The 56,858-nt window shown below is 59.1% G+C and carries 53 protein-coding genes, 1 pseudogene and 2 riboswitches (1 of these 56 cut by a window edge); of the genes and pseudogenes, 44 read left to right on the forward strand and 10 right to left on the reverse strand.

Features of this window, described 5'->3' with window-relative positions; all coding sequences use genetic code 11:
- Positions 1-211: 211 nt before the first annotated feature.
- The 6 genes from ACLFLU_RS09280 to ACLFLU_RS09305 form a co-directional block, all read right to left on the reverse strand.
- A complete protein-coding gene (locus ACLFLU_RS09280) occupies positions 212-1,933 on the reverse strand; it encodes an outer membrane protein (protein WP_426411908.1) in 1,722 nt (573 codons plus the stop codon).
- Positions 1,934-2,435: 502 nt separating this feature from the next.
- Positions 2,436-4,016, reverse strand: coding sequence for an outer membrane beta-barrel protein (locus tag ACLFLU_RS09285; protein ID WP_426413955.1), 1,581 nt, complete (start codon positions 4,014-4,016; stop codon positions 2,436-2,438).
- A gap of 483 nt (positions 4,017-4,499) precedes the next feature.
- A complete protein-coding gene (locus tag ACLFLU_RS09290) occupies positions 4,500-5,453 on the reverse strand; it encodes a class I SAM-dependent methyltransferase (protein WP_426411909.1) in 954 nt (317 codons plus the stop codon).
- An 8-nt stretch (positions 5,454-5,461) separates the two neighbouring features.
- Positions 5,462-6,505 carry a radical SAM protein gene (locus ACLFLU_RS09295; RefSeq protein WP_426411910.1) on the reverse strand — a complete coding sequence of 348 codons (1,044 nt, stop codon included), beginning with the start codon at positions 6,503-6,505 and terminating at the stop codon, positions 5,462-5,464.
- A gap of 61 nt (positions 6,506-6,566) precedes the next feature.
- Positions 6,567-7,678 (reverse strand): IS3 family transposase gene (locus tag ACLFLU_RS09300; RefSeq protein ID WP_426411911.1). Its coding sequence is split into 2 segments (ribosomal slippage): positions 6,567-7,423 and positions 7,423-7,678, totalling 1,113 coding nucleotides; the frame shifts between segments, so codons are not numbered across the junction.
- A gap of 51 nt (positions 7,679-7,729) precedes the next feature.
- Positions 7,730-8,023: a hypothetical protein gene (locus ACLFLU_RS09305; protein WP_426411912.1), complete on the reverse strand. Its 294-nt coding sequence runs from the start codon at positions 8,021-8,023 to the stop codon at positions 7,730-7,732.
- A 1,171-nt stretch (positions 8,024-9,194) separates the two neighbouring features.
- On the opposite strand from ACLFLU_RS09305, the gene ACLFLU_RS09310 reads away from it, so the two are divergent.
- The 6 genes from ACLFLU_RS09310 to ACLFLU_RS09335 all read left to right on the forward strand — a co-directional run bounded on the left by ACLFLU_RS09310 (position 9,195) and on the right by ACLFLU_RS09335 (position 14,553).
- Complete coding sequence (locus tag ACLFLU_RS09310) at positions 9,195-9,812, forward strand: hypothetical protein (protein WP_426411913.1); 618 nt, start codon at positions 9,195-9,197, stop codon at positions 9,810-9,812.
- 26 nt (positions 9,813-9,838) lie between these two features.
- Entirely contained in the window at positions 9,839-10,240 is a 402-nt protein-coding gene (locus ACLFLU_RS09315) for an SxtJ family membrane protein (RefSeq protein WP_426411914.1), read from the forward strand.
- 7 nt (positions 10,241-10,247) lie between these two features.
- Entirely contained in the window at positions 10,248-10,400 is a 153-nt protein-coding gene (locus ACLFLU_RS09320) for a DUF5989 family protein (protein WP_426411915.1), read from the forward strand.
- A 3-nt stretch (positions 10,401-10,403) separates the two neighbouring features.
- A complete protein-coding gene (locus ACLFLU_RS09325; RefSeq protein WP_426411916.1) occupies positions 10,404-12,239 on the forward strand; it encodes a carbamoyltransferase family protein in 1,836 nt (611 codons plus the stop codon).
- Between the two features lie 95 nt (positions 12,240-12,334).
- Positions 12,335-13,342, forward strand: a complete 1,008-nt coding sequence (locus ACLFLU_RS09330) for an SGNH/GDSL hydrolase family protein (protein ID WP_426411917.1) — start codon at positions 12,335-12,337, stop codon at positions 13,340-13,342.
- 26 nt (positions 13,343-13,368) lie between these two features.
- On the forward strand, positions 13,369-14,553 hold the full coding sequence (locus tag ACLFLU_RS09335) for an SGNH/GDSL hydrolase family protein (RefSeq protein WP_426411918.1): 1,185 nt from the start codon (positions 13,369-13,371) through the stop codon (positions 14,551-14,553).
- Between the two features lie 29 nt (positions 14,554-14,582).
- Here ACLFLU_RS09335 and ACLFLU_RS09340 read toward each other — a convergent pair whose 3' ends face one another.
- The gene (locus ACLFLU_RS09340) at positions 14,583-14,720 is read right to left on the reverse strand and encodes a hypothetical protein (RefSeq protein ID WP_156936868.1); all 138 of its coding nucleotides are present in this window, start codon (positions 14,718-14,720) and stop codon (positions 14,583-14,585) included.
- A gap of 199 nt (positions 14,721-14,919) precedes the next feature.
- On the opposite strand from ACLFLU_RS09340, the gene ACLFLU_RS09345 reads away from it, so the two are divergent.
- The 17 genes and pseudogenes from ACLFLU_RS09345 (at position 14,920) to ACLFLU_RS09425 (ending at position 30,777) form a co-directional block, all read left to right on the forward strand.
- The gene (locus ACLFLU_RS09345; RefSeq protein WP_426411919.1) at positions 14,920-16,011 is read left to right on the forward strand and encodes a hydrogenase small subunit; all 1,092 of its coding nucleotides are present in this window, start codon (positions 14,920-14,922) and stop codon (positions 16,009-16,011) included.
- 18 nt (positions 16,012-16,029) lie between these two features.
- A complete protein-coding gene (locus tag ACLFLU_RS09350) occupies positions 16,030-17,820 on the forward strand; it encodes a nickel-dependent hydrogenase large subunit (RefSeq protein WP_426411920.1) in 1,791 nt (596 codons plus the stop codon).
- 17 nt (positions 17,821-17,837) lie between these two features.
- A complete protein-coding gene (cybH, locus tag ACLFLU_RS09355) occupies positions 17,838-18,581 on the forward strand; it encodes a Ni/Fe-hydrogenase, b-type cytochrome subunit (protein ID WP_426411921.1) in 744 nt (247 codons plus the stop codon).
- A 17-nt stretch (positions 18,582-18,598) separates the two neighbouring features.
- On the forward strand, positions 18,599-19,180 hold the full coding sequence (locus ACLFLU_RS09360) for a HyaD/HybD family hydrogenase maturation endopeptidase (protein WP_375866005.1): 582 nt from the start codon (positions 18,599-18,601) through the stop codon (positions 19,178-19,180).
- A 26-nt stretch (positions 19,181-19,206) separates the two neighbouring features.
- Positions 19,207-19,494: pseudogene (locus tag ACLFLU_RS09365) on the forward strand (HypC/HybG/HupF family hydrogenase formation chaperone); the annotation flags it as partial.
- A 232-nt stretch (positions 19,495-19,726) separates the two neighbouring features.
- The gene (locus ACLFLU_RS09370; protein ID WP_375866006.1) at positions 19,727-20,128 is read left to right on the forward strand and encodes a hydrogenase accessory protein; all 402 of its coding nucleotides are present in this window, start codon (positions 19,727-19,729) and stop codon (positions 20,126-20,128) included.
- 40 nt (positions 20,129-20,168) lie between these two features.
- Entirely contained in the window at positions 20,169-21,032 is an 864-nt protein-coding gene (locus ACLFLU_RS09375) for a hydrogenase expression/formation C-terminal domain-containing protein (protein ID WP_426411922.1), read from the forward strand.
- A complete protein-coding gene (locus tag ACLFLU_RS09380; protein ID WP_027544465.1) occupies positions 21,029-21,238 on the forward strand; it encodes a rubredoxin in 210 nt (69 codons plus the stop codon). The genes ACLFLU_RS09375 and ACLFLU_RS09380 overlap by 4 nt, the downstream gene beginning before the upstream one ends.
- Entirely contained in the window at positions 21,235-21,750 is a 516-nt protein-coding gene (gene hybE, locus ACLFLU_RS09385; protein ID WP_426411923.1) for a [NiFe]-hydrogenase assembly chaperone HybE, read from the forward strand. Before ACLFLU_RS09380 ends, hybE begins: the two co-directional genes overlap by 4 nt.
- Complete coding sequence (locus ACLFLU_RS09390) at positions 21,747-22,841, forward strand: nickel-dependent hydrogenase large subunit (RefSeq protein WP_426411924.1); 1,095 nt, start codon at positions 21,747-21,749, stop codon at positions 22,839-22,841. The genes hybE and ACLFLU_RS09390 overlap by 4 nt, the downstream gene beginning before the upstream one ends.
- Positions 22,834-23,175 (forward strand): hydrogenase maturation nickel metallochaperone HypA, encoded by a 342-nt coding sequence (gene hypA, locus ACLFLU_RS09395; RefSeq protein WP_426411925.1) that lies wholly within the window; start codon positions 22,834-22,836, stop codon positions 23,173-23,175. The genes ACLFLU_RS09390 and hypA overlap by 8 nt, the downstream gene beginning before the upstream one ends.
- Positions 23,175-24,098 carry a hydrogenase nickel incorporation protein HypB gene (gene hypB, locus ACLFLU_RS09400; protein WP_426411926.1) on the forward strand — a complete coding sequence of 308 codons (924 nt, stop codon included), beginning with the start codon at positions 23,175-23,177 and terminating at the stop codon, positions 24,096-24,098. Before hypA ends, hypB begins: the two co-directional genes overlap by 1 nt.
- The gene (gene hypF, locus ACLFLU_RS09405; RefSeq protein WP_426411927.1) at positions 24,095-26,359 is read left to right on the forward strand and encodes a carbamoyltransferase HypF; all 2,265 of its coding nucleotides are present in this window, start codon (positions 24,095-24,097) and stop codon (positions 26,357-26,359) included. Before hypB ends, hypF begins: the two co-directional genes overlap by 4 nt.
- Complete coding sequence (locus ACLFLU_RS09410) at positions 26,359-26,595, forward strand: HypC/HybG/HupF family hydrogenase formation chaperone (RefSeq protein WP_234685000.1); 237 nt, start codon at positions 26,359-26,361, stop codon at positions 26,593-26,595. Before hypF ends, ACLFLU_RS09410 begins: the two co-directional genes overlap by 1 nt.
- A complete protein-coding gene (gene hypD, locus ACLFLU_RS09415) occupies positions 26,592-27,734 on the forward strand; it encodes a hydrogenase formation protein HypD (RefSeq protein WP_426411928.1) in 1,143 nt (380 codons plus the stop codon). The genes ACLFLU_RS09410 and hypD overlap by 4 nt, the downstream gene beginning before the upstream one ends.
- Positions 27,731-28,771, forward strand: a complete 1,041-nt coding sequence (hypE, locus tag ACLFLU_RS09420; protein WP_234685002.1) for a hydrogenase expression/formation protein HypE — start codon at positions 27,731-27,733, stop codon at positions 28,769-28,771. The genes hypD and hypE overlap by 4 nt, the downstream gene beginning before the upstream one ends.
- 382 nt (positions 28,772-29,153) lie before the next feature.
- Positions 29,154-29,242: riboswitch (glycine riboswitch) on the forward strand.
- Positions 29,243-29,352: 110 nt separating this feature from the next.
- Entirely contained in the window at positions 29,353-30,777 is a 1,425-nt protein-coding gene (locus ACLFLU_RS09425; RefSeq protein WP_426411929.1) for an L-serine ammonia-lyase, read from the forward strand.
- Between the two features lie 104 nt (positions 30,778-30,881).
- Here the strand turns inward: ACLFLU_RS09425 and ACLFLU_RS09430 are convergent, their stop codons facing one another.
- Positions 30,882-31,805: a LysR family transcriptional regulator gene (locus ACLFLU_RS09430; RefSeq protein ID WP_234685003.1), complete on the reverse strand. Its 924-nt coding sequence runs from the start codon at positions 31,803-31,805 to the stop codon at positions 30,882-30,884.
- A gap of 224 nt (positions 31,806-32,029) precedes the next feature.
- Between ACLFLU_RS09430 and ACLFLU_RS09435 the strand changes: the two genes are divergently transcribed.
- The 3 genes from ACLFLU_RS09435 to ACLFLU_RS09445 all read left to right on the forward strand — a co-directional run bounded on the left by ACLFLU_RS09435 (position 32,030) and on the right by ACLFLU_RS09445 (position 36,177).
- Positions 32,030-33,013, forward strand: a complete 984-nt coding sequence (locus ACLFLU_RS09435; protein WP_426411930.1) for an ABC transporter substrate-binding protein — start codon at positions 32,030-32,032, stop codon at positions 33,011-33,013.
- 335 nt (positions 33,014-33,348) lie between these two features.
- A complete protein-coding gene (locus ACLFLU_RS09440) occupies positions 33,349-35,028 on the forward strand; it encodes a methyl-accepting chemotaxis protein (RefSeq protein WP_426411931.1) in 1,680 nt (559 codons plus the stop codon).
- Positions 35,029-35,211: 183 nt separating this feature from the next.
- Positions 35,212-36,177: a PDR/VanB family oxidoreductase gene (locus ACLFLU_RS09445; RefSeq protein WP_426411932.1), complete on the forward strand. Its 966-nt coding sequence runs from the start codon at positions 35,212-35,214 to the stop codon at positions 36,175-36,177.
- 327 nt (positions 36,178-36,504) lie between these two features.
- Here the strand turns inward: ACLFLU_RS09445 and ACLFLU_RS09450 are convergent, their stop codons facing one another.
- Together ACLFLU_RS09450 and ACLFLU_RS09455 are read right to left on the reverse strand one after the other, a co-directional pair.
- Positions 36,505-37,524 carry a Rieske 2Fe-2S domain-containing protein gene (locus ACLFLU_RS09450; RefSeq protein ID WP_426411933.1) on the reverse strand — a complete coding sequence of 340 codons (1,020 nt, stop codon included), beginning with the start codon at positions 37,522-37,524 and terminating at the stop codon, positions 36,505-36,507.
- A 212-nt stretch (positions 37,525-37,736) separates the two neighbouring features.
- A complete protein-coding gene (locus ACLFLU_RS09455; protein ID WP_426411934.1) occupies positions 37,737-38,042 on the reverse strand; it encodes a hypothetical protein in 306 nt (101 codons plus the stop codon).
- 107 nt (positions 38,043-38,149) lie between these two features.
- On the opposite strand from ACLFLU_RS09455, the gene ACLFLU_RS09460 reads away from it, so the two are divergent.
- From ACLFLU_RS09460 to ACLFLU_RS09545, 18 genes are all read left to right on the forward strand, one after another.
- Positions 38,150-39,373 carry a mandelate racemase/muconate lactonizing enzyme family protein gene (locus ACLFLU_RS09460; protein WP_426411935.1) on the forward strand — a complete coding sequence of 408 codons (1,224 nt, stop codon included), beginning with the start codon at positions 38,150-38,152 and terminating at the stop codon, positions 39,371-39,373.
- Between the two features lie 70 nt (positions 39,374-39,443).
- Entirely contained in the window at positions 39,444-40,586 is a 1,143-nt protein-coding gene (locus ACLFLU_RS09465; RefSeq protein WP_426413956.1) for a M24 family metallopeptidase, read from the forward strand.
- 117 nt (positions 40,587-40,703) lie between these two features.
- Positions 40,704-42,143 carry an amidohydrolase family protein gene (locus ACLFLU_RS09470; protein WP_426411936.1) on the forward strand — a complete coding sequence of 480 codons (1,440 nt, stop codon included), beginning with the start codon at positions 40,704-40,706 and terminating at the stop codon, positions 42,141-42,143.
- A gap of 51 nt (positions 42,144-42,194) precedes the next feature.
- A riboswitch (glycine riboswitch) is annotated at positions 42,195-42,297 on the forward strand.
- Between the two features lie 147 nt (positions 42,298-42,444).
- The gene (locus ACLFLU_RS09475) at positions 42,445-43,710 is read left to right on the forward strand and encodes a D-amino acid dehydrogenase (protein ID WP_426411937.1); all 1,266 of its coding nucleotides are present in this window, start codon (positions 42,445-42,447) and stop codon (positions 43,708-43,710) included.
- A 133-nt stretch (positions 43,711-43,843) separates the two neighbouring features.
- Positions 43,844-44,932: an NAD/NADP octopine/nopaline dehydrogenase family protein gene (locus ACLFLU_RS09480; RefSeq protein ID WP_426411938.1), complete on the forward strand. Its 1,089-nt coding sequence runs from the start codon at positions 43,844-43,846 to the stop codon at positions 44,930-44,932.
- Positions 44,929-45,819, forward strand: coding sequence for a dipicolinate synthase subunit DpsA (locus ACLFLU_RS09485; protein ID WP_426411939.1), 891 nt, complete (start codon positions 44,929-44,931; stop codon positions 45,817-45,819). Before ACLFLU_RS09480 ends, ACLFLU_RS09485 begins: the two co-directional genes overlap by 4 nt.
- On the forward strand, positions 45,816-47,162 hold the full coding sequence (locus tag ACLFLU_RS09490) for a dihydroorotase (protein WP_426411940.1): 1,347 nt from the start codon (positions 45,816-45,818) through the stop codon (positions 47,160-47,162). The genes ACLFLU_RS09485 and ACLFLU_RS09490 overlap by 4 nt, the downstream gene beginning before the upstream one ends.
- Positions 47,159-47,845 carry a resolvase gene (locus tag ACLFLU_RS09495; protein ID WP_426411941.1) on the forward strand — a complete coding sequence of 229 codons (687 nt, stop codon included), beginning with the start codon at positions 47,159-47,161 and terminating at the stop codon, positions 47,843-47,845. The genes ACLFLU_RS09490 and ACLFLU_RS09495 overlap by 4 nt, the downstream gene beginning before the upstream one ends.
- Positions 47,845-48,045, forward strand: coding sequence for a 2-hydroxymuconate tautomerase (locus ACLFLU_RS09500; RefSeq protein WP_200518423.1), 201 nt, complete (start codon positions 47,845-47,847; stop codon positions 48,043-48,045). The genes ACLFLU_RS09495 and ACLFLU_RS09500 overlap by 1 nt, the downstream gene beginning before the upstream one ends.
- Complete coding sequence (locus ACLFLU_RS09505) at positions 48,042-49,031, forward strand: isochorismatase family protein (RefSeq protein WP_426411942.1); 990 nt, start codon at positions 48,042-48,044, stop codon at positions 49,029-49,031. Before ACLFLU_RS09500 ends, ACLFLU_RS09505 begins: the two co-directional genes overlap by 4 nt.
- A 241-nt stretch (positions 49,032-49,272) precedes the next feature.
- On the forward strand, positions 49,273-50,013 hold the full coding sequence (locus ACLFLU_RS09510; protein WP_234685018.1) for a GntR family transcriptional regulator: 741 nt from the start codon (positions 49,273-49,275) through the stop codon (positions 50,011-50,013).
- Between the two features lie 26 nt (positions 50,014-50,039).
- Positions 50,040-50,507, forward strand: coding sequence for a RidA family protein (locus tag ACLFLU_RS09515; RefSeq protein ID WP_234685019.1), 468 nt, complete (start codon positions 50,040-50,042; stop codon positions 50,505-50,507).
- A gap of 3 nt (positions 50,508-50,510) precedes the next feature.
- Positions 50,511-51,509, forward strand: coding sequence for a CobW family GTP-binding protein (locus tag ACLFLU_RS09520; protein WP_426411943.1), 999 nt, complete (start codon positions 50,511-50,513; stop codon positions 51,507-51,509).
- 581 nt (positions 51,510-52,090) lie between these two features.
- Positions 52,091-52,924, forward strand: coding sequence for an ABC transporter permease (locus ACLFLU_RS09525; protein WP_426411944.1), 834 nt, complete (start codon positions 52,091-52,093; stop codon positions 52,922-52,924).
- Between the two features lie 53 nt (positions 52,925-52,977).
- Positions 52,978-53,778, forward strand: coding sequence for an ABC transporter ATP-binding protein (locus ACLFLU_RS09530; RefSeq protein WP_426411945.1), 801 nt, complete (start codon positions 52,978-52,980; stop codon positions 53,776-53,778).
- A 238-nt stretch (positions 53,779-54,016) separates the two neighbouring features.
- Positions 54,017-55,129: a hypothetical protein gene (locus ACLFLU_RS09535; protein ID WP_426411946.1), complete on the forward strand. Its 1,113-nt coding sequence runs from the start codon at positions 54,017-54,019 to the stop codon at positions 55,127-55,129.
- Positions 55,130-55,430: 301 nt separating this feature from the next.
- Positions 55,431-56,456, forward strand: coding sequence for an ABC transporter substrate-binding protein (locus ACLFLU_RS09540; RefSeq protein WP_426411947.1), 1,026 nt, complete (start codon positions 55,431-55,433; stop codon positions 56,454-56,456).
- 386 nt (positions 56,457-56,842) lie between these two features.
- Positions 56,843-56,858, forward strand: the 5' portion of a protein-coding gene (locus ACLFLU_RS09545) for a hypothetical protein (protein ID WP_426411948.1). Its footprint extends 113 nt past the window's final position; 16 of the gene's 129 nt are visible here — the first part of the coding sequence; its start codon is at positions 56,843-56,845; its stop codon lies beyond the right edge, outside the window.

Raw genomic sequence — 56,858 nt, forward strand, 5'->3', positions numbered from 1 at the left:
CGTCCGAAGTGCGGCGGGCGCTCTGACATCAAACGATGGTTTGGACGGCTCCTGGCCTTTACCTTCAGTAAATCGATTGCAAGCTTTCGGGCTTGAACAGCCCGAAAGTGCGCAGCTTGATTCTCGGTTTCGCCCGACTCTAGCCCCACGATCCGCGATTTCGTCATCTATAGTCGCGGCTTCGAAAGCTTAGAGCGGCGAGCGAGCAGTTTCAATCAAACTTGTAGGAGGCCTGCAGAAATGTGCCCCATCTTTCCATGCGATAGTTCGCAGGATTAGGTGCTGCGGTGACAGGAGAACTGTCCTCCGTCTCGGAACGGGTGTCGAGTTCCTTACTATGTCTTGAAGTCCACATAGCCCAATACCGGGCGCCGACGCCGACGCTGAAATTGTTGGTGAGGAAATAAGACAGGACTCCTTCGACCTGCACACCACCGCCACCGCTCCCGCGCTGATTCTCGAAAGTCGTCAATGGGCGCCTCAGATGGTTGTCGCGCCCCTGGAAATCTGTCCAGGGCAGATAGGCAACATCGGCGCTGACGTGCCAACGGTCGAGCAACACGGTCTCAGCGCTGAGGCCGATTCGCAGCGCATTCCAATCAGTGTCCTGGCTGCCCACGACCACCTTACCGCCGACTGCTTGATGGCACGGCGGCGAGGAGGCGACCTGCGCGCATCCTGTCGTGTCAGATTTCTGGCCGTAATAGGTCCAGCCCATAAACCCGCCAACCTTGAAGGCGGTCTCGCGCAAGAAATCGTAGCCCGCATCGGCCGTGTAGTACGTGAACCTTCCGTTCGTCTGGCCCGATGTCGTGTTGGAATAGGCGAAGGTGTCAGCACCCCAATCTTCATCGTTCGTATTGCCGTTGTTGAAGCGCCCGATCCCAATATTGCCCTTCAGAAAGATCCCCCACGGGCTGTCCAAGCGTTCGAACAACTCACCGGAGATCCCATCCAGATTGTGATACGTGATCCTTGATTCGAGATCGCTCCCTGTGACTTCGCCCCCGTGATTCCATTGAAACCTTCCGCGACTCAGCCAGAATCGTGTGCCGCTTTCCAGCGACCATCCCTGAGTAAAGGCAATCGGCAGCGCGCTGACGGGCGGCGTCGCCGCCTGCAGCGGCGTATCAAACCAGCCCGGTGTCCTTGGATCGGCATCGAAATGATAATTCAGAGCAATTTTGCCGATATGATAGCTGCTGGACGGGTGGGTGATGTTGGCTGGGACCGTTGCCAACGGAAGCCGTGCGGTCGGAGGGGTTGCCACACTTGGTCCACCAAACCACAGATAATCGTACTCAAGTCCAACGGACCATGCAGGCGTGAGCGCTTGCTCGACGCCGGCGCCGATTGTGCCACCGACCCGACCATACTCGAAATGAGTGGCATTCTGTGACGCCAAGCCATCGGGGTGGTCTTCGCTACGAAATTCGTCGTTGTTGACGACATCGCCCTGATTGTGTTGCCAGGCCACACCTCCCTTGAGATAAGCCAGCGTATGGCCCTGCGAACCAAACGCATAACCCAGGCGACCGGTCCCGGTGACAAAGACGTTCGGACTCGCATTGCAGGTTGCGCTCACAACAGATCCGGAGACGGCAAGACAGGTATTCGTGCCGTCGGACGCCGCGCCACTGGCATCCACTTCAACGCCAATGACCCAGTTGGCCTTCTGCCAATTGTAGCCGATCTGGCCTCCCAGCAGAAACACTGGGGTATCGACGATATCCCCATAGATTGACGGACCATACGGATCACTGAATGATGTCCGTCCGAAGCCGCCGCCAACGTGCGCGCCAAAATATCCACCGGTCCAGCTCCACAGGACCGGTGGGACTTTTACTGCCGGCTTAAGATCTGCCGAATTGACCGCACCGCTTGCAACGAGCGCAATTGTTGCTGCACCCCAAGAAAGAACTCCAGGTCGCATCTCACCTCACGAAACACAACGCGCGCGCCATCTTGCAACCAAGCCCGAATGGCCGATGTTGTTGGCGCCGCCTCCACGCCGTCTAAGGTCTGCAGGATCTAGGCCAGTGCACACGACGCGTACTGCCTGCGGTTTTTCGTTGGCGATGTCGTCTTCTCCTCTCAAGGACGGCGGATTTGAAGCGCGATGCGTCTGATGACGGACACAAAACGCGTGCCGCATGCTCGGCGATTCCGAATTGAATACGTCACCGCTCTCTTGCGAATTGGTTCGTCTCAAGGTCGGCGGGCGCTCTGACAACAAAGATCGATTGGAATAACGCAGCACCGCCCCAACGGCGGCCTGGCCGTCACCTTCAGCAAATCAATGCAAGCTTGCGGGCTTGAAAGGCCCGAAAGCTTGCAGCTTTATTCTTGGTCTCCACCTGCATCGAATCCTGGGATCCGCGATTTCGTCATGTATAGTCGCGGCTTCCGTAGCTTAGAGCGGCGAGCGAGCAGTTTCAGTCAAACCTGTAGGAGGCCTGCAGGAACGTACCCCATCGCTCCATGCGATAGTTCGCAGGAAAGGCCCCCTCGGCAACAGGAGAGCTCCCCTCCTTTTGGGCTTTATTGGGGAGTATCTCGCTATGTTTTGGAGTCCACATGGCCCAATAACGGGCGCCGACGCCGAGGCTGAAATTATCGGTGATGAGATAAGACAGGATCCCTTCGACCTGCACACCACTGCCACCGCTCCCGCGTTGATCGCTGAAGAACGTCAAATCCCGCAACAGATGGTTGTCACGGCCCTGGAAGTCTGTCCAGGGCAGGTAAGCAACATCGGCGCTCACGCGCCAACGGTCGAGCAACATGGTTTCAGCACTCAGACCGACGCGCAGCGCATTCCAATCAGTGTCCTGACTGCCGATGACCATCTTTCCGCCGACTGCTTGATAGCATGGCGGCGAGGACGCGATCTGCGCGCATCCTGTCGTGTCAGATTTCTGTCCGTAGTAGGTCCAGCCGATAAACCCGCCAACTTTGAAGGCGGTACCGCGCAAGAAATCGTAGCCCGCATCGGCCGTGTAGTACATGAACCTTCCGTTCGTCTGGGCCGATGTCGTGTTGGAATAGGCGAAGGCAACGCCCCAATCTTCATCGTTCATAGTTCCGTTGTTGAAGCGGCCGAAACCGATATTGCCCTTCAGGAATATCCCCCACGGGCTATCCACGCGTTCGAACAACTCGCCGGAGATCCCATCCAGCTTGTGATAGGTGAGCCTTGATACGAGCTCGCTCCCGGCGCCCCATTGAAACCTTCCTCGGCTCAGCCATAACCGTGTGCCGCTTTCCAGCGACCAACCCTGAGTGAAGGCAATCGGCGGCGCGCTGACAGTCGGCCTTGCCCCGAATGGCGGCGTATCGAACCATCCCGGCGTCCTCGGATCGGCACCGAAATGATAGTTAAGAGCAATTTTGCCGATATGATAGCTGCTGGACGGGTGGGTAATGTTGGCTGGGACCGTTGCCAACGGAAGCCGTGCGGTCGGAGGGGTTGCCACACTTGGTCCACCAAACCACAGATAATCGTACTCAAGTCCAACGGACCATGCAGGCGCGATCGCCTGCTCGGCGCCGACGCCGATTGTGCCACCGACCCGACCATACTCGAAATGAGTGGCATTCTGTGGCGCCCAGCTAAATTCGCGGTTGTTGACGACATCGCCCTGATTGTGTTGCCAGGCCACACCTCCCTTGAGATAAGCCAGCGTATGTCCCTGCGAGCCAAACGCATAACCCAGGCGACCGGTGCCGGTGACAAAAAGGTTTGGGCTCGCATTGCAGTTTGCGCTTACAATTGATCCAGAGGCGGCAAGACAGGTATTTGCACCGTCTGACGCGGCGCCACTGGCATCCACCTCAACGCCAAAGACCCAGCGGTCCTTCTGCCAATTGTAGCCGATCTGGCCTCCCAGCAGGAACACTGGGGTATCAACGACGTCTCCGTAGAGTGACGGACCATACGGATCACTGAATGATGTCTGGCCGTAGCCCCCGCCAACGTGTGCGCCGAAATATCCACCGGTCCAGCTCCACCGCACCGGTGGGACTTTTACTGCCGGCTTAAGATCTGCCGAATTGACCGCACCGCTTGCAACGAGCGCAATTGTTGCTGCACCCCAAGAAAGAACTCCAGGTCGCATCTCACCTCACGAAACACAACGCGCGCGCCATCTTGCAACCAAGCCCGAATGGCCGATGTTGTTGGCGCCGCCTCCACGCCGTCCAAGGTCTGCAGGATCTAGGCCAGTGCACACGACGCGTACTGCCTGCGGTTTTTCGTTGGCGATGTCGTCTTCTCCTCACAAGGATGGCGAATTTGAAACGCGATGAGTCTGATGACGGACACAAAGCGCGCGCCGCATGCTCGGCGAGTCAGGATTGAATACGTCACCGCTCTCTTGCGATATAGTTCATCTCTTGCTCCAGCGGCCTTGCAAGCTTGCAATTATTGTTCTTTGAGCTGGAAGGGCAATGCGAACCCTCAGCGGCCAAGGCGACTAGTGAGAACTTACGTTCGAGGATCACGCATCTCGAATGATTAAGCGCTTCGGGGGCGTAAAGTATCGATACTTGCCGGCGAGCGTGCCGTTAACGAACTGCAAGCCGTAATTGCCATAAATCATATCCTCACGCACGTATCCGTCGGATATGGCTTCTTGATTATTGCCTCCAACTGTCTTCTGAGCGATTGTCATCATCTGCCCGCCTGACGGCCAACCAAACATTTCAATTGCAGCAGCGCGTTGTGTGCCGAGTTTCAAGTTATCAAACTGTTTGGCCGGGATTACTCCGGCCGCCTTAATGGGCTCAGCTCTCATTCGCGAGAGATTTTCAGATCCAATTGGCTTACGAGCCACAACTTTCTCGATGCAGTGAGAATGAATTGGAATGCCTGGGTGCGAGTCCCATTTAATGTAGTGATCGGACCGTAAGACCTCCCAGCCGCCTTGCGCATAGATCGCCGCAAGCTCTCCACGCGAGAACGATTTCTTGTGACCGCATGCCAAACTCTCCTCAGGGATAGGATGATCTGCTTGATCAAGCGTGTTGGTGAAGCAGTGGAACCCTCCAGGCCGTGTCCGATCCATCAATTCCGTCACGAGCGGCCTCCAGATGGTCCGTTCCGTAAAATGCAACACGCAGTGCGCTATAAAGACGTCGAGGTAAGCAGGCGACTGGAATGTTTCAACTGGAGCGACAGCGCTCGTTATATTCACGCCCAGAGCGCCTGCGAGCCGACTCAGTTTGGAGATAGCGGCTTCAGATATATCGCTTGCGACGACATGATGACCAAGCTGGGCCAAATAGAGGACGTTGCGTCCCTCGCCGCAACCGAGCTCGACAATCACACTCTTGGCGCGCAGAGCCGGGGTTATCTCGAAGATTTCGGGACTCGGACCACCCATACACGACACGTCGTGGTCAGCGTAGCCCGAATCCCACCAAAAGGGTGAGTCCTTCGCCATCTTTTGCATGCTGGACCTTACGCTGCCTGATATTGCTGCTCGAGGGCCGCCATCCTGGCGGAGTAAAACATCCGAGCTATGATGCTAGAGTACTTAAACCCCGTTCGCGTCAGTTGATAAGCGTCACCCTCTGCCAAATTCACGAGTTGCAAAGATTCAAGCGCCTCGAGTTCTTCGCCAAAATCAGCCGCGAGCGCTCGTCCGAATTCTGCAGCGTAATTACTTCTGCTCAAAGCTGACAACGTGAGGCCAAGCAGAACGTAACGACACCGAAGATCTTCCTGCGTCAGCCAGATTCCGTGCGAGGCTATCGCGTCGGGATCGAAGGGCCGAGCCGAGAAGGCGTTGATGATGGGCGAAGCCGCACTCGAGGCGACGGCGTAGTCCGTGCTGCAATGATATTGGCCAAAATAGCTTCTGGCGCCGGCCCCCAGTCCTAGCAGGGGCGTTCCCTTAAAATCCGACACCTCCTGCCGGTAGGCATGATCGCCAGCAATCCTGGTGAAGCGTGTGAAGGATTCCTGGCGGTAACCTTTGGACGCCATCAGTGCAACGGTCTGATCGTAGACCTCATACGTTTCCGCCTCAGAGAGGAACAGTTCAGGATTGTGCGCCTTCGAGATAGTGATGCTCGTCATCGGACGAACAACAACGGGATACAGAGAGAGTGTCTGCGGCTCATAGTCGAGCACCCGGCCAAGCGAAGAGATCAAAGAGTCACGGGTTTGGCCACGCAAGCCGTAGATCAGATCAAGATTGACGTGAGAGAAACGCGCGATAAGGGCGTTGATTGCCGATTTTGCCGTCTGGAGCGAATATGGCCTGCCAGAGTGCGCAAGCTCGCCGGGCTCCATGCTTTGGATACCCATGCTCATTCGGTCGACGCCAAGTGCCTTCAGGCAATCCAGGAGGTTGTTGTCGAAAGAGTCTGGCGTGCTCTCGACCGTCGTCTCACATCGCGGGCTTCGTTTTGGAAAGGCTGCATCGAGGGCGGCGAAAAGCGCGCCGAATTGATGCTGCGTCAGAAGAGTTGGAGTGCCGCCGCCGAAGTAGATACTCACAACCTCCCGATCTCCGAAGTATTCTCCATATCGAGTGACCTGCTCCCCAATTTGCCCCCGTTTATAAGTAGAATCCGTTCTGGGTTTGGCCCCTGTTGGGGCGGGTTGCGAACTCGGTTGGTGTGAGCCCCTTGAGGCTCGTGTGCGGTCGGTTGGTGTTGTAGTCGATCCTCCATTCTTCGATGATCCGGCGAGCCTCGTTGAGATTGGCGAACAGGTGCTCGTTCAGGCACTCGTCGCGCAAGCGGCCGTTGAAGCTTTCGACAAAGCCATTCTGCATCGGCTTGCCGGGCGCAATATAGTGCCACTCGATCCCGAGCTCCTCTTGCCAGGCCAGGATCGCATTCGAGGTGAACTCGGTGCCGTTGTCGCTGACGATCATGCGCGGGCAGCCGCGGATCTCGATGACACGATCGAGTTCGCGCACGACACGCAAGCTGGTGAGCGATGTATCGGCGACCAGGGTCAGGCATTCGCGCGTGAAGTCGTCGACCAGAGTCAGGATACGGAAGCGCCGGCCGCTGGAGAGCGTGTCCATCACGAAGTCGAGTGACCAGCGCAGGTTCTGATCCTGCGGGATCGTCATCGGCGCTCGCGTGCCCAGTGCCCGTTTGCGGCCACCACGTTTACGCACGGTCAGCCGCTCCTCCTTGTAGAGCCGATACAGCTTCTTCCGATTGATCCGGACCCCTTGCCGAGCCAATAGCAGCCCCAGGCGACGGTAGCCGAAGCGGCGCCGTTGCGAAGCCAATTCCTTCAGCCGCGTCCGCAACCGTTCATCGTCCGGCCGTTTCGACACATAGCGATAGGTCTTGGGCTGCAAGCCAACCAGCTTGCAGGCCCGCCGCTGCGAGTAGCCCTTCTGATCGATCGCCCAGGTCACAGCACGTCTCCGTAAGCCGGGCGTCAGAAGTTTTTTCCGAGCATCTCCTTCAGCGTCGACGCATCCAGCATCGTCTCCGCCAGCAGCTTCTTAAGCTTGCGGTTCTCTTCTTCCAGCGCTTTCAGCTTGCGGGCCTCGGAGATCTCCATCCCGCCATAGCGCGATCGCCATTTGTAAAACGTCGCATCGCTGATGCCGTGCTTGCGGCAGAGATCGCTCGCCGACATCCCGGCAGCGTGTTCCTTCAACACCCTGATGATCTGCTCTTCCGTGAACCTGCTTTTACGCATCGTCTGTCTCCTCAGTGGAGAACAGGACCCTAACTCAAAACCGGGGGCGTTTCAGGGGAGCAGGTCAGGAGCGATGTGCTCCACCAGTCGAGCAACGTAAGACTCCCCGGTCTCTCCTCCATGGCGCGTTGTAAGAAAGAGCGTGCAATAGGTGCAGCGATAGCGACAGAACGGAATATGGATATAGATGTTGATTTGCTTTGAGCGATCGGCCTGCTCAACGACATCGGTTATGCGGAGTGGCTGGGAAAAAGCCCGATATGCTCGCTTCGAAGGATAGCCGTAGACATAGGTTGGCAGCTCGTTGTTCGCTATGTTTGTCCGAAGAAAGTCCAGACGATCCATGACTTAACCCGTTGATTGCCAAAGCAGATGAACGCCTGAACGCCGTCTTCTCGAACGCCCTGGAAGCTGCTAATCCGCATTCATGATGGCGTTTGCGCCACTTATGTTCTTCAGATCCAACCGTGCGGCTTAGGTGCAAGACCAAACGTGCGCATATATAGCTACAGCGGCTGCTACACCAATCCGTCAACTGCGCCCACAAACGGTCAAAGGCCACATTCGAAGTTGGGATCGCCTTTTTCAGGAGTTAGTTCGGTCACACCATAGGGTGGCTTATCGGTCTTCATTGTTAGCTCCTTCTCAAATGCGAAGATCAGTAAGTGGAGGCCGGTTGGCTGCTCCTGCCGCCGCGCAATGAGCGAAACTCAAGAGTCGTGCCAATTCCGCAAGACAGCCCCCAAAAAAGTCGTTCTGTATTGTGTTCGGCAGATTAACTGCGAGCGCAGCGGCACGTCGGCCGAACATCACTGTCGTGGACGCGACGCGATCGGATCCACTTGACCGCAGGATTAAGCACCTAGGCACTCCGGTCACCCGACGTAGCGGATCATGTTCGATTACCCGAGAATTTCCGTCGTTCTCAGGCTACCGCCTTGAGATATTGAGTGCGGTAGGTCCAGGGCGGTAGCTGGTCGACGCGATTTGGCCGTCCGTTGATGATACCTATCAGTACACCGATGATCCAGGCGACAGGATTGGCGCCGAGCGCCTCAGGTTAAGCGGTAGTCTTTGTTAATCGCTCTTAAGGACAGCAGTCGATTCCGCGTCCCGCCCCCCCTAGGGGCGGCGCGATGCCGACGCTCCTGCGGCCGCTTTTGCTGGATGAGAAGCTGAGGCGTCCGTCTTGTCCATTCACATTCGAGCTTTATCTGGCGACCTCGATCCGAACGAATCGATTCTGCAATCGCGAAGCCGGTGCTGTTCTGGTGAGCGCGCGCTGGTGACTGTCATCACTACCAGCAAACGCAGGCTCTTGTTGATGTCCGACGTTGTCGGGTTTGTAACAGCGGTCTGCGGCTAGGTCGGGATTACAACAATGTTCGGAGAGGCCGCTCGCGCGCACTATCTGCTTTCAAACGCACGGATTTGTCTCCCTGACGCAGTCTTGGCACGATCATTGCCAAACCTTGGCCGAGCGCCGTCAACGCCAACAGGGAACTCCGAGGGGAGCATGGGTACCGTCACCACTCGCAAGGTCGCAGACATCACGGGTTGCGCTAAGCAACCTATCCGCAATAAGCTGCTTATCGAGCAAGCGCTGAAGGTCGACCCGGAGAAGACAGCGAAGAGGCGCGCTTGGCATTTCCGCTTCACTCGCATGCGCGCGAACGAGCCAGGCGGCAGCCCTAGGTTCATCCGCTGCAGGGACGCTGGGCAGTGCGACCTCTCAAAAGCGTTCGCAGCGGTATTCAGAACACTGCATTGTGTGGATGCACTAACGAGGGCTTCGGTGAAGAACGCTCTGCTGACGATTGGTTTCGGATTTCATCGTTCTCTGTCCGCGACATTCGCGTCCAAGCGATTGGTCAGGACATGGATCGGGACCGATCCATTGAATTGGCGCTCTGTCGCGCCTCTCGTCAACATTATCCATATCCTCAGGGTGGCGGCGTTGTGGCAACCGGTCGATGATCTCGCGCGGTATCTACCTGTCACAGCGATTCTGCAGCCATCCAACACAGGCTGGCTCTACGCGGAGACGAACGGAACCGTCGCGAGAGCAGTCGCCCTTGGAATGATGTCGTCCGGACGTCTGGCTCAGATCGCCACAGCGCGGCCATTCTTATGAGTCGGCTACGTAGCAGGGGGCATAGCATGAGAGTGCCGGCCAAACTGCCGTCCAATCGACGCTTCGGCCTGACATTTTGCGCCGTATTTCTTGCGTTGGGCGCATGCGCGGCCATCAAGGGAAAAATCGCTGCCGCTTACGTGTCACTCTTTGCTGTTGGTGTCGCATTCGGCAGCATAGCATTGACCGTCCCGCGAATTCTCGCGCCGCCCAACCTACTCTGGTTCTACTTCGGCGAGCTGCTTGGACAGATAGTCAGCCCGCTGGTTCTGGGCATCATCTATTTCGGGCTTCTAGTACCGATCGCCTTCATCGCTCGCTTGCTCGGGCGCGATGAGCTTCATTTGAAGCGACGACCGGTCGCAAGTTACTGGATGAATCGTAACCCGCCAGGTCCGACAGCTCAGTCCTTCACACACCAGTTCTGAGGCGCATATGTTTCTCTTCATCAAGGAACTCTGGGCTTTCATGCGTATTCGCAAAAAGATGTGGCTCGGCCCCCCAATTCTTCTCATGGTTGTCATAGCCGCTTTGCTGGTTCTGGCGCAAGGCTCTGTCGTGGCGCCGTTCGTTTACACGCTGTTTTGACCAGTGAATATCCTGGGGATCTCAGCTTACTACCATGACTCTGCCGCTTGTCTCGTCTCAGATGGCGAACTGGTAGCTGCCGCGCAGGAAGAGCGCTTTACGCGGAAAAAACACGATCCAGGCTTTCCTGCCTGTGCGGCTCGTTACTGTCTCCGCGCTGCAGGGCTATGTCCAGCCGACGTCGACTACGTCGTCTTCTACGACAAACCCTTTAGCAAATTCGAGCGGATTTTTGAAACCTATCTAGCTTTCGCGCCAAAGGGATTTAAGAGTTTCGCAACGTCGATGCCGGTTTGGCTAAAGGACAAGCTGTTTCAAAGAACGTTGATTGCTGAGGCCCTGAAAGAGCACCTCGGGAGTGATGTTGATTGGTCGAGGCGACTCCGCTTTTCAGAGCACCATCTCAGTCACGCAGCGTCGGCGTTCTTCCCGTCGCCATTTCACGAAGCCGCAGTGTTGACGATGGATGGTGTCGGAGAGTGGACGACAACCTCGCTTGCGATCGGCAAGGGAAAGGACCTGTCAGTCTACAAGGAGATTCACTTTCCGCATTCGCTTGGCTTGCTGTACTCAGCGTTCACTTACTACATCGGTTTCAAGGTGAACTCCGGTGAGTACAAGGTAATGGGACTGGCGCCCTACGGCGAGCCAAAGTATGTGCATCTGATAAAGGAGCATCTGATCAACCTCAAGGAGGATGGGTCATTCCACCTCGACATGAGCTTCTTTGACTACTGTACCGGACTAACAATGACCAATGGCCGCTTCGAGACGCTATTCGGTGGTCCGGCCAGACGCCCGGAAAGTGGGTTGACGCAGAGGGAGATGGATCTAGCGGCCTCCATTCAGGCCGTTACCGAGGAGGTCGTCCTAAGGCTTGCAAAAGGAATCCGGACCACAACCGGCCAGAGAAACCTCTGCCTCGCAGGAGGAGTGGCGCTCAATTGTGTTGCGAACGGAAAGCTCATGCGGGAAAAGCTCTTCGACAACATCTGGATTCAGCCGGCTTCTGGCGACGCCGGCGGCGCAGTGGGCGCAGCACTCGCTGCCTACCATCTCATGCTTGAAAAGCCCAGGAGCATCCATGCGGGCGACAGCATGAACGGCGCGTACCTCGGACCGGAGTTCAGTCAGCGCGAAATTGAAGAGCGTCTAGGAAAGGTCGGCGCGGTATTCACGGCCGAATTCGATGAAGCACTGATTGACAATGTCGCACATGCTCTCGTCGACGGTAAGGCGGTTGGGTGGATGCAGGGTCGGATGGAGTTCGGCCCGCGTGCGCTCGGCGGACGTTCCATCATTGCTGATCCCCGCTCGCCGACCGTCCAGAAGCAGCTAAATCTCAAGGTGAAATATCGCGAGTCCTTCCGCCCATTTGCGCCGAGTGTTTTGCGAGAGGAGGTGTCTCAATGGTTTCAGCTTCATTCCGACAGCCCCTATATGCTCCTTGTGGCCGACGTGCTGAGCACGAAGCAGTTGCCGATGTCGGAAAAGCAAAAGCAGCTCTTCGGCATCGATAAATTGAACGTCGCGCGCTCGGAAATTCCGGCTGTCACACACGTGGACTACTCCGCGCGCGTGCAGACAGTGCACAGCACGACCAATCCGCGGTTTCACAGGCTGATATCGAAGTTCAAGGAACTAACCGGATGCCCTGTTGTCGTGAACACCTCATTCAACGTGCGAGGAGAACCGATCGTTTGCACTCCAGAGGACGCGTTCCGCTGTTTCATGGGAACAGAAATCGAAGTGCTGGCCGTCGGCAATTCGCTCTTACGGAAGGAAGACCAGAGCAGGTCGTTGATGAAGGACTATCGTAGTTGCTATGAACTTGATTAGAAAGCGAGGCCTTCAGGCTGTGCGCCAGGCAGCGGTCGTGATTTTTATTTCCTGTACGAACGATTTCGGCGCGCATTTCGAGGAAGACCATCCACATGGATGTCAAAATAAAAAACGGGATCTTCGGAATACTGTCAATAGCGACTAGCCTGATTATGGCTGCCGCCCTATTGGAATTCTATGTGCGTTTAACGCAGGCAGACGGCACCAATTTCGACATCGAAATGTGGCGTTACGCCAAAGACCTGAAAGTGGTTAGCGAGATACCCGGTGCAGGGCACGAACACACCCCTGGAAAGGGTGGAGTTTACATGGGGGTCCCCATAACGATCAACTCAGCAGGTTGGCGCGATCGCGAACATTCCATGGCGAAAGAGAATGGCACTGTTCGGATCATGATGCTTGGCGACTCCTTGACGTTTGGATGGGGCGCAAGACCTGAAGACGTCACATCATACCGATTGGAAGGGCTGCTGAACGCGAAGGAAAAAAAATTCGAGGTCATAAATACTGGGAGTGGAAATGCGAACACAGCTATGGAAGCAACGTACTTCATGAAGAAGGCGTACGTATACAAGCCTGACATCGTCGTACTGAACTATTTTATCAATGACGCAGAGCCCACACCGCGAAGAACGGAGAATTTCTTTCTAGAGCACTTCTATTCAGCAGTATTCATCGCGGGTCGTTTCGATGTCCTTATGCGAACATACTTCGGCAAGGCTGATTGGCGGCACTATTACCGCGGTCTCTACCAAGAGAATGAACCCGGCTGGTTGGGTGCACAGGATGCGTTGAAAGAACTTGCGAGCTATTGCAAGGCTCGAAACATCAAACTGATTGTAGTTAACTACCCGGACCTGCACGAGCTGTCCCCCTACCCATTTCAAGATATAACGAGTCTCGTAGCCTCCAAGGTGAAAGCTCTCGATATACCATTTCTGGACCTTCTTCCGGCTGTGGAAAATCAAGCCCCACAATCCCTCTGGGTCACGAAGACAGACTCCCACCCAAACGGTAAAGCGGCCGGACTCTACGCGGACTCAATTGCGAGAATCCTAGTGACCCAAATTCCGGAAGACTTTCGAGGGTCTGTAAATTGAAAGAATTCTCTTCCACGGAAAACCCTATGGGAGCAGATGATGCGCTGCTGAGAACATCCGTTGCGAGGACGAGGGTCATGCGCTTGACGGCCCTATTGAATGAAATATGGGTCATCCTTGGTGTTGCCCTTCTTTTCCTGACGATTCTGGAAGTATCGCTGACCTCTTACTACGAGAGAGCTGACAAGAGAGAACGTCAAGGTGCCACCAAGGCTGCAGCCAATTCTGGGGTATATGCGAATGTCGACCTCGCGGAAGAGTACTTCAAAGAACTCACCGATGCTAAGCATCGGACGTGGGCTCCATATACGCAAACACGCGAAGCGGACTACAGGGGGAAGTTTATTAATGTAAACAACGGCACCAGAAGAACTTGGGATTCCGAGGCAATCAACGATGATAGGAGTACCAGGTTAAAAATATTCTTTTTTGGCGGGTCGACTTTGTGGGGGCTTGGATCTAGCGACGACTTCACCATTCCCTCACTTGTCGCCAAAATGTTAGCCGAAAATGGAATCGGCGCCAAAGTCACAAATTATGCAGTCATTGGGGATGTAACTACCCAAAGCTTGATTCGCTTCGTTATCGAATTGAGAAAGCGGAATGTTCCTGATTTGGTGGTCTTTTACGGCGGATCGGTTGAGGCTTTCTCCGCTTGTTATGAAGGAGAACCGGGCGTTCCGCTTGGCAACTCAAACCTCGAAAAAATATCTCCTAAAAAGGAGGCAAAAGCGCGCATAAGTATAAGGTTAGAAAACTTCGCGCTGATAAGACTGCTCACCGGCAAAACACAGCTCGCGGGCTGCTCGAAAAAATTGGACGTGCTGTCCGACGGAGTTCTGGATGTCTATCTAGGGAATGTTCGGTTTATAGAGGCGATTTCAAGGAGCTTATCCTTTAAAACATTATTCTACCTTGAGCCCCAGTTGGCCGATAAGACGCACAGGACAAAATATGAAGAGGATCAGCGTTTAAAATCAGAGAAACGGTTTCCAGGAAAAAACGATCTTTACTCTCTGATGAGAAGCAAGTTGGTCAAGAGAGAAGATGAGAGTTCGGAGCAAAACGTGATTCATGACTTACGTACGATCTTTTCCGATGTTGCCAGCCCAATTTACATGGACGGCGGGCATTATGGCGAGGAGGGGAATGAGCGGATATCTCGAAAGATCGCAGCCGACATATTGGCACTATATGCTCCCGTGAAGTGAACAACAGAGCTGGTCCCGGAACAGAGTTTTCAGCGCACCGCTCCGCGCTCATGGCCAAGAACAGCCGCTGGCACCACGGCATCCACCACCGCCGGCGCAACCTGTACTTCTTCCGCCTGCTGCTTCTCGCAGCTGACGTCGCCAACCGACAACTGCTGCGGCGACATGCTTCCCGTAAACCTCGTTGCCAGCTGCAAATCGAATTGTTCCGTTTCTCACTGTCGCGATCTCTTCGCACACTGTGAATTGGGCGATTCAAATCCGTAACATCTTGGAGTTTCCCCAGTTTTCGCGCGCCGCTGCGGCTGGCCTGCTTCTTGCTGTCCTTGTTGCAGCGATAAGTCAAAGCCGAAGACGGGATGGGTCATGGGCGCGGCAATGGAAACATTTTACAGCGTGATCAGGCGGCAGGGCATCACGCGTCGGAGTTTTCACAAATTCTGCAGCCTGACAGCGACAAGCCTCGGGCTTGAGCCGTTGGCGGCTGGTCGCATCGCCAACGCGCTCGAAACCAAACCGCGTGTGCCGGTGATCTGGATGCATGGTCTTGAATGCACCTGCTGCTCGGAGAGCTTTATCCGCTCCGCGCATCCGTTAGCGAAGGATGTCGTGCTGTCGATGATCTCGCTCGATTATGACGATACGATCATGGCGGCCGCAGGTCATCAGGCGGAAGCGATCCTCGAAGAGACCCGCGCCAAACACAAGGGCCAGTACATTCTTGCCGTGGAAGGCAATCCGCCGCTGAACGAGGGCGGCATGTTCTGCATCGACGGCGGCAAGCCGTTCGTCGAGAAACTTAAGCTGATGGCCGACGACGCTATGGCGATCATTGCCTGGGGCGCATGCGCGTCCTGGGGGTGCGTGCAGGCGGCCAAACCCAATCCGACGCAGGCCTCGCCCATCGACAAGGTCATCACCAACAAGCCGATCATCAAGGTGCCGGGATGCCCCCCGATCGCCGAAGTGATGACCGGCGTCGTCACCTTCATCACGACCTTCGGCAGGCTGCCCGAGCTCGACCGCCAGGGCCGGCCGAAAATGTTCTACTCACAGCGCATTCACGACAAGTGCTATCGGCGATCGCATTTCGATGCCGGGCAGTTCGTCGAGGAATGGGACGACGAGGCGGCGCGCAAGGGCTATTGCCTCTACAAGATCGGCTGCAAGGGCCCGACCACCTACAACGCCTGCTCGACCGTGCGCTGGAACGGTGGCGTGTCCTTCCCGATTCAGTCGGGCCACGGCTGCATCGGTTGCTCGGAGGACGGCTTCTGGGACAAGGGCTCGTTCTACGATCGCCTGACCAACATCAAACAGTTTGGCATCGAAAAGAACGCCGACCAGATCGGCATGGCTGCGGCCGGCGCCGTCGGTGCCGCTGTGGCGGTGCACGCGGCCGTCACCGCCGTGAAGCGGCTCGCCGCCAAGCGCGAAGACGCAAATCAAGATCGTTAGTCGTCAGAGAAAGTAACGATGGGCCTCCAGACACCCAACGGATTCAAGCTCGACAATTCCGGCAGGCGCATCGTCATCGATCCGGTCACTCGCATCGAAGGTCACATGCGCCTCGAGGTCAACGTCGACGCAAATAACGTCATCCGGAACGCCGTATCCACAGGCACGATGTGGCGCGGCATTGAAGTCATCCTGAAGGATCGCGATCCGCGCGATGCCTGGGCGTTCACCGAACGGATCTGCGGCGTGTGCACCGGCACGCACGCCCTGACGTCGGTGCGCGCGGTCGAGAATGCGCTCGGAATCACCATTCCGGAGAATGCCAACTCGATCCGCAACCTGATGCAGCTCGCGCTGCAGGTGCACGATCATGTCGTTCACTTCTATCACCTGCACGCGCTGGATTGGGTCGACGTGGTCTCGGCGCTCTCGGCCGACCCGCGGGCGACTTCCACGCTGGCGCAGTCGATCTCGAACTGGCCGTTGTCATCGCCTGGCTACTTCAAGGACCTCCAGACACGCCTCAAGAAGTTCGCCGAGTCGGGGCAGTTGGGTCCTTTCAAGAACGGCTACTGGGGCAGCAAGGCCTACAAATTGCCGCCCGAAGCCAATCTGATGGCAGTGGCGCATTATCTGGAAGCGCTCGATTTCCAGAAGGAAATCGTAAAGATCCACGCCATATTCGGCGGCAAGAATCCTCATCCGAACTGGCTCGTCGGCGGCGTACCCTGTCCGATCAATGTCGACGGTACCGGGGCGGTCGGAGCCATCAACATGGAGCGGCTGAACCTGATCTCGTCGATCATCGATCGTCTAACTGAATTCAACGAGCAGGTTTACTTGCCTGATGTGGCGGCGATCGGGTCGTTCTACAAGGATTGGCTCTATGGCGGTGGTCTTTCGGGCAAGAGCGTGCTCACCTATGGCGACGTGCCGGAACACGCCAACGACTACTCCTCCAAGAACCTGAAGCTGCCGCGAGGGTCCATCATCAACGGCAATCTCTCGGAGGTGTTTCCAGTCGACCATGCCAACCCCGACGAGATCCAGGAATTCGTCGTTCACTCCTGGTACAAATATCCCGACGAGACCAAGGGTCTGCATCCCTGGGATGGCGTCACAGAGCCGAACTACGTGCTCGGGCCCAATGCGAAGGGCACCAAGACGGCTATCGAGCAGCTCGATGAGGGCGGCAAATATTCCTGGATCAAGGCGCCGCGTTGGCGAGGCCACGCCATGGAGGTCGGTCCGCTCGCGCGCTGGGTCGTCGGTTACGCGCAGAACAAGGCCGAGTTCAAGGATCCGGTCGACAAATTCCTGAAGGACCACGACCTGCCGCTGTCGGCGCTGTTCTCGACGCTTGGCCGCACCGCGGCGCGCGCGCTGGAATCGGTCTGGGCCGGCCGCCAGATGCGCTATTTCCAGGATAAGCTCGTCGCCAATATCAAGGCGGGTGATAGCTCGACCGCCAACGTCGACAAGTGGAAGCCGGAGAGCTGGCCAAAGGAGGCCAAGGGCTTCGGCTTTACCGAGGCGCCGCGCGGCGCGCTCGCGCACTGGATCAAGATCAAGGAAACCAAGATCGACAACTACCAGTGCGTGGTGCCGACCACCTGGAATGGCTCGCCGCGCGATCCGAAGGGAAATATCGGCGCGTTCGAGGCCTCCTTAATGGATACTCCGATGGTGAATCCCGAGCAGCCGCTGGAGATCCTTCGCACCATTCATTCCTTCGATCCGTGCCTGGCGTGCTCGACGCACGTCATGAGTCCGGATGGCCAGGAACTGGCGACCGTCAAGGTCAGATAAACCAGAGGTGAAGCACCATGATGGATGCGGCTGAATGTCGCGCGAAATCCGAGCCGGATCTCGCCGCGATCGCAGCGGACGCGGTCGGTGGACATGCGATCGGACGTCCCACGGTCTATGTCAACGAAGCACCGGTGCGAATCTGCCACTGGGTCAATGCATTCTCTATCGTCGCGCTGATGATGACCGGCTACCTGATCGGAATGCCGTTGCCATCGGTGGAGGGCGAGGCGTCGGCGAACTTCGTAATGGGCTATATCCGCTTCGCCCACTTCGCGGCTGGTCAGGTGCTGGCGGTGTTCTTCCTCACCCGCGTCTTCTGGGCTTTCGTAGGCAACCATCATTCCCGGCAGATCTTCTATCTGCCGGCTCATCGCAAGCAGTTCTGGCGAGAAATGCTGGATGAAATCCGCTGGTATGCGTTCCTGGAACACAAGCCGAAAATGTATGTCGGCCACAATCCCTTGGCGCGGACCGGGATGTTCACGGGCTTCACGCTGTTCGTGCCCTACATGATCATCACCGGCTTTGCGCTCTATTCGGAAGGCACCGGAATCGATAGCTGGCAGCACAAGCTGTTCGGCTGGGTGTTCGCGATCTGGCCGAACAGTCAGGATGTGCACACTTGGCATCATCTCGGCATGTGGGCGCTCGTGACGTTCGTCATCGTGCACGTCTATGCCGCGATCCGCGAAGACATCATGTCGCGTCAGGGCATCATCTCCTCGATGGTCTCCGGCGAACGGCAATTCCGCGACTGAAGCCGGAAACGAAGCCCATGCCGATATCTTCAACAGACCGCATTCTGGTGCTCGGCATCGGCAATATCCTGTGGGCCGATGAGGGGTTCGGCGTACGGGCGGTGGAGGAATTCCACCGCCGCTACGTCGTATCGGACAATGTCACCATTCTCGACGGCGGGACGCAGGGCCTCTACCTCGTCAGCTATCTGGAAGAGGCCGATCGTCTGATCGTGTTTGACGCGATCGACTATGGGCTCGGCCCGGGAGAGTTGAAGCTGGTGCGCGACGAGGAAGTTCCACGTTTCACGGGCGCGAAGAAGATGAGCTTGCATCAGACCGGATTTCAGGAAGTCATCAGCGCGGCGGATCTGCTCGGGCGCTGCCCGAAGCATCTCGCGTTGATCGGCTGCCAACCGTACGATCTCGAAGACTGGGGCGGCCCTTTGACCAAGCCGGTGAGCGATCAAATCGGGCCGGCGATCGAGCTGGTCTGCGCAATCCTGGCTGAGTGGGGCGCGACGGCGAGTCCGCGCAGCAAGCCGCTGCTGGAGTCCGAACGGCTGCTCACCAACGATATCGACCATCAGCACTACGAGATGAGGATGCGGCCGGTCTGACCGGCGTGCGCGACCGGAGACGCGGGATGTGCCTTGGCCTGCCGATGACGATTGTTGAGACTGACGGCGTTTCGGCGCTATGCGAGTTTCGCGGCGAGCGGCGGCGTGTCTCGATACTTTTGCTCCCCGACCTGCCGGTCGGCAGCAAGGTGCTCGTCCATATCGACACCGCGATCCGTCTGCTCGATGAGGCAGAGGCGCGACTGATCGCTGAGGCGATCGAGGGGCTGACCGCGGTGCTCGGTGGCGAGGATTGCAACCGTTTCTTCGCCGACCTCATCGAGCGAGAACCGCAACTGCCCGAGCATCTCCGGTTTGACCCAGCGGCCGACCTTCCAAATCCGATCCTCGATGTCACCCGCATCGCGGGCGGCTCGGGTTGGTCCGCCGCGGATGAAAGACAAGTTTCATTCGAAACCATCCCTCTTCGCGGACGCGAAAATGAAGGATCTATATCAATGAGATCGGCCAGGAACGGCGATAACTGATCGTGACATGTGCCTTGCTAACCTCTCACGTCAGAGAAATAGGCTTGCCAGGGGGCTGATGGAATTCCAGCAGGGAAAGCATAATCTGACGCGCCGGGGCCTGCCCGAGATCGATGCCGCGAGCGTCGATCGGTTTCTTGGCGCGGCCAATGAGGCTAGCGCGGTGGCCGTGCTGTTGTCGGCGGGCGATCCCGCGCGATTTATGGAGGCGATCGACGTCGCGGTCGTGTTGCCGGAACTGATTGACGCTTTTCAGGGGCGGCTGCGGGGTGCCGTGATCGCGCGTTGCGCCGAGAGCGAGCTCGGCCAGCGCTTTGGCGTGCGGGTGCAGCCGACGCTGATCTTTATCGCCAAGGGCGAAACGCTCGGATTGATCGCCAAGATCCAGGACTGGTCGGTCTATGTCGACCGCATCGCCAAGCTGATCGACCGTCCGTGCGGCGCGAGCGTGTTGTCGTGACAGTCATCATTCCCCAGCGTCGCTCACAGGGTGTCGAACTATGAAAGCGGGTTTCTGGACCGCGCCTGGAGGCGCCGAGCAGCCGATCAACGTGTTTCCGATCGGCGAGGAAAGCCTGAATGCATCGAGCGTCCGCCTGACGGCCGCGGGCGCGTTGGCGAAGCTTGCCACGCTGGACAGCGCGGAGCTGGCCAAGCGCTGTCCGAATGCAATCGATCTGCTGTCGAAAGTGGCAGCGGCCATCGCAAGCCAAAAGACCGACGTGCCGACACGATTGTTCCGGCTCGCCAATCTCAACGATCTCGAGCGCAAGCTGATTGCGGACGTGCTCGGCCAAGGTGAGGTTGCCGGCTTCGTCGCGCTGCCGGACGGATCGCTGGCGCAGATCCAGGAATCGGCGCTGGCCGGAATCTGGCACGTGCGGCTCGAGATCGACGCCAATCATGAGTACCTCGAAGTCGGCGCAATCCCGGAAATCGTCAAGCGCGCCGCTGCTGATCTTACCACTGCGGATTTCGAGATCGGGCAGGCGCCGGAAGGCGCGATGAACGCGCTGCCGGTGCTCGCGGAAATCCGCGAGCGCGCGCTGGCCTGGCGGCCGAGCATTCGCTCGCAAATCATCAATTTCACGCTGCTGCCGATGAGCCCCGTCGACATGAGCTTCCTCCATGACACCATCAGGAATGGGCCGATCCAGCTCGTTTCGCGCGGCTACGGCACTTGCCGGGTGCTCTCGACGGGTATCCGCAACGTCTGGTCGGTGCAGTTCTTCAACGCCATGGATGCCATCATCCTTGACACGCTGGAGGTTGGCGGTGTGCCGACCGTGGCAATCGCGGCTGACGAGGACTTCGAAGACTCCGCTGAGCGCCTCCAGGAAATCATCGAGGCCTATTTCAAATGAGCGTATTCGAGAATTTTGGCGTTCGCCAGGATGTCACCGAAGGCACGCGACTGGAATGCGGCATCTGCTGGACGGTGTACGATCCCGCCGATGGCGACGATGTCGCGCAGATCGCATCCGGCACGCCCTTCGCGGTCCTTCCTGACGATTGGCGCTGCCCGAACTGTGACGCGCCAAAGTCCAAATTCATGGCCATCGCGTCATGAAACCTCATGCGCAAGCGCCTGCCACTGACGCCGACGCGGCAGCTTGGGGGCAGCGGCTGGCTCACGTCTACCGGGACATCGGCGAGCGCGCGATGCGCGAGCTGCCGATCTACAACGACGCCCTCGACGTCGAGGCAGTTAGCTTCCGCGTGTTCAACGGCACGATCATCGGTATCATGGTCACGCCCTGGTTCATGAACGTGGTGATGCCGGCCGGCGAATTGGCGCCGGCGGCCTCAGCTTCGACATTGCGCTCTCGCTTTCCGGCCGGCGATATTGATTTCATCCTCAGCGACGTCAACCATGTGGGCCGCATCGCGAGCTGTTCGCTGTTCTCGCCCATGTTCGGGTTTGCCGACGTGGCCTCTGCGCGGGCAACGGCGGAAGCGGCCATCAACGAACTCATGTTGCCGGCCGACGGCAAGGAGGCGACCCGACGCCGCGAAACCGCTACAAGCGCGATCGATCGGCGTAGCTTCATGCGGGCTGTTCTGACGGAGCAGCACGAATGAACCCCGGCTTCCGCAACGAGATCGACATCACGGTGTGGCTCGCCAAGGATACGATCGCCGACGTGGCAATCCTGCCCCGGAGCCGGCTGCCGTTGACGCGTCTGTTTGCGGGCAAGCCCGTCTCGTCGCTGCTCTCCGTGCTGCCGCGGCTGTTCTCGCTGTGCTCGGTTGCACATCAGGTGGCGTTTCTGGGAGCGGTGGAAGCCGCGCGCGGCGAGGATTGTCCTCCGGAGACCATGCATCGCCGCGTCACCGCTGTCGTCGCCGAGCGGCTGGCGGAACTGTTCCGTGGTCTGTTCGTCGGCCAGCTCACCCTGGACGGCGCGAGCGCCGCCGCGGTCCGCGCCATGATGCAGGCGACCGCCGTCCTTGGTGGCCTCCTCGGCGAAGGCGGGCAGGTGTCGGCGCGTTGCGAGGCGGTATCGCGCATCAAGGCGGTGCTCGCTGCACTCGGAATCGCGGGCGAAGGAGAGGCGCTGACGCCAGGCAGCGCGCTGGCAGCGCATTTTTCGAGCTTCGATGGGCATGCGCTGCTGCAGCCGGTCGTCGAACACTCGTTTCTTTCCGTCGCCGATGATCTCGATGTCATCATGCGGCTGCTTGCGGATGGCGCGAGCTTCTCCGATGCCCCCGATCTCCACGGTCGAATTCCCGAGACCGGTGTGTGGGCACGCCGGGTCCGGCGCCAGCCGGTCCTGCCGCCGAGCGCCGGACCTGCCGAGCGGCTGAAGGCGCGGATTGCGGAAGTGACGCGCCTCTGCTCCTGGCTCGAGACGGGCGACGAGGCGCTCGAGGACGGCGTCGTCGATAGCTACCGGCTTGGCGCCGGCAAAGGTGCGGCGGCCGTCGAATGCGCCCGCGGCCGGCTCTATCAAATCGTCGAGTGCAATAACGAAAACCGCATCGTCCGCTTCGAATCGCTGGCTCCGACCGAATGGAACTTCCATGCACGTGGACCGCTGGTCCGCAGCCTGCAGGGCTCGGGGCTTGCCGCCGGTCGACAGGGGCAGAATGCCGTCCGTACGCTCATCGGCTCCTTCGATCCCTGCGTCGGATTTAACCTCAGCTTCCGTGAGGTTGGCCATGCATGAGATGGCGCTTTGCCAAGGCATCATCGAGATCGTCGAGGAGGAGGCGCGCAGGCGCGCGCTCCCAAAAGTGAAGGCAGTGTGCCTCGAGATCGGCGCGTTGAGCCATGTTGCGCCGGAGGCGATGAAATTCTGCTTCGAAGCGGTCGCCGCACGCACCATTGCACAAGGTGCGACCCTGGACATCGTCGAGACGCCTGGGACCGCCTGGTGCATGGCCTGCTCGACAAGCGTCGAAATCAAGCAGCGCTATGAGCCATGCCCTGGCTGCGGCAGCTATCAATTGCAAGTGACCGGTGGAGAAGAGATGCGGGTCAGGGCATTGGAGGTCGACTGATGTGTACAGTATGCGGCTGCGGTGACGGCAAAGCTTCCATTGAGCGTGGGCACGATCACCCCCATGGGCATGATCACGCGCATCTTCATAGTCATCATCACGATCATGGTCACGATGGACACGGTCATCACGACCATGATCATCGCCCTCATCATCACCACGATCGAAACCGCGGAGATCCCGGCCTGCTCGACTGCGGCGCCGACCCGGCCGAGCAGACGATCGCCGGCATGAGCAGCGACCGCATCATCCAGGTCGAGCGTGACATCCTCGGCAAGAACGACCGCCTTGCGGCCGACAACCGCGCGCGGTTCCGCGCGGATGACGTGCTCGCCTTCAACCTGGTCTCGAGCCCCGGCGCCGGAAAGACCACGCTGTTGGCCCGCGCCGTGTCCGAACTGAAAGACAATTGCCCGATCGGCGTGATCGAGGGCGATCAGCAGACCTCGAACGACGCCGAGCGGATCCGGGCGACAGGCGTACCGGCGGTCCAGGTCAACACTGGCAAGGGCTGCCACCTCGATGCGGCCATGATCGGCGAGGCCTATGACCGGTTGCCCCGGCTCAACGGCGGCATCCTTTTCATCGAGAATGTCGGCAATCTCGTCTGTCCGGCAGCGTTTGATCTCGGCGAGGCCTGCAAGATCGTGGTGCTCTCGACCACCGAAGGCGAGGACAAGCCGCTCAAATATCCCAACATGTTCGCAGCGTCCTCGTTGATGCTGATCAACAAGATCGATCTCGCGCCTGTGCTCGACTTCGATCTCGCCAGGACGATCGAATATGCACGGCGGGTCAACCCAGAGATCGAGGTGCTGACGGTATCGGCGCGGACCGGAGAGGGATTTGCGGCATTCTATGCCTGGATCCGGAAGCGCGCCGAGAAGGCGAGGGCGGCATCCCTGAGTGCCGTATCGGCATGATGATGAGCGGCGGAGCCGCAGCGCGCGATGGTCGGAGGCTGCGCCTGCACGTGCGCGGCGCCGTGCAGGGCGTTGGCTTTCGCCCCTATGTCTATGGCCTTGCCATACGCTATCGCCTCGGCGGCTTCGTGGCCAATGACCCGCACGGCGTTGTGATCGAGGTTGAAGGTGTGCGCGCTGCCGATTTCGTCGCTGCGCTGCCGCTGGAGAAACCGCCGCTGGCACGGATCGACGGGATCTCCGTGCAGCAAATCCGCGCGGTTGAAAGCGACGAGTTCTGTATTCGCGCCAGCGAGCAGGGCAAGGTGTCGACGCGGATCGTCGCCGACGCCGCGACTTGTGCCCAGTGCCTGAGCGAGCTGTTCAATCCGAGCAGCCGCTTCCATCTTTACCCCTTCGTCAACTGCACCCATTGCGGTCCGCGATATACCATTGCCGAGCGGCTGCCATATGACCGCCGCTCCACCGCGATGAAGCATTTCGCGATGTGCGCAGCTTGCGCCGTAGAATATAGCGATCCCGCAAGCCGCCGCTTTCATGCCGAGGCGATCGCCTGTCCATTGTGTGGTCCGCGCTTGAGCCACGGCATCGAGCAGATCGCCGCTGAGATCGCAGGCGGAAAAATCGTCGCGCTCAAGGGACTCGGTGGATATCAGCTCTTGTGCGATGCCCGAGACGACGAGGCGGTGCGGCGTCTGCGGCGGAGGAAGCAGCGGGAGCGGAAGCCGTTTGCGGTCATGGTTGCCGCAGTCGACGCTGTCGCGAAGATCGCTAACGCGGGTGCAACAGAGCTGGCATTGTTGGAGTCGACGCCGCGCCCGATCGTATTGCTGACATCGCGTCGGCAACTCGCGCCGGCAATCGCGCCGGACCTGTCGCGGATCGGCGTCATGCTGCCGGTCGCGCCGCTGCATCATCTGGTGTTCCATGTGCTGAACTCGGCGCACCCGTGTGCGGACGGCTCCCCCTGGGTGATCGTGGCGACGAGCGCCAATCCGGGCGGCGAGCCGCTAGTCATCGAGAATGACGAGGCGGAGCGGCGGCTCGCCGGCATTGCCGACCTGATCGTCACCCATGATCGCGATATCGTCACGCGCGCTGACGATTCCGTGCTGTCGGTCGTTGCCGGACGCGCGCAATTCATCCGGAGGGCCCGCGGCTATGTTCCCGAGCCGATTCGGTTGGCGTGTGCCGTGCCGCCGGTGCTCGCAGTGGGCGGCGCGCTGAAGGCATCTGTCACGATCATGCGCGGTGATGAAGCCTTCGTCTCCCAGCACATCGGCGATCTCGATACCGTGGAGGGCATTCGCTTCTTCGAGGAGACGATCGAGCACCTGATCTCGACGCTGGATGTCGAGCCGACCGTCGTGGCGCATGATCTTCACCCCAACATGGCCTCCACCCGCTTTGCCGAGGCGAGCGGCCGCGGGCTGATCGCGGTTCAGCACCATCATGCACATGCGGCGTCCGTGATGGCGGAGCACGGTATCGACGAGCCCGTGCTGGCACTGGTGCTTGACGGCTTTGGTCATGGTAGCGACGGCGGGAGTTGGGGCGGCGAGCTCTTGCGATGTGAGGGCGCGCGCTTCCGGCGGATCGGACATCTGGTGCCGCTCAGGATGCCAGGCGGCGATCGCGCCGCGCGCGAGCCTTGGCGGATGGCTGCCGGCGTGCTTCAGGCGCTCGGGCGCGGCGCGGAGATTCCACGTCGCTTTGCGGCGCAGCCGTTGGCGGCGGGTGTTTTGGCCCTGCTCAACCAGCCCGACGTGCCAACGACGACCAGCGCCGGTCGGATGTTCGATGCGGCCGCCGGATTGCTGGGGCTCTCCACGCGGCAGAGCTATGAAGGCGAAGCCGCGATGAAGCTGGAGGCGCGTGTTCGCCGGACACGCGTCGCTGAGGATGCCTGGACAATCGAACAAGGCGTGTTGTCGCTGTATCCGCTGTTTGAACGTCTTGTGGCTGATGCCCCCGGTCCGACCGTAGGCACTGAGCTGCTTCATGGCACGTTTGCCGCGGCCTGTGTCGACTGGATCGCGTGTGCGGCACGAGAGACCGGCCTCACTACCGTCGTTCTGAGCGGCGGCTGCTTCCTCAACGCGATCCTGAGCGAGGAGGTGCAGCGCGGCTGCGTCGCTATCGGGCTCAATCCGCAGCTCGCGCGCCAGGTGCCGCCGAATGACGGCGGCTTGAGCCTCGGCCAAGCCTGGGTTGCCGCTCTCCAAATGCTCGAACAACAAAGGCTGGAAGGAAACGCCTGATGTGTCTCGCCATACCTGCAGAGGTTACAAAGCTCCTTCCCGACGAGATGGCCGTCGTCTCGATCGACGGCGTCACCAAGGAGATTTCGGTGGCGCTGATCGAAGATCTTGCCGTCGGCGACTACGTGATCATCCATGTCGGCTATGCCCTCACCAAGATCGACCCGGATGAGGTAAGGCGGACGCTGGAGCTCTTGCGTGAGCTCAGCACCGAAGGGCAGGGAGCAATGCAGTGAAATACGCCGACGAATTTCGGGACAAGGCAATCGCGCTGGGATTGGCCAGGGCGATCCGGTCTGAGGCCAATCCGCAGAGGTCCTACCGCTTCATGGAGTTCTGCGGCGGACATACGCACGCGATTTCGCGCTATGGCCTGGAGGACATACTGCCCAAGAACGTGCGGATGATCCACGGCCCCGGCTGTCCCGTCTGCGTGCTGCCGGCGGGACGTATCGACATGGCGATCCGGCTGGCAGATCGGCCGGAGGTGATCCTTTGCGTCTATGGCGATTTGATGCGGGTGCCGGGCTCGCAAGGAGCCTCGCTGTTGAAGGCGAAGGCACGTGGCGCCGACGTCCGCATGGTCTATTCCACGGTCGATGCGATCCGGATCGCGGAAGAGAATCCGGAGCAGGAAGTCGTGTTCTTCGCGATCGGCTTCGAGACCACGACGCCGCCGACCGCAATCTTGATCCGGTGCGCTGAGAAGAAGCAGCTCGAAAACGTCAGCGTGGTCTGCAACCACGTGCGGACGCCGCCGGCGATGCAGAACATTTTGGAGAGTCCCGACACCCGCAGCATCCGCCGCGTCGAGATCGACGGCTTCGTGGGGCCCGCGCATGTCAGCATCATCATTGGCACCGAGCCCTACGAGGTCTTTGCAGAGGAATTTGGCAAGCCGGTGGTGATCTCGGGCTTCGAGCCGCTTGACATGATGCAGGCGATTCTGATGCTGGTGCGTCAGGTCAACGAGCACCGGAACGAGGTGGAGAATCAATACAGCCGTGCCGTAACGCGCGATGGGAATCCGCGCGCCAAGGAGGAGGTGTCGAATATTTTCGAGCTGCGCGATCAGTTCGAATGGCGAGGCCTCGGGCTCGTGCCCTATAGCGGATTGAAGCTGAAGCAAACCTACGCCAGATTTGATGCGGAGATACGTTTCGCCTTGAACGAGCTGCGCGTCCCCGACAATCCGGCCTGCGAATGCGGCGCGATCCTGCGCGGTGTCAAGAAACCGGTCGACTGCAAGCTGTTCGGAACGGTGTGCACGCCGGAGACCCCGGTGGGATCCTGCATGGTCTCCTCGGAAGGCGCATGTGCCGCGCATTGGACCTATGGTCGCTTCCGCGATCGTCAGCAGAAGCGGGCGTCATGAGAGCCCATCAGCGCAAGCTCGACATCAAGCACGGCTGCGTCGACCTGTCCCACGGTTCCGGCGGCCGTGCGATGTCGCAGTTGATCTCAGGCCTGTTCCACGAGGCGTTCGGCAACGAATGGCTGGCGCGCGGCAACGATCAGTCCGCCTTCGACGTCGGCGCCGGGCGCATGGTGATGACGACTGATGGCTATGTGGTTTCACCGCTGTTCTTTCCCGGAGGCAATATCGGCTCGCTCGCGGTGCACGGCACCGTCAACGACATCGCCATGGCCGGTGCCCGACCGCTTTATCTGTCTGCGAGTTTCATTATTGAGGAAGGCTTTCGGTTTTCAGACCTCAAGATGATCGCGGACTCCATGGGCGAGGCGGCGCAATCCGCCGGCGTTCATATCATCACCGGCGACACCAAGGTGGTCGAGCGCGGCAAGGCCGATGGCCTGTTCATTTCGACCGCGGGCGTTGGCCTGGTGCCTGAGGGACTGGATCTCTCCGCCGAGAATGCGAGGGTCGGAGATCGGGTGCTGATCTCGGGCACGCTTGGCGATCACGGCGTCGCAATCATGTCAAAGCGCCAGAACCTCGCCTTTGAAACGGAGATCGTCTCGGATTCGGCCGCCCTGCATGATCTGGTCGCCAGGATGGTGGCGGCGGGCGGCCGCGGCATCCGTCTGATGCGAGATCCCACGCGCGGCGGCCTCGCGGCGACATTGAACGAAATTGCCCAGCAGTCCGAACTAGGCTTCAGCCTCCAGGAAGAGGCGATCCCGGTCAAGCCGGGGGTGGCGGCTGCCTGCGAGTTGCTCGGGCTCGATCCGCTCTACGTCGCCAATGAGGGGAAGCTGGTCGCGATCGTGTCGCCTGATGTCGCCGGAGCCGTGCTGGCCGCCATGAGAGCGCACCCGCTCAGTCGCGATGCCGCCGATATCGGCGAAGCGGTGCCGGACGATCATCACTTCGTGCAGATGGCGACGAGCTTTGGCGGTGGCCGAATCGTCGACTGGTTGTCGGGCGAGCAACTGCCCCGGATCTGTTGAGGCCCAAGATGCGCATTTAGCCCCATGCCAACGCCGCGTCCTATACCTACACCGCGAAGCACGAGAGTTCAGTCCGGTGGATTCGCTTGAAACCTTCGATATCGCGAGCCAGCACTGTGAGGAGCATTCAATCGAAGTCCTCAACGAATTCATTAAAGTATCTTTTCGCTGGCTGTGCACTCCGGATTGACCGACAAGACCCAATGGCTCAATTCAAAGCGCCCAGACCGAAATCCCTCTACCGGCAGGTCAACCCCGTAAACGACGCAGAACGGCAAGACTTTGCATCTTCGGTTCATTGTTGACCCAAGCCGCGTAGTAGAATACTTGAGAAGTGCAGCCACAATTTTGATGTCGTGACTCAGGAGGTCGAGTCCCAAAGACGTCGCTTGCGGAAGAGATCGGCTTCGGCCGACGCCGAAGGAGCAACCGCCCCGGAAACTCTCAGGCAACAAGGACCGCGTGTGACGAAACAACATCTGGAAAGAGGTGCCTTGGCACCCGCCGACGGGATAATACTCTCAGGCAAATAGACAGATGGGGCGCATTTGAAATCAATCACTTGATTGAGGTGCGCGTCCATGTCCAAGACTGTCGAACAAGTCACCACACCTAGTTTATCGGCCAGGCGCCTAGCCGGTCCGATCAGTGTCCTCGATCTATTCACGATCGGAATCGGCCCATCCAGCTCGCATACCGTTGGACCGATGCGCGCGGCCCATCGATTCATCGAATGCTTGGGCGAAGATCTATGGCGCTGTCGCTTGGTTGTCGTCGAGCTCTACGGGTCGCTGGCGCTGACCGGCAAAGGTCACCGCACCGATATTGCCATTCTGCTGGGACTATCGGGCTGGCTGCCAGAATCCGTTGATCCTGAAGCCATACCCATCATCGCCGGGCTGATCCGATCGCGTTCCGAGGTCATGCTTGGTGGTCGCCATGCGGTTGGCTTCGATGAGAGTCAGCACCTCACCTTCCGCACCGGCGAGTTCCTGCCGGGGCACTCAAATGGTATGAAATTCGCAGCGCATTCGGATACGGGCGTCCTGCTTCGTCAAACCTATTACTCCGTTGGCGGCGGCGCGATCGTGTGTGAAGGCGACCAGCCGAGGAACCCCGCTGTTCGAAACGTTGGATGTGAGCCGTACCCGTTCACGTCAGCGCATGAGCTTCTTGCGATAGGTGAGAGGACCAGCTTGTCGATTGCCGATATTGTTGCTGCCAACGAACTATCGCATAGGGAGGAAACTGAAACCAATGCATTCCTGGATTGCGTTCGCGATGCCATGATGCGCTGCATCGATCGCGGGTGTGTCAACGGGGGTGTTCTGCCTGGTGGCCTGAAGGTACCGCGCCGTGCGCCAGGCCTGCTCAGCAAGCTCAAGACGACGTCAAAGGGGGCGGCACATCCATTTCACGTAATGGAATGGGTCAGCCTCTTTGCTCTCGCGGTCAATGAAGAGAACGCGGCCGGGGGACGGGTCGTGACTGCGCCGACGAATGGAGCTGCCGGCGTCATACCCGCGGTCCTGAAATTCTCCGAGATGTTCTTCCCGGATCCGAGCCCGGCAAAAGCCCGCATCTTTCTCCTGACGGCGTCCGCGATCGGTATGCTCTACAAACGAAACGCTTCGATATCCGCGGCCGAAATGGGTTGTCAGGGCGAGGTCGGCGTTGCTTGCTCCATGGCGGCAGCAGGTCTTGTGGCCGTCCTGGGTGGCACCAACCGGCAGATCGAGAACGCCGCCGAAATCGGCATGGAGCACAATCTCGGTCTCACATGTGACCCGATCGGTGGCCTCGTGCAGATCCCGTGTATTGAGCGCAACACAATGGGTGCGATCAAGGCGATCAATGCGGCGATGCTCGCGTTGCATGGTGATGGCCAACATCACGTGTCCCTCGATGCCGTCATTGAAACGATGCGCCAGACGGGGGAGGACATGCGCACCAAGTACAAGGAAACGAGTCTGGGTGGCCTGGCCGTCAACGTGGTCGATTGCTAGATACCCTGAAGCAAACGTTCTTCAAGGAACGCTCATTTCGGGCAATGCTCCGACCCGCGACGCGTTCGGCGTAACAGCGCCGCTGGTCGAGACCCGCTGCATCTTCACCCCGCAACCGGGAAGCCAATCTGTCGGGAATTCCGTCGTCGATGGGCAACGTCGAGAATGAGGGTTCGCAGCCACTGCAGCCCGGGATCTCGTTCATGCGAGATGCGCCACTGAAGAACGTCGGTCATGAGGGGGAGGGATATGGGAGCTTCCACTTTCCTTATCGGCAGCGTGGCCGTTGCCCGATCTGCCAGGTCCGCGGGGATGAGCGCCAGGAACTGGGTCCCGATAAGCGCTTGCGGAAGCAGGGTGAAGCTTGGTGCCGTTATCCCGGCCTGTGGAGCGCGGCCAAATTGCTTGAAGAACCAAGCCTCTATGAACGTCGCTCGCTCGCTATAGGCCTGCGCATGACGCATCTCGAGAAACTGTTCGAGCGTCAAGCTATCTCCGACGCTTTCGTTCTCCTTCCATACGATACATTCGTAGCTAATCGAAGGGAGGGCGGCGAACGGACAATCTTCCAGCATGAATCGATCCGGAACGATCAGGAAATCGATTTCGGTGCGAAAAAAGCGGGTGCTTGGGCCTTGGTAGAATATGTTGACCGAGGGGGCGACAGCGCGCAATGCGGCAAGGATATCGACGATAAGAGTTGCCCAGACATAGTCAGAGCACGCGATCGTAAAATGTCGCTCGGAGGTCGCTGGGTCGAACGAGGTCCGCATTGCCAAGAGCTTTTCCGTTTCGGTCAGGATGGCGCGGAGCGGCGCCACCAATTCCTCTGCGAGAGGGGTGAGAGCCATTCGGCGGCCGTTCCGAACCAGCAACTCGTCTTCGAAGTGCTGGCGCAGCCTGGATAGAATCCCGCTGGTCGCCGACTGGCTGAGCAGCAGTCGCTCGGCCGCCCGCGATATGTTTTGATGGGTCAGGATCGCGTCCAAGGCGACGAGCAGATTCATGTCGAGGTGCCGGAACCGCATGGGTGGTCTCTTCGAAGTTTCCATGGTCTGTCGGGAGCCCTTTCGCTCCCTTCCCTGGCACGAGTGTACCCGAGGCGCATTTGGCGACTGGGGGCGTTTGTGCTTGGCCCGGGCAGGCAAGCCGCTTGACATTAAGTCTTATGTGATCACAATGCGAGATCAAATTTATCGGGGTTGTTTCGGTCACGGGCACTTGCCCGCAGAGACCAGAAGAGGAGGGACTCATGCCAAAACTGCACCAAGTTTTTGGGGTTCTTGCGGTCGCGATCGCCGCCTCGTTCTGGACAACGACAGCGTCCGCCCTGGACACTGTGAACGTCCGGTTTAGCTGGAAGCTAAAGGGCGAGTATGGCTTCCTCTATCTGGGTAAAGAGAGAGGCCTCTACCAAAAGAAGGGAATCGATATCGTTCTCGGAGAAGGCGCGGGTGCACAAGCAGCTCTCGGAGGTCTTGTACGCGGGAATGAAGATGTCGTGGTCGTTCCCGCCATATTTGCCATCTCGGCAATCGGAAAAGGAATGCCGGTCAAACTCGCGGCGATTTATCAGGAGCGAGCGCCCTTCGCCCTCATTTCGTGGCCCGACAAGGCCGTGACAACACCGGCGCAGATGGAAGGCAAGTCGCTTGCGATCTCCGTCGGAGACCCTGCCACGACCTATCTAGACGTCTTCTGCGCGATCAACAAAATCAACTGCGACAAGATCAGTAAGGTTCAAGTCGACCCGCAGGTGAAATTTCCCCAATTCATGCAAAGGCGCGTCGATCTCATCAGCGTTTATACTAATGTTGATCTGCCCCTTATCGAAGAGCGAAGTGGCACAAAATTTCCTGTGTTGGACATGCCGAAGTTCGGCCTCGGCGTACCTGGGCTTGCCGTCGTGGTGAGCGACAAGGGAATCGCCGAAAAATCTGAACCGCTCAGGCGCTTCCTCGCCGCGACCGAGGAGGCAATCGAGTTGACCAAGTCAGAGCCGGCGGCAGCGACGGCCGCGCTGAAAAGCGCTTGGAGCGCGGCTCCCTCGGACGAGCTAATAAAAGCGCAAATCGTTGCAACTTCAGCCACGCTGAATTTCGAGAAGGGCCGGCCAGCCGGCTGGATCAACGACAAAACGATATCGGACGCGTTGAAATTGATGTCCGCAACCGAGAGCATCGACCCGAACAAGCCGGTTACGGACTTCTACACCAACGATCTACTGAAGAAGTAGCTCACGCCAAGTTGGTGATCGATATACAGCTACTCAAACTTCTGTTGCGGTCTCGCCGTCTCTTCGAGGCGACCGGCATGGCGTGGCTGTCCTGGACGAGGTGAAGCGCTGTGGATCGTCGTGGATTTCGTCCTTGGATGTGTCTACCCAGGTCCGCCTTCACCTACGGAGGTGCATGGTCGGGTGCCGGAGAGGAGCAAATGTTTTGCTCGCTCAGGCCGTGCGAGCGTCAGTGTCCTCAAGGCAGCCGCGAATGATCGTGCGGTATGCCACATCGACTGCGAACTCCTGAACGCATGGGCTCTCAGCTCTGCCAGCGCGGGAAGAATGGTTACATGTTCGGATCTCTTCGCATCTCCACCAAGCTCTTGATCGTCGTCTTGTTGTCAATTCTCGGGATGGTCGGCACCGCCGGCATCGGCCTATCGACCCTGAAGACTACCTTGCTCGCGGATAGAAAGGCGAAGGTGAAGGAGCTGGTCCTGCTCGCTCGCTCCGCGATCGAAGCCGACTACCAAGCCGGGCGCAAAACCGGCCTGTCAGAACTGGAGGCGCGTGAACGATCGAGAGCGCTGCTTCGCATGCTGCGTTACGACAAGGACAACGCCTTCTACGCCGCGACCAAAGCAGGCATCCTCGAAGTGCATCCCAAGCAGGCCGTCGAGGGCAAAGATATGACGCAAACGAAAGACGCAAATGGCGTCTACTTCTTTCGTGATGCGGTCGCGGCCGCTGCCCGCGGCGGCGGTTTCGTGACTTTCAGCTTCCCGCGCCCCGGCGGTAGCGAGCCGGTGCAGACCCTGACTTACGCCACTGAAGTGCCAATATACGGGTGGGTTCTGACCAGCGCCCTTTATATCGACGATATCGATCAAATTTTCTGGACAGAAGCGCGCCGCCTGGGAGGGATCGTCTTCTTCATCCTCTTGCTCGTGGCCGGAGTATCTCTCCTGATCAGCCGCAACGTGGCCAACCCTATCGCGGCGATGACGACGGCGATGCTCAAGCTCTCGAGCGGGGGAACCGAGGTGACAATTCCCGCTCAGGACAGAAAAGACGAAATTGGCGCAATGGCCAGATCCGTCCAGGTTTTCAAGGAGAGCATGACCGAGACCATTCGTTTGCGTCACGCTCAGGATGAGTTGAGACAGCAGAGCGAAGCTGAGAAGAGGCTGTTCATCACCAAAACGGCCGATGAATTCGAAAGCGAGGTCAGGAGATCGCTGGATACGCTCGCCAAGGCTGCGCGCGAAATGCATATCACGTCGCAGCGGATGTCGACGTCATCGGAGGAGGCGACCGAACAGGCGACGACTGTCGCGGCAGCCGCAGAGCAAACCTCCGCCAATGTGCAGACAGTCGCCGCCGCCACGGAGCAGCTTTCCGCATCCGTTCATGAGATCGGTCGCCAGGTGGATCAATCGACCACGATTGCTTCAAAGGCCATGGATGAAGCCAAACGCACGAACGAGGTCGTGCATGGGTTGTCGTCTGCGGCGCAGAAGATCGGGGATGTCGTGAAATTGATCACCAATATTGCCGGTCAGACTGATCTTCTGGCTCTCAACGCAACGATTGAGGCCGCTCGTGCTGGAGACGCTGGTAGCGGCTTCGCGGTGGTGGCCAACGAGGTAAAGTCGCTCGCAGGCCAAACAGCCAAGGCGACTGAGGCAATCTCCGCGCAGATAGAAGCCATGCAAGTCGCGACCACGGAGGCCGTCGAGGCCATCGAGGGTATCGGTAGCACGATCGTCTCGATCAACGAGATCACCGTGGCGATCGCCGCGGCCATTCAGCAGCAGGGCCTTGCGACTGGCCAGATCGCGCGCAACATACAGGAAGCGGCACGCGGCACCAACCAAGTCTCGGATAACATCGTTCGCGTCAATCGAATGGCAGGCGAAACCGGCGCAGCGGCGCAACTCGTGTCCCGTTCGGCCGAGGACCTCAGTAAGCAGTCTGCAGGCCTGCTTGTCGACGTTGAACGCCTCGTTGCCAACATTCGAGGCGCATAGGCTCGCTGAAGGCAGCGAGCGGAGTATCTCCGCGGTGCTTCGGGTGTACTATCGATCGGGCCGATAGTTGGGCTCCAGGAAACCGATTTCCGCGCTGTTCTGGAATTGAATAACATCCAGCCCATAGGCGGTGATTGCGGCGATGGCGGGCAAGTCGCTCATGGCATGCGTCGGATTTGAACGATGGTCGATCCAGGACATACGATGGAAACAAGGATTCGCAGGGTCCACTACGTTGCTTGCGATATAGTGAGCATCGAGCTCGAATCCGCAACGTCAAATGAACTCCCGCCTGCTTCTGCCGGATCGCATGTTGATGTCCATGTCTCCGACAAGATCGTTCGGCAGTATTCTGTTTGCAATGACCCCTCCCAGTCAGGCTACTACAGACTTGCAATACTCAACGACCCGGGCTCGAGAGGGGGATCCAGGGCGATCCACGAGACCTTTCGCGAGGGAATGATCGTTAAGATAGGACGGCCGCGCAACAATTTCGGGCTTGTTGAGGATGGCGGGCGCGCGATCCTCCTCGCAGGGGGAATCGGAATCACTCCGCTGCTCTCGATGGCCTATCGGCTTCAGGCGATCGGCAACGATTTCGACTTCCACCTGTGCGTTCGGACCCGGGATCGTGCACCTTTCGTCGATGAAATCTCGGCCTCGCCGTTCGCTTGGCGATTTCGGCTCCACGTTGACGACGGGCCGGCGGAGCAGCGATTTCAGCCGGAACTGGATCTCAACGGAGTGTGCTCCAGCACGCGCATCTACATATGTGGACCGAGAGGCTTCATAGACTTTGCCGTCTCCGCTGCGAGAAGGGCTGGCTGCCTCGAGGAGAGGATTCACACCGAAAGCTTCTCCGCCGGCGACGTGAAGGGCGGGGCGTCGTTCACGGTTGTGGCCTCTCGAAGCGGCCAACGACTTGTTGTGCCCGGCGACAAATCGATCGCATCGGTCCTCGAGCAGAATGGAATTAGCGTCGAACTTTCCTGCGAACAAGGAATATGTGGAACGTGCCTTACGAGAGTCCTCGCGGGACGACCTGAGCACAGGGATTCCTTTCAGACCGACGCCGAGAAGCAAATGAACGACAGGATCGCAATTTGTTGTTCTCGGTCTTTGTCCGAGGAACTGATTCTCGACGTCTAGCCGAGCCCGGATCGCGCGTTCGCGTCCATCCGCCTGCGCCATCGTGGCCTTGGATGACCGGCCGATCTGGCAGCCGCGCATGGCGCATTGGCGCTGATTGGGAGGTGTCAGATCGACTGTAACAGACGCCCGCATGGCCCGCCCTTGCCACAGTTCGCTAGTTCTTGCGCTGCGCGACGCAAAAAAAAGCCGCCGATCTGATGCGGCGGCCAAGTCAGGGAGGGGCAGACGCCCGGTCTGCCAGCGGAAACGATCAACCTTGCTTGCTGAGCAGCTTGAGAAACTCGTCGCCCGCCGTCTGGCGATCAGGCGCCAAATGCTACGCCGTTACGACTGTTCGGCTTTGAGCTGAGCCTCCACGATCCGCCGTGCCCTGACCGCCGGGCCGTCGGTCTGTAGAAGAACTGGCTTGAGCGACATCAAATCCTGGGTGTTCACCATGCGCTGCTGAGCCTCGATGACCGGCTTGTCTTCATCATCGAAGAGAGCCACGCCGGCCTTTAGCAATTCCTGGCTGAGGTCATCTTCATCCTGGCGGAAATCGCGCGACATAGCCCAGAAGTAATGTGTCGACGTTTCTGTCTCCGGAGTGAGCAGGTGAGACGTTGGAATTGAAAGGCCTTCTTCTACCGGCCTGTTGACGCCCGTCATGCCGACGTCAAGCAGAAGGAGCGACGGAGCGTTCCACCGCATGAAGTTGCGATGGTCGCCCCGCTGATCCGTTGGAAATCCCAGCATCTGAAAATACTTGTTGGGCAGCTGATTAGGACGCGAGAATTTTGCCCAGACTTCATTGGGGTGCGGTTCTTTTTCGGCCTCGAATTTGGGCGGCCCCTCCGCATTCTTGAACATCGGGTGAAGGTACTGCCCATGGCTCAGATCGAGCAGATTGTCAGAAACCAGCTGATAATTCGCCTGGACGTGGAGGTAGCTGCTGACCGTGCGAAACTTCGGGTTGGTCAAAACACTGAAGTCCGCGATCAAGGACTCGTCGGCCTTGCTTGCGTCTCCCAGCCAAACCCACGCGACGTCATGTTTCTCCACGACCTTGTAGCTCTTGACTTTAGCTGCCCTCGGGATCGCGCCATCGCCATGTGGATTGAGGGTACATGCGCCGCTCGGATCGAAGCACAGTCCATGATAGCCACATTCGACGATATCGCCTTTGAGCTTCCCGAGGTGAAGCGGGACAAAGCGATGCGGGCACCGATCGGTAAGAGCGGCGATATCGCCGGCTTCCTTGCGGTAGAAGACAATGCTCTCGTTGGCGATCGTTCGTGACAGCAAGCTGCGTGTGATTTCATGCGACCATGCTGCGGCGTACCAAGTGTTCTGGATGAATGACATTGGCTCCTCTTTGCTCCGTTCTGTCGGACGGCTGTCGGAGGAAACTCTCACCATTAGAGCAGTTTTAAAAATCGGCATTTTCAATGCCAACTATCGAGATCTCCGATAGTTCACCGATTGAGCGGCCCTTCACGATGCCAAGGAGGGGGGATCGAGATGCGCCAATGAGCTCTGCGTCCTCGTTAATGCTGAGGCGCGTGGTCCCCGCCGCTCTATCGGCTCTCGTCCACTTCGTAGACGTGTCGCTCGAACCGATCCACCAGCGTGTGCATCACCCGGCGTGCTTGGCTAAACGCCTCTGACCCGGCTCGAGCTGCCATATCCGCCTCGTATGCTGCCCGCGTGGCAAATCTACACTCCCATCTGACGTCGGGTCCATTTCCCTCGCGCAGGACAAGGATCTCGCCGGGCTCCAGGCCGAGTTCGCGCCGGATGCCGCTTGCCTGGCGGCGCTGTTGGAGCACCGCCGGCGCCTGATCCTGCCTGGCGAAGTAGTTTGTTGCTTCGACGATCGTCAATTTTTCCTCCTCTGACCCGCGGACCGTCGGCGCCTACGCCATGCGCAATGCCGTCGCTGCGACACTTGACCGTTACGGTTTATGATCATAAAGTGTGATCACGCTAAATGATCTTGGTTTCGACCATAGCAAACTGGGCGCGAAACCAAAACGAAATAAGGCAGGCCCATTTGCCCACGATCAAATCCGTCGAAACATTGATTGTCCAACTGCCGACGCGGCGAGAGCACAAATGGGCAGGTCTGACCGAGGTGATCGGTCGATACGTCATCGTCAAGATGACCGACAGCGACGGTCGCGTTGGTTGGGGCGAAGCGCCGGCGCTCAAGGACTGGGGTGGTGAATTCGGCCGGTATTTCGGCGAATCCGCTCTGATCGCGCGAGTCGTGATCGACACCTATCTGGCTCCCGCGATAGTCGGTGTCGAGCTCGGGAACATCGCCGAACTGCACGCGCGAATGGACGCAGTCATCAGGGGCTACCCCTATTCCAAGGCTGCCGTCGAGTTCGCCGCCTACGACCTTGCCGGTCGTTGGCTCGATATCCCCGTCAGTACCCTGCTCGGCGGCAGGGCGCGCGATCGTGTGCCCGTTACGCATTCCATCGGCTTGATCTCGATCGAAGAGGCGCGCGTCGAGGTTGCAAAGCTCGTGCAGGAGGGGGTGCGAACCATCAAGGTGAAGATCGGGGTCGATCCGGATCGAGACGTTGCAATGGTCGATGCCGTTCGCGAGGTCGCCGGTAATGCCGTCGAAATCTGCGTGGACGCCAACGAAGGCTACAAGACGCCCGGCGAGGCCGTTCAAATTGTTCGTCGGATGGAGAAGAATCGACTGAAATATGTCGAACAGCCCGTCATGGGCATCGAGCGCATTGCCGAGGTTGGTCGCCGCATCGACGCGCCCGTCATGGCCGACGAGTCGGCGTGGAATGCGCACGATTCGATCCAGATCGTTCGGTCCGGCGGCATCCAAATCGTGTCCATCTACACGACAAAGGCTGGTGGTCTCTACAAAGCCATGGAGGTCGGGGCGGTGTGCCGGGCGGCCGGCATCATCTGTAACGTCAACGGTTCGATCGAGACCGGGATCGGGAATCTCGCCAACGTTCAACTCGCCGCAGCCTCACCCTCCGTGACCCTGTCTTGCGTCATTCCGATTTCGACGCCGGCAGAGTTCCAGCACGGTCAGGTTGCCGGCATCTACTACAAGGATGATCTGCTCGCCGAACCGATGAAGGTCGCAGATGGCGCAATCGTCGTTCCATCCGGACCGGGAATGGGTATCGAGGTCGATCAGAAGAAAATCGAAAAGTACCGCGTGCGGGATTAAGCGCGCAGCAAGAAGTTGAAAAAAGGGAGCAGTCATGCGGGCGGAAATTGTCGCGAAACAAGTCAAGTCAATGTCTCAGCATGGGTTGGATGCCATCATTTGCTCTTCGCCTGAGAATTTCTCGTACACTGCGGGGTTCGTGGTCCCCTCGCAACCGCTCATCCGGCACCGCCATGCAATGACCATCGTCACTGCCGACGGCCGCTCGGCATTGTTCGGCGTCGATATGGAGGCGTCGACGATCAAGCGTCGCCAGCCGGACGTGCCGACGCGCATTTGGGCGGAATTCTCGGACGATCCCATGCTTGTGCTCGCCGACCAGCTCGCGGGGCTCGGACTTGCTCAGGCTCGCATTGGACTCGAAATGGATTACCTGCCGGCAGGTGATTTTGCCCGTTTGCTCGTGGCCATGCCGGCCGCGAAGTTCGAGCGTGCCGAGCCGATCCTGGCGCGGCTCCGTCAAATCAAGACCTCGGAGGAGATTGCGCTTTTGCGCAAGCTTTCTCGTATTGCCGACCAGGCCATTACCGACACTCTCGCCGTGGTCGACGAGGGCAATTCCGAAATGGACATCGCCGGCCACCTGACCCGGAATGTCTATGCTCTGGGCGCCGATCACTTCAAGCTGATGATCGTGGCGACCGGCGAGCGTAGCGTCTTGCCAAACGTCGGCCCATCGGAGCGTATCTTGAAGCGTGGGGACGTCTGCCGGGTGGAGATCTTCTCCGTCATCGAGGGGTATCAGGCTGGCGTCTGCCGTACGGCGATCGTCGGCGAGGCGCCGCCCATGGCCGAGAAGATCTGGGCGCATCTGGTCGAATGCAAATACGAAATCATGGAGAAAGTGAAGCCGGGCGCGAGCTGTCGCAAAATCTACGATGCGTTCATTGCGAAGCTCGCCAAGCTCGATCTGCCGCCGATCTCGTTCGTGGGCCACGGCATTGGGCTGCACCTGCACGAAGATCCCTACCTCGGAATGACGCCGGTGCTGGGCAAGCCGGGCACCGACGCGCCGCTCGAGGAGAACATGGTGCTCGGTTTCGAGCCGCTTTGTTACGACACCGGCCATGGCTTCGGCATGCAGAACAAGGATATGCTGCTGGTGACGGCCAATGGATCGGAACTGCTTTCCGACTACGCTGACACCGACCGGTTGATTCCCGTGGGTACGGCCAAGAGAGGCGAGACCGTGCGCAGGGCCGCCGTCGCTTGACGGAGGCTCCGAGGGGGACGGGCTGCTTAGCTTGGTGAAGGCCGCTCCAAATTGCCCGACGTAACGGCGCGGTGACCGGCGGGGCGGTCGTGATGGTAGAGTATTGGGTGAAGAGGCATGCGCACGCTGATCAAGGACTTGAACTTCGCCTTCACGGTCGACAAGAACGACACGGTCGTGCGCAACGCCAGTCTCGTGGTCGAGAACGACCGCATCTCGGATATCGGTCCAGCCGATGATGTGGCCGCGCGGCAGAAGAAGGTCAGTTTCGACAAGGTGATCGATGGCAAGATGCTCGGTGTCTGCCCGGGCTTCGTTGACAGCCACGTTCATCTATCGGAGACGCTGTCGCGCGCGGTCTTTCCGGATAATCTCAATACCCGCGCCTGGGTGTTCCACTGGGCTAAGCCTTTTTACGCGCACATCACCGAAGAAGACGAATATTGGGGCGCGCTGCTGGGCATCACTGAGATGCTGCGTTGTGGCACCACGTGCTTTCTTGACATGGGCTCGCAATACGATCCCGGCATCGTCATTCGCGCGATGGAAAAGGTCGGTATTCGCGGCATCACCGGGCGGCACGCGGCCGACAATCCCCCGCCCGAGCTCCCCCGCGGCTGGACCCAGGAAATGGTGGATCATCATTTCTTCCCGAACGCCGAGGCCGCACTCAAGGTGCTTGAGGATTGTGTGGTCCGCTACAATGGCGCCCTCGACGGCCGTGCCCGTTGCTGGGTCAATATCGAAGGCAAGGAACCGTGTAGCCTCGAGCTCCACGTTGGAGCGGTGAAACTGGCTGAGAGGTTGGGCGTCGGCACGACCTATCATCTCGCCACCTCGATCGAGGAGGCGAGGGTTTGCGAGAAAAAATATGGCTGTTGGCCGATCACCCGCATCGATCGGGCCGGAGGCATAGGAAAGAACCTGGTCATCGCTCACGGCGCGGCTGTTTCCGACGACGAGGTCCGTCTGCTCGCCGCGCGTGGCGCCAGCGTCGCCTTCTGCCCATGCTCGTCATTCAAGCTGGGGAAGGGTGCAACCGCGATCGGCAAATATCCTGAGATGGTGAAGGCCGGCGTTAAAGTCGGCCTCGGCACCGATGGCGTGTCGGCCGCTGGCAACATGAACCTCATGCGGCAAATGCTGCTCGTCGCCGGCATGTTCAAGGACGCCCGCTTGCAACCGGACATATTCACCGCACGACAAGCACTACGCGCCGCGACTATCGAAGGTGCGAAGGCGTTGATGTGGGACGACGAGATCGGTTCGCTGGAAATCGGCAAGAAAGCCGATTTCGTCCTCTTCGACCTGGATCACGTCGAATGGACGCCGTTCTACGATCCACTGCAAGCTTTGGTATTCTCTGCATCGACCGCTTCGATCGTGCAGACTTGGGTTGATGGGAAGACGTCATATGTCGACGGCAAGGTGCAGGGAGTTGACGAGGCGCAGATTCGGCGCAAAGCCCGGCAACTCGCCGCGGCGGCGGTAGAGCGCGCTGGTCTGCATGACGAAGCGGTCGAGACGACCACGACGCTTTACGACGTTGGCAATTGACGGGCCGACTCCAACTGCGGAGGAGCAAGAGAGAAGAACCTATCGCGTTCAATAGGCTGCATGGGAGAGATCGGTCGCCGTCGTGACGGTGTTGGCCGGCGCCGAAGGAGCAACCCCCAGGAAACTCTCAGGCAAAAGTGACCGTGCAGCTGAACGATCTGGAGAGTGGCACTTCGAGTGCCCACCGAAGGGGACCGCCGCGTCGGCCGAGCCGTCGCGGTTAATCTCTCAGGTACAGCGACAGATTGGGGACAAGCCGCGGGCTTCGGTCCGCTTCCCAACTTTGATCGCGGAGAGCGATATGCCACATGTTGTCGTCATCGGCGCCGGTATCACCGGCGTGACCACCGCCTACGCCCTTCTCAATCGCGGCTATTCCGTTACGGTGATCGAGCGTCAGCGCTACGCGGGCATGGAAACATCGTTCGCCAATGGTGGCCAACTTTCCGCGAGCAATGCGGAGGTCTGGAACAGCTGGTCCACGATCATCAAGGGAATGAAGTGGATGTTGAGGCGCGATGCACCGCTCCTCATGAATCCAGCGCCGACCTGGCACAAATATTCCTGGCTTGGCGAATTTATCTTCAACATCAAGAACTATCGCGACAACACGGTTGAGACGACGCGGCTCGCCATCGCCGCACGCAAGCATCTCTTCGCCATTGCCGAGCGCGAGGGCATCGACTTCGACCACGAGCGTCGCGGCATCCTTCACTTCTATCGGAATAAGCAGAGTTTCCAGCACGCGCTGAAGGTCAATGCCATTCTCGTGGAGGGGGGCTTGGACCGTCGTCCAGTGACGGCCGCAGAGGTGAAGTCGATCGAGCCGACGCTGCACGGCGACTTCTTCGGAGGCTTCTATACCCCATCGGATTCAACCGGAGACATCCACAAGTTCGTTTGCGGTCTTGCCAAGGCATGCGAGAGACATGGCGTGCGCTTCGTTTTTGACGCCACCGTGAGGGAGATCGCTCGGGACGAAATTTTCCGCATCCAGTATTCGCGTGACGAGCCTTCGGGCGGCGCTCGTGTCGATGAGATCGATGCCGACAGTGTTGTCATATGCGCCGGTTCCGCAAGCCGCGACCTCGCGGCGATGCTCGGCGACCGTCTCAATGTCTACCCTGTAAAGGGCTATTCGATCACCGTGCACCTTGACGACGAGCAGAGCCAGAAAGCGGCACCTTGGGTCAGCCTGCTCGATGATGGCGCCAAGATCGTTACCAGTCGATTGGGCGCTATGCGCTTTCGCGTTGCCGGAACGGCAGAGTTCAACGGCATGAACCGCGACATACGCCAAGATCGCATCAAGCCGCTGGTTGACTGGACGCGAGCCCTGTTCCCCTCTGTCGACACCAACCGCGTCGTGCCCTGGGCCGGGTTGCGTCCGATGATGCCGAACATGATGCCGCGTGTCGGTAGGGGCAGGATGCCGGGCGTTTTCTACAACACTGGCCACGGCCACCTGGGCTGGACCCTTTCGGCCGCAACAGCGGAGACGGTTGCCGAATGCCTTGCCGGCGAATTTGGGCCCAGCATCACGGAATGGCTCCGACTGGCAACGTAGCCCGTCGAATCGTCGAGTGGTTGCATGCGGCGTCCGCAATTCTCTCGCTTGACAATCACAATTGTGATCATAAGCTGTGATCAAACTTGGCTCTCGGGTGGCGCGGATTGCGCTTTGATCTGCGGAGAACAGAATGAAGGTTGCGGTACTTGGGGGAGGAGCGGGGGGCGCGGCTTCGGTCGCAGAGTTGGTTCTCGCAGGCCACTCCGTTCATTTCTGGGCGCGTTCGGCCGAAACGCTTGAACCGCACATCAAGCTCGGCGGCGTTGCATTCGACGGCAAGCTCGGCGAAGGAGTTGCAAAGCCTACCCTGATTTCGACAGATCTCAAGTCGGCCATCTCCGGAGTCGACGTGGCGGTCGTGGTCCTGCCGACTTTCTCGCACTCGGCCATAGCCAACGCACTCGCAGCAGTCGGTTGGCCGGCGAACAAACCGGTCGTGCTTAACCCCGGCCACACCGGAGGGGCGCTGGAATTCGCCGAGGCCTACTCCCGCACCGGGCGGGCAGTGCCGCCGGTGGTTGAGTTCTCGACCCTTACCTACGTCGCGCGCAAATATCGTCCTGACGGCGTCACCATTAGCGGTCGGGCGAAGCAACTGAAGGCCGCCGCCCTCAAAGGAGGAGCAGAGGCGCTGGAGGTTGCTGCGAAATTGTATCCGGGCGTCACGCCCGTTCGTGACGTTATCGCCTCCGACCTCTCCAACGTGAACATGGTCCTGCATCCCCCCGGCGCGGTGCTGGGAGCCGCGTGGGTCGAGGCGACCGGCGGCAACTTCACTTTCTATGTCGACGCCATGACGCCCGGGGTCGCCCGGGTCATGCGGCAATTGGACGACGAGCGCTTGGCGGTCGCCCGGGCATTTGGGCATGAATTGCCGAATTTGATTGAAGAGATGAAGCTGCTCGGCACGGTGGAGGCTGACGTGATTGACGTCACCGATTACCGCGCCGCAATCGCGGGCGGCGAGGCCAATCGCCGTATCAAGGGACCGGACTCGCTCGAGTATCGGTATTACAAAGAGGATTTCGGTCACGGCCTGCTACCCTTCCTGGAGTTTGCGCAGATCGCCGACGTCAATGTGCCCGTCGCAACGTCGCTCTATCGCCTGGCGCAGGCCGCAGTCGGAACCGACTATCGGATCGGTGGCCGGACCGCAGAAGCAATGGGCATCACCGGCATGTCCAGGGATCAGCTCATTGAGAAGGTAAGGGCCCCATGAGTTGGCAGAATACAGTCATCGCAATCGTAGCTGGCGACGCACGCGAACAGGAGATCGCTCGCTGTGCTGTCCGGGCTGGAGCCGCCGTTCGGGCCTACGGCTTTCCATGGCCTGATGGGGGTATCGAAGGTGTCTATCATGCTGCGGACACAGCTGATGCATTGAAGGGCGCCGACATAGCGCTGTTTCCGATTCCGGGCATCAGCGCGGAGGGCGCACTCTTCGCGCCGAAGTGTCCGCAAAAGATCATTCCGACGCGCGAGATGTTGGCCGGCATGAGGCGCCCCGGCAACATCATACTCGGTTGGGCGGACGACAATCTAAAGACCAATTGCAAAGCGCTCGACATCGCACTGCACGAGTACGAATGGGACGTCGACCTCATGCTGCTGCGGGGGCCAGCGATCGTCGAGGGCGTATTGAAGGTGATCATTGAAAACACGCAGATCACCATCCACAAGTCCAACGTTTGCTTGGTTGGCCAAGGCACCATCGGCTCGCTTCTGACGAAGACGTTGGTCGGCCTCGGAGCTCATGTCCACGTCGCGGCGCGCAACCCGGTTCAGCGTGCAGCTGCCTATGCGACCGGTGCAGAGGCGCTGACGCTCGAACAATTGCCGGCAGTTCTGCATCGCATGGACATCGTCATTGGCAGCGTTCCAAAGCGATTGCTCGAGCGCGATCAGCTGGCTTTGCTACCCAAACACGCGCTGCTGGTCGATGTCGCGGCGCCTCCCGGAACGATCGACCGGGACGCCGCCGTCGAACTTGGGCTGAAGGTTGTCTGGGCGCGCGGCATGGGCGCGCGTGCACCGATCACCGTCGGCCGCAGCCAGTGGACAGGCATCAGCCGGCGCATAGAAGCAATACTGGAGCAAGGACAATGAAGGCGGATCTGGTCATAAAGAACGCGCGAGTGGTTCGCCACGACGGAGAATTCCACGGCGGCGTCGCGGTGAAGGACGGCAAGATCGTCCTGACCGGGGCTGACGAAGTCCTTCCGGAGGCCAAGCGCACCATCGACGCCGAGGGGCGGGTGTTGATGCCGGGCTTGATCGACCCGCACTGCCATCTGGGCGTGAAGTTTCCCTTTGCCGAGGATATGCGCACCGAAACGGCGGCTGCGGCCTCCGGCGGCGTGACGACAGCGCTTCTCTATATCCGCAATCTGAAGGAGTCCTATCTGCCGTTCTACGCGGAGCGCAAAGCGATCGGCGAGGAAAACTCGGTGATCGACTTCGGCTTTCATTTCGGGATCCAGCGCGAGGAACATATCGCCGAGATTCCGGAAGTCATCGCCAAGACCGGCGTCAAATCCTTCAAATGCTATTTCGGCTACGAGCCGGACAATCCGATCGGCATCGTGCCGGCGACCGACGGCTGGGTCTATGCTGCGATGCGCATCTTGTCGAAGGTTCCCGGCGGGGTGATCAACGTTCACTGCGAGAACACCCAGATCGCGTCCTGGATCAAAAAGGAGATTGCGGCCACCGGCCGTCAGGATCTCGGCGCATACACGGAATCCCGCCCCGCCTTCTGCGAGGTGGAAACCATCCGTCGCATGCTCTTCCTTGCCGAGAAGACCGGCTGTTCGCTTCATTTGGTCCACACCTCCGTCGGTATGGGTCCGGTACTCGCCGCCGAGGCCCAGGCGCGTGGCGTCCGCGTGACGGTCGAGACCTGTCCTCACTACCTCACCCGCACGTGCTACGACGAAGATCTCGACATGCGTGCGAAGATATCGCCGCCGTTGCGCGACCGGAACGAACTCGAAGGTCTTTGGCACGGCGTCATGAACGGCTCGGTCTACAGCCTTGGGACGGACCACGTGCCGTTCCTGCCCAAGAAGCTGGAGGATCTTTGGACCGAATTTCCGGGTGTGGTGAGCTTTCCCTGGGAGCTGTCGCTGATGCTTCATTTCGGCGTCCATCAGCGCGGTTTGCCGTTGACCCGGCTTGTCGAGCTCAACTCTTTCAACCCTGCGCGGCGCTTCGGGCTCTGGCCGCGCAAGGGCCATATCGACGTTGGCTTCGACGCCGACCTCGTGCTGGTCGATCTCGATGAGCAGCGCACGGTCAAGCACACCGGCAAGGGTACCTGCATCTACGAGGGATGGACGCTCAAGGGTTGGCCGGTGATGACCGTTGCGCGCGGTGACGTTGTCTATGAAAACGGTTCCGTCGCTGACAACCACTACGGTCGCGGTCGATGCGTGACCCTGCCGTCATGAGTGGCGCGGACCTCCATCGACTGGAGCTGGCGGGTCGAGAGTCGCTCATGCCCGCTCAAATGTCGGTGAGCGAGGCGGTCGCTCGTATCGTGGCGCGGAAGGCCACGGTCCGCCAGGAACGACTGTCTGGTATCCACAATCCATGGGGACATGCGATCGGCTTGACCGATCCCTGGGCTTTTCTGGGCCTTTGCGAGAGCCAGGGTGTCGTCGATGCAGCGCGCGACATCCTGGGGCCTGACATCATCCTGTGGGACAGCGAGCTGTTCATGGAAGCGCGCGGTTATGCGGACTTCCTGCGCCAAGGGCGGGAAGGTCGCTATTGGCCAGTTACGCCATTCGCCGGAGCGATCGTCTTGATACCCGTTGGCCAGGCGGATCCGAAACCGAGGGCGATCGGTGTGAACGAGATCGGAACGAATGTGCTCGAGATGCTCGATCCGTCGGAGCCGATCTATGTCGTCCGGCTGATGCCGGGCACTAGTCATTTCGATCGAGACCCGCGGCATTCCGCCCATCGCGCCTGCATGGAGGAGCAGGTCTTGATCAACTACGCCAACCGTCCCCTGTGGCTGCTCAGTGGTGTCGATCGGGCAAGGAACGATCTGGTTACGGGCTTCGCCGCCGACGCGCCCACTTGGGCATCCGGCGCTCTGCCCACCCAAAAAGGAGGAGATATCTGATGCCGTTTGTCGTCGTCGAAATGTGGGAGGGCCGCACAGTCGAGCAGAAGCGCCGACTCGTGAAGGCTATCACCAATGCAATGGTTGAGGAGGCCGCCTGCAAGCCTGATCATTTGCATGTGGTGATCCATGAAACCCCGAAGGACAGCTGGGGCCGCGCCGGCGTGCTCGGTATCGACATGGTGGAGGACAAGAAATGAGCCTTGAAGCCCTGGATTATCGCAAGTCGGCGCTGCTGGTCATCGATCTCCAGAATGCCTTCATCCACGAGAAGGGCACGCTGGGCATTTCCGGAGTGGATACGAAGCGCCTGTCCTCAATCGTTTCGCCGCTGGCAAGGCTGATTAAGCGGTGCCAGGACGTCGATATTCCCGTCATCTGGACAATGCAGGAGCATTTCTCGGTCGACAGGAATCGCGCCAAGAAGAAGCTGCTCGGCCATACCGCCCGTCGCAAGCAGGTATCCGCACTCGCCGGCAGCTGGGATGAGGAAATCATCGACGAGCTCAAGCCGCTGGCCGAGTTCAATCCTTCCTTCGTGATTCGCAAGCACCGCTTCGGTGCGTTCTACGAGACCCGGCTCGAGATGATGCTGAAGATGCTGGGGACACAGCACCTGTTCATCACCGGGGCAACCACCAACGCCTGCGTCGAGACGAGCATCCGCGAAGCCTATCTCCGGGATCTCGATGTGATTGCCGTCGAGGATTGCGTATCGGGCGTCAATGCGGATTGGGAAGCCACGGCCAAGCAGGTCTGGAAGCAGTACTTCTGCGAGATAGCGCCGTCGTCGGAAGTTCTCGACTGGATCGCCGAGCAAGTGAAGCCGAGGGTTACCAACTACGGTCACCAGTTGATCATGGTCAATGACATCGACAGGTCGGTCGACTTCTATACCCGTCAACTGGGATTCACGATCAGGCCGGCCAAGCCGCTGGCTGACGGACGGCCCTTCGTTGCCTTCCACCAAGGCATAGCTCTCATCAACGGCAAGGCTGCAGACCATCGCCAGCTCGACCACATCGCCTTTGAGGTCAACGATGTACGCGCGCTCGATGCCAAGTTGAAAAAAGCCGGCGTGCACTACTACAATGAGCTGCATGATGGGCCTTATGGCTTGACGATCTACATCGCCGATCCGGACGGAACCAAGGTCGAGCTCTATCAGGTCGGAGCAAACGCTTAATCCCAGGGCGGGTGCTCCAGACAACGTTGTTTGCGCCAATCGGCAGGCCGAGCCAACCTTGGCGTGCCGATTTGCGGCATCACTGCTCCACGCTGCGGTTGCCGCCCGGTCTCAAATCTACTACTGATCACGGTATGAGATCACAGGATGCAAGCCATCCAAGTCTTCAAGGATTGGTCTCAATGTCCTCAGGCATATCGGATGGCGCGTAGCGACGTCCTAAGAGAAAGAGAGTCGGGAGATGCGGACCGAGAAAGCGGAAGTTGCCGCAAACGGCAACGAAGAAGGCAAGCGGCAGCGGGGGCACATCTACGAACGTGTGCTGAGCTATATGCGCAGAGGGCTTATGGTCGGGGCCTTTGTTCCCGGCCAGGTCATGAGTTTGCGCAAGCTGGCGGCAGGGCTAGGAACCAGCCCCATGCCGGTTCGTGAAGTGCTGAGCCAGCTCGTAGCGGCGAATGCCTTGGAAGAAACCAAGGGGGGCTCGGTACGCGTGCCGAGGCTGAGCGCTGAGAAGCTGAGCGATATCTTTTCAGTGCGTGAACTGCTTGAGGGTACGGCCGCTGAGCTCGCCGCCAAGAAGGCTTCACCTGCGCTGTTGAGCGGACTGACGTCTATCAACAAGCAATTGCTTCAGGCGATCGCCAAGCGTGACATCCTGAACTGCCTTTCGTTCAACCAAAAATTTCATTTCACGCTCTACCAGGCGAGTGAATCCGAGACGCTCATGCTCTTGATCGAGTCGCTTTGGTTGCAGTTCGGGCCGACCATGTACATGTCGTTACTGATCCCCTCGAAGCCTTGGAGTGCGTCTCATCACGAAGACATTCTGGCGGGTCTGAAGGAGGGCAACGCAACCGCGGTCAAACGCGGGACGATCCAGGACATCCGGACGACTTGCCGGGCCTTGCTCAGCATCGCCGGCTCGCAGGGAGCCGAGCTGCCCTTCGCACAAGGAATGGAACTGCAATTCGAGGACTGACGAACAGAGATCCGGAGTACCGCGCCATGGCAGCAAAGATCGAACAAAAACTGGCCCAACTGGGAATTAACCTGCCCGCAACCGCGTCTCCAAGCGCCAACTACGTTCCTGCGCGCAGACTGGGTAGCCAGATCTACATCTCCGGGCAGGTCCCTAGCGAGGGCGGCAAGGACAAGTACACCGGTAAGCTCGGCTCGGACTTCTCCGTGGAGGAAGGCCAAAAAGCTGCGCGTCTCTGCGCCATCAACATCCTTGCCCAGCTCAAGCAGGCGCTGGATGGCAATCTCGACAGGGTGGTTGGGGTCATTCGGCTGGGGGGCTTTGTCAATGCTGAGCCGGACTTCAAAGATCATCCCAAAGTCATCAATGGGGCGTCTGATCTGATGGTGGAGGTGTTTGGCGAGGCGGGGCGCCACGCCCGCGCGGCGGTCGGCTGCAGTTCATTGCCCCGCAACGTTCCGGTCGAGGTCGACGCAATATTCGAGGTCAACTGAACCATGCAGCCTGCCGCTCCCTCCCTCGACGCGCGGATTCCGGTTCATGTGCTGACGGGGTTTCTCGGGAGCGGCAAGACAACGTTTCTTCGACACCTGCTCGGAGAGCCCAGTCTCGCCGAGACTGCGGTGATCATCAATGAGTTCGGCGAAATAGGACTGGACCACCTGCTGGTGCGGGAGGTCGCGGAAGATGTGGTCCTGCTGTCGTCCGGATGTTTGTGCTGCGCTGTGCGTGACGATCTCGTGTCAACCTTGGCCGAGCTTCTTGCGATGGCCCGCAGCGGCGCGGTGACGCCTTTCCGCCAGGTCGTGGTCGAAACCACCGGCCTCGCCGATCCGGCGCCTATCATCCATGCAGTGATGAGCGCCTCCGAATTGCTGCATGGCTATCGAGCTGGCAGCATCATTACGACTGTGGACGGCGTCAGTGGCCTCAACAGCATTCGAAATTTCGCAGAAGCGGCGCAGCAGGTGGCGTTAGCGGATTGCGTTGTCATCACCAAGTCCGATCTTGTCGAGCGCTGGCAATTGGACGCGCTTGAGCTCGATGTCGCCAAGGTCAATCCTTCAGTGCGCTCGCTGACCTCGAGCAAGCAGGCGATGCCCTCGGCGGCCGACGTCCTGGACCATGGCGACGAGGGGAAGCCCCACTATCTCGGACTACACGACAGGGCTGCGCGGGGAGTGCACAGCCACGGCATAGAGACCTTCACGGTCGAGGTGGCGCGTGAAGTCGAATGGCCGGCCTTTGTCGACTGGCTGGAATTGTTGCTGGCCGCACGCGGTCAATCCATTCTCCGTGTAAAGGGTTTGTTGCCGGTCGAAGGGGACGAGCGACCGGTTGTCGTCCACGGCGTGCAACACGTCGTCTATCCGCCAGAATACCTGCCACGATGGCCGGAAGGTTCGCCGCGCGGCTGGTTGGTGTTCATCGCGCGCAACCTGACGCGCTCCGCGATCGAAAATTCCCTGCCGAGTATCTTTGCCGCCAGGCACTGACCGTCGAAGCGCAACCGCGCCGATACGATATCGAACGCAATTCTTCTCCATTGCCTGCGAAGCCGAGCGGCTCGTCGAAGGCACGCGGGCGATCCGTCGCCGCGCTTGCGTGCTCAACTTTCCGGCGCCGAAGTCGATCGGATGCATGAAAATTGGTCGGAGGTAGCCGGTATTACACGCTTGACAATACAAAATTGTGATCACATCATGAGATCAAATATAAGGTTTGGTTTGGGAAGTGACGCCATCGCACCGCAAGGACGGGCCGCATTGAGTCGTGATGCCCGGGTGGCGAGACCAAACCCAAGATTGACGGGGAACAACGGGATGTCTCGGGTGAATCTCGCAGCAGCAGTGTCGGCCCTGAGGGCGCGCCGGCGAGCCGGATTCTTTCGACGAGATCGTCGAGCGGTCGTCAGATCCGCGCGACCTCTCCTTGATTGGTTCGTTGAGGAAGTCCGACTGTGCCTCGAGAGCGCGCTTGTCGGCGAAGTGTTCGTTGATGTGACAAGGCCATCGAAGGCGTCGATGGACGGTTCTGCTCAAAAACAACTGTAATCTTCTAACGCGGCGAGGCTACGGTGGCGAGTACGGATATTGTCAGTGCCGGCAAGGCACAGCGGAAGCAGGGCAAAAGCATGAGCGGCAAGAAACGCGCTCGCGGCAGCTGGCTAGAACGTTATTCGGCGCTCCTCGTAGCCGCGGCGCTGATCGGTGCTTGGCAAATTCTCGTGCCGCTGTCGGGTCTTTCAGAGTTTGTCCTGCCGACGCCGTCGGCCGTCGCCACCCGAATGATCAATGACGCGCCGCTGCTCGCCGCCCACCTCTATGTAACGCTGTTCGAGGTGATCGTCGGCTTTGGCGTGGGCGTGCTGATCGGTGTCCCTCTGGCGTTGTCGATCTTCTACTCCAAGCCCTTCGAGCGCGCCATCTATCCGATCCTCGTGGGCCTACAGACGGTGCCCAAGGTGTCGCTGGCGCCGATCTTGGTGCTGTATCTCGGCTACGGTTGGGCACCGAAGATCGTGCTTGCCTTCTTGATCTCATTTTTCCCGATCGTGATATCGACTGTCGTCGGCCTGCAGTCCCTCGACAAGAATCTCGTCAACCTGGTCCGCTCAATGGGCGCAAACGAATGGCAGACCTTCTTCAAGCTGCGCTTGCCGGCGGCGCTGCCCAACATCTTCGGCGGCTTCAAGGTGGCCATATCTCTCGCCGTCATCGGTGCGGTCATCGGTGAGTACGTAGCAGCCGAACGGGGGCTTGGCTATCTGCAGCTTCAGGCAAATTCACTGTTCGATACCACGCTCAACTTCGCGACCGTGGTGACGATCTCGCTGCTCGGCGTGATCCTTTACTACATCATCGATGTGGTCGAGGCGCGCGTTTCGTACAAGCGTGACGAGGCCAAATGAGTTGCCCTTGGTGGACGATCGGTAGCAACGACGCATAATCACGAGGCAGTGCGATGAATACCATCCAAACGACAGGCGCCGCGGTTGAAATTTCGCAGCTTTCGAAGGTCTACAAGACCCGCGAAGATGATGATGTCGTCGCCATCGAGCGGATAGACCTTCAGTTCGAGCCAGGCACCTTTGTCGCTGTGGTGGGGCCGAGCGGGTGCGGCAAGAGCACCTTGCTTTCAATGCTTGCGGGCCTTGTCTCCACTTCGACCGGAAAGATCGCCATTGATGGGGACGAGATCAGCCGTCCGCATCCCAAAATCGGCGTCGTCTTTCAGTCAGATCTGCTGCTTTATTGGCGCACCGTGCTCGATAACATCTTGCTGCCAATCGAGATCAAGAAGCTCAATCTTTCAAGGTTCCGAATGCGTGCCGAGGAGCTACTTGAGCAAGTTGGCCTCAAGGGCTTCGGCAACAAGTTTCCATCGGAGCTCTCGGGCGGCATGCGACAGCGCGTGGCGATATGCCGCGCGCTGATCCAGGAGCCGGGCCTGCTGCTGATGGACGAGCCCTTCGGTGCGCTTGACGCACTGACTCGCGAGCAGATGATCATGGACATGCAGTCTATGTGGCTGAGGGTGCAGAACACGGTTCTGTTTATCACGCACGGTATTGACGAAGCTGTATTTCTCGCCGATCGCGTGCTGGTCATGTCTCCGCGCCCTGGTCGAATCGATCTTGACCTAAAAATCGATATGCCCCGTCCCAGACAGTGGAGCAAGGTCCACGAGGACAAGGTCTATCATGGCTACGTGCGCCAGATCCGCGATATCTTCGAGGCTAAAGGCGTGCTCGTCGCCCACTGAGCAAGAGTAGGCGCGTCAGTTTTCAAGAGAACCAGGCATGAGTGCCGCAGGATGATTTCCTGCGAGAGATGACTTGCGTCCAAAATCATGCAGGCGTGAGCCTATTCAGGGACTTCATGCGGAATTGGGTGCGGTCCGCATGGATGTGGCCGCCGCCATTTCCCAGGCCGCGTCGCATTCCGACTATCGCGTTGAGTATGCCCGACGGGCAGCTCGTTTTTGAAGAGGGGGACTAAACATGCTTTCTGCCAAACTTGTGAGTCGAACAATACTTGCGGTCAGTCTGATCGCTTGCGCATGTACTGCAAGAGCTGCGGATGAACAGGCACCAGCCAAGGCAAAGCCAAAACCCGTTGCGGACGCTCCGTTCTTCCTGGTGAATGACAACCGGCTCACCTACTCCTACCAGTTCACGGCCACGGATCCCGGTGCGTTTAGCACCCGGCCGGACGGGACCATCAACGGCAAGACCGCTAAACAGGTCTATTCATTCACCCATTTCGACATATGGGCTTACGGCACAAACTTCTTCAACGTTGATATGTTGAAATCCGATCACAACGATCCTGCTTCACCTTGCTCGCCCGCCGGCGTCCTGCCCTTTGGGCCGCAAGGGACTTGCGCCGGCGCGACGGAGTTCTACGGCATAGAACGCAGCACGTTCGGCTGGAATGAGCTATTCAACACAAAGCAGTTCAGCATTGGGCCGCTGCGAAACATTTCGTTCGAGGTTGGCCTCGATCTCGGTACGGCGAATAGCTATTATGCACCTGCGACCAATAACGTCGTTGGCGGCCTGCAATTCGCTTTCGATCTTCCGTACAAGGGCTATATCAACGTGGCGCCGCTGGTCGTCAAAGGGTTGGCGAGCCACAAATCGTTTCTTCAGTGCGGTCTCTTTAGCCCGGGCGTTCCGGGGGTAACCTGCCTTGCGGACGGAAACCGGGTGTTCCCGGCGACCTGGAAGGTTGAAACCAATTACTACATGGATCTGGGATTCCTCCCCGAAAGCATCAGGTATTTCGCCATCAGCGGCCGTGTTTCCGTGACGGGAGCGAAGGGCGATATCAACACGCTCCCTGCGCTGTCCGGCGTTGGACGGTTCAGCAACGCCAGCAAGATCGAATTGAACAGCGAGCCGATCCGCTTGACGTTTGACGCCAGCAAAGCCTTCATCGGTCCAAAATACAGTCACTTCGTCGACGTCTGGGTTGCCTACCGATATTGGCAGAATAAGTATGGTCTCGATAGCAATGCCACTCCCGGCACTTGCACCGTCGCGGCAACGGGCGTCAGCACCAACAGCTGTACGGAAAAATCAGCCAGCGCGGGTGTCTCGGTGAAATTCTAGTACCTGGTCTCATTCGCACAGCAAGATGGCGCGGCGCTCAATCACGCGGCGCCATCAAAGCTCCTGATTGAACCGACATGACCATTTCCGCCGGCTCACCACTGAAAATGCTGAGCTGCGTCAAATCACCAACGTCGTCACTAGTGAATCAATTCGGCCGGCGTTCGTAACGCTGCACGCCGCCGTGTTCGCAAGCATGGTGGCCTGCTGGTGACGTCCTGATCGTCCGATTCGCAAAGCCGGTCTGCGCTTGGACGGTGTGAGGCTCGGCTTGGCTTGGAGGCGTCAGCCCACGCGAGAGATGGTGGAAATCGAAGGGGAATTTATGACTGCAAGGCACCGCAACGCGACGCGGAACAGCACCGTGGTGGCAGCCATGGCGCTGCTCGCAGCTATCGTCTTCTCATCGGCTGCCTTGGCGGCCGACGATGTGCGAGTGCGTTTCAGCTGGAAGCTCAAGGGCGAGTATGGGCACCTCTACCTGGCGCAGGACAGAGACTTTTATACTGCCAAGAACCTCGCCGTCCGCATGGGGGAAGGTGCGGGTTCGCAGGCGGCACTGGGCGCGCTCGTTCAGGGCCAGGAGGACATTGTCATCATGCCTGGGATCTTCGCTGCTTCCGCGATCCAGAAGGGCATGCCGATCAAGATCATCGCGCTCTACCATCCAAAGACGCCCGTCGTCATGATCTCTCATCCCGATAAGCCCATCCTCAAGCCACAGGATCTCGAGGGCAAGGTCGTGGCTCATGCCGTCGGCGAGACAGGCACATCCTATCTCGGAACCTTCTGCGCAGTGAATAAGATCGACTGCGCCAAGATCAAGAAGGTTCAGATGGACGCGCAATCGCGAGTACCCCAGTTCCTGCAGAACCAGGTGGACGCTGTGAGTATCTATCGCACCAGTGACCTGCCCGTCCTCGAGCAGCGGACCGGAATCAAGTTTCCGATCCTGGATCTCGCACAATTTGGGCTTGTCGTTCCGGGGCTGGCCGCAGTCACGAGCGATGCCGCTATTGCCAAGAAGCCGGATGTCCTCAAGCGCTATCTCGCTGCTGTTAGCGAGGGCATCGAGGCCACACGAAGTGATCCGAGGGCCGCTGCGAATGCCATCGCCAAGGTTTGGCAAGTCGGCCCGTCGGTGGACGTTATCGAAGCACAAGTCAGGGCAACGATTGACGCGATGGTGCCCGAGGAAGGAAAGCCCATCGGCTGGGTCGACGCGAAGCTCATCGAACAAGCGATCGAGTTGCTCAAGACCGAACAAGCGATCGATCATCCAAAACCCGCGGCGTCGTTCTTTACCAATGAACTCCTCGCCAACTGACTGGCCGGAGATAGCATGCGAGTCCGACTGTGGGCGTCGGGCTAGGTCAGACGATATGAATCCTGCGTATCATTGCGTTCACATATATTCCAGTCCGACGCCCACAGGTGGGACCGGGGCGGCAATTCTCGATGAACTGGCTCGCGGGCCTTTTACTGCATTGTTGCTTCGGGCAAGCCTGTGGTGAGACTATGCAAGCTGCTCTGTGCTCGTATCCACCTCCAAAGCTCAAAAGTCATCAGCGGATCCCAAGAAGCTTCCTCCGGTGCCTTTTCATGGCCCTGACCTTGAGAATCTCGGTCCGGCAGTTGAGTTGCTTGTGCAGATGGTCGCTGCACCGCGCATAGGACGGTAGCTCCGCGAAATCGCCTCAAAATCTCTAAACGATGACCACAAGAATCA

Source organism: Bradyrhizobium ganzhouense, from assembly GCF_049949285.1.
Classification (GTDB): domain Bacteria; phylum Pseudomonadota; class Alphaproteobacteria; order Rhizobiales; family Xanthobacteraceae; genus Bradyrhizobium; species Bradyrhizobium ganzhouense.

Excerpts from the sequence above, each read along its gene's own strand:
- ACLFLU_RS09280 (WP_426411908.1), bottom strand. The coding sequence starts at position 1,933 with ATGCGACCTGGAGTTCTTTCTTGGGGTGCAGCAACAATTGCGCTCGTT.
- ACLFLU_RS09290 (WP_426411909.1), bottom strand. The coding sequence starts at position 5,453 with ATGCAAAAGATGGCGAAGGACTCACCCTTTTGGTGGGATTCGGGCTAC.
- ACLFLU_RS09305 (WP_426411912.1), bottom strand. The coding sequence starts at position 8,023 with ATGGATCGTCTGGACTTTCTTCGGACAAACATAGCGAACAACGAGCTG.
- ACLFLU_RS09310 (WP_426411913.1), top strand. The coding sequence starts at position 9,195 with ATGGGTACCGTCACCACTCGCAAGGTCGCAGACATCACGGGTTGCGCT.
- ACLFLU_RS09315 (WP_426411914.1), top strand. The coding sequence starts at position 9,839 with ATGAGAGTGCCGGCCAAACTGCCGTCCAATCGACGCTTCGGCCTGACA.
- ACLFLU_RS09320 (WP_426411915.1), top strand. The coding sequence starts at position 10,248 with ATGTTTCTCTTCATCAAGGAACTCTGGGCTTTCATGCGTATTCGCAAA.
- ACLFLU_RS09330 (WP_426411917.1), top strand. The coding sequence starts at position 12,335 with ATGGATGTCAAAATAAAAAACGGGATCTTCGGAATACTGTCAATAGCG.
- ACLFLU_RS09335 (WP_426411918.1), top strand. The coding sequence starts at position 13,369 with ATGGGAGCAGATGATGCGCTGCTGAGAACATCCGTTGCGAGGACGAGG.
- ACLFLU_RS09340 (WP_156936868.1), bottom strand. The coding sequence starts at position 14,720 with ATGTCGCCGCAGCAGTTGTCGGTTGGCGACGTCAGCTGCGAGAAGCAG.
- ACLFLU_RS09345 (WP_426411919.1), top strand. The coding sequence starts at position 14,920 with ATGGGCGCGGCAATGGAAACATTTTACAGCGTGATCAGGCGGCAGGGC.
- ACLFLU_RS09350 (WP_426411920.1), top strand. The coding sequence starts at position 16,030 with ATGGGCCTCCAGACACCCAACGGATTCAAGCTCGACAATTCCGGCAGG.
- cybH (WP_426411921.1), top strand. The coding sequence starts at position 17,838 with ATGATGGATGCGGCTGAATGTCGCGCGAAATCCGAGCCGGATCTCGCC.
- ACLFLU_RS09360 (WP_375866005.1), top strand. The coding sequence starts at position 18,599 with ATGCCGATATCTTCAACAGACCGCATTCTGGTGCTCGGCATCGGCAAT.
- ACLFLU_RS09370 (WP_375866006.1), top strand. The coding sequence starts at position 19,727 with ATGGAATTCCAGCAGGGAAAGCATAATCTGACGCGCCGGGGCCTGCCC.
- ACLFLU_RS09375 (WP_426411922.1), top strand. The coding sequence starts at position 20,169 with ATGAAAGCGGGTTTCTGGACCGCGCCTGGAGGCGCCGAGCAGCCGATC.
- ACLFLU_RS09380 (WP_027544465.1), top strand. The coding sequence starts at position 21,029 with ATGAGCGTATTCGAGAATTTTGGCGTTCGCCAGGATGTCACCGAAGGC.
- hybE (WP_426411923.1), top strand. The coding sequence starts at position 21,235 with ATGAAACCTCATGCGCAAGCGCCTGCCACTGACGCCGACGCGGCAGCT.
- ACLFLU_RS09390 (WP_426411924.1), top strand. The coding sequence starts at position 21,747 with ATGAACCCCGGCTTCCGCAACGAGATCGACATCACGGTGTGGCTCGCC.
- hypA (WP_426411925.1), top strand. The coding sequence starts at position 22,834 with ATGCATGAGATGGCGCTTTGCCAAGGCATCATCGAGATCGTCGAGGAG.
- hypB (WP_426411926.1), top strand. The coding sequence starts at position 23,175 with ATGTGTACAGTATGCGGCTGCGGTGACGGCAAAGCTTCCATTGAGCGT.
- hypF (WP_426411927.1), top strand. The coding sequence starts at position 24,095 with ATGATGATGAGCGGCGGAGCCGCAGCGCGCGATGGTCGGAGGCTGCGC.
- ACLFLU_RS09410 (WP_234685000.1), top strand. The coding sequence starts at position 26,359 with ATGTGTCTCGCCATACCTGCAGAGGTTACAAAGCTCCTTCCCGACGAG.
- hypE (WP_234685002.1), top strand. The coding sequence starts at position 27,731 with ATGAGAGCCCATCAGCGCAAGCTCGACATCAAGCACGGCTGCGTCGAC.
- ACLFLU_RS09425 (WP_426411929.1), top strand. The coding sequence starts at position 29,353 with ATGTCCAAGACTGTCGAACAAGTCACCACACCTAGTTTATCGGCCAGG.
- ACLFLU_RS09430 (WP_234685003.1), bottom strand. The coding sequence starts at position 31,805 with ATGCGGTTCCGGCACCTCGACATGAATCTGCTCGTCGCCTTGGACGCG.
- ACLFLU_RS09435 (WP_426411930.1), top strand. The coding sequence starts at position 32,030 with ATGCCAAAACTGCACCAAGTTTTTGGGGTTCTTGCGGTCGCGATCGCC.
- ACLFLU_RS09440 (WP_426411931.1), top strand. The coding sequence starts at position 33,349 with ATGTTCGGATCTCTTCGCATCTCCACCAAGCTCTTGATCGTCGTCTTG.
- ACLFLU_RS09445 (WP_426411932.1), top strand. The coding sequence starts at position 35,212 with ATGGTCGATCCAGGACATACGATGGAAACAAGGATTCGCAGGGTCCAC.
- ACLFLU_RS09450 (WP_426411933.1), bottom strand. The coding sequence starts at position 37,524 with ATGTCATTCATCCAGAACACTTGGTACGCCGCAGCATGGTCGCATGAA.
- ACLFLU_RS09460 (WP_426411935.1), top strand. The coding sequence starts at position 38,150 with ATGATCTTGGTTTCGACCATAGCAAACTGGGCGCGAAACCAAAACGAA.
- ACLFLU_RS09465 (WP_426413956.1), top strand. The coding sequence starts at position 39,444 with ATGTCTCAGCATGGGTTGGATGCCATCATTTGCTCTTCGCCTGAGAAT.
- ACLFLU_RS09470 (WP_426411936.1), top strand. The coding sequence starts at position 40,704 with ATGCGCACGCTGATCAAGGACTTGAACTTCGCCTTCACGGTCGACAAG.
- ACLFLU_RS09475 (WP_426411937.1), top strand. The coding sequence starts at position 42,445 with ATGCCACATGTTGTCGTCATCGGCGCCGGTATCACCGGCGTGACCACC.
- ACLFLU_RS09480 (WP_426411938.1), top strand. The coding sequence starts at position 43,844 with ATGAAGGTTGCGGTACTTGGGGGAGGAGCGGGGGGCGCGGCTTCGGTC.
- ACLFLU_RS09485 (WP_426411939.1), top strand. The coding sequence starts at position 44,929 with ATGAGTTGGCAGAATACAGTCATCGCAATCGTAGCTGGCGACGCACGC.
- ACLFLU_RS09490 (WP_426411940.1), top strand. The coding sequence starts at position 45,816 with ATGAAGGCGGATCTGGTCATAAAGAACGCGCGAGTGGTTCGCCACGAC.
- ACLFLU_RS09495 (WP_426411941.1), top strand. The coding sequence starts at position 47,159 with ATGAGTGGCGCGGACCTCCATCGACTGGAGCTGGCGGGTCGAGAGTCG.
- ACLFLU_RS09500 (WP_200518423.1), top strand. The coding sequence starts at position 47,845 with ATGCCGTTTGTCGTCGTCGAAATGTGGGAGGGCCGCACAGTCGAGCAG.
- ACLFLU_RS09505 (WP_426411942.1), top strand. The coding sequence starts at position 48,042 with ATGAGCCTTGAAGCCCTGGATTATCGCAAGTCGGCGCTGCTGGTCATC.
- ACLFLU_RS09510 (WP_234685018.1), top strand. The coding sequence starts at position 49,273 with ATGCGGACCGAGAAAGCGGAAGTTGCCGCAAACGGCAACGAAGAAGGC.
- ACLFLU_RS09515 (WP_234685019.1), top strand. The coding sequence starts at position 50,040 with ATGGCAGCAAAGATCGAACAAAAACTGGCCCAACTGGGAATTAACCTG.
- ACLFLU_RS09520 (WP_426411943.1), top strand. The coding sequence starts at position 50,511 with ATGCAGCCTGCCGCTCCCTCCCTCGACGCGCGGATTCCGGTTCATGTG.
- ACLFLU_RS09530 (WP_426411945.1), top strand. The coding sequence starts at position 52,978 with ATGAATACCATCCAAACGACAGGCGCCGCGGTTGAAATTTCGCAGCTT.
- ACLFLU_RS09535 (WP_426411946.1), top strand. The coding sequence starts at position 54,017 with ATGCTTTCTGCCAAACTTGTGAGTCGAACAATACTTGCGGTCAGTCTG.
- ACLFLU_RS09540 (WP_426411947.1), top strand. The coding sequence starts at position 55,431 with ATGGTGGAAATCGAAGGGGAATTTATGACTGCAAGGCACCGCAACGCG.